The sequence below is a fragment of the Bacillus sp. SD088 genome (assembly GCF_017355205.1).
Classification (GTDB): Bacteria; Bacillota; Bacilli; order Bacillales; family Bacillaceae_C; genus Lederbergia.
In genome coordinates this window covers 115343-166199 of the sequence record NZ_JADIJK010000012.1, presented here as the reverse complement: position 1 = coordinate 166199, position 50857 = coordinate 115343, and the positions used below count along the sequence as shown (strand labels likewise).

Here is a 50857-nt window from a genome sequence, read left to right as displayed (position 1 = left end):
AGTGATTGGTTGAGTATCTGCATCCGTTGGATGAAGCTCAATCTGTTGTCCTAGTTGTTCCACTGTTGGATGAGTAAAAATTGTTTTTAACGGAAGCCGAATGCCAAGTCGCACTTCTATTTGATTCATCACTTTTGTTGCCTTTAACGAGTGTCCCCCCTGTTCAAAGAAATGATCATCAACACTGATCTGCTTGACACCAAGCACATCTTGATAGATTCCCACTAAAACTCTTTCCGTTTCTGAGCGTGGTTCCAAGATACTCGTTTCACGATCAAACTGTGGATCTGGCAATCTCTTTTGATCTAATTTCCCGTTGCTTGTTACAGGTAATTGTTCCAGCATCATAAAATGATCTGGCACCATATATTCGGGTAATTCTTTGCGGATCGCTGCTTTCAAATGATCCTTTTCGATTTCACTCGTTTCATTGGCGACGAGGTAAGCACATAAGGAGAGATCATCTGCATGATCCTTTTTAGCTACTACTGCCACTTCCTGTATACCAATTTGTTTACGAATAACGGCTTCAATTTCACCTGGTTCAATGCGAAAACCGCGGATTTTGACCTGATTATCCATACGGCCTAAATATTCTAGTTGACCATTTGGTAACCATCTAGCTAGGTCTCCAGTACGATACATTCTTCTTTCTCGTTCCGTTTTTCGTTCGGTAAACGGATCCTCACAGAAGACTTGTCTCGTTTTCTCAGGACTATTCACATATCCTCTCCCAACAGCGATCCCCGCTACACAAAGCTCACCGGCTACACCAGGCGGACATAAACGATTATATTTATCCAAAACATAAATTCTTACATTACGCAAAGGTTGCCCAATCGGAACCCGTGACAGCCCATCTGCCATTGTCGATAGCCGGTATTGACTAACATCATCCGACGCTTCAGCTGGCCCATAGGCATTAATTACCTCAATATCAGGATAAGACTGAAACCAGCGCTCAACTAAATGCGGCGGGACCGTTTCCCCTGTAATAATCAACGACTGCAATGATGGAAATGAGTACTTTTGCGTTTCGAGTTCATCTAACATAACCGTTAAATAACTCGGCACAATCTCTAATAAAGTAATTTGGTCAGCTGCGATTTTCTGAACAAACTTTTCAGGTTCTAAGACAATTTGCTGAGCATAAATAACTGTTTTTCCACCTAACGCTAACGGTCCAAATAACTGCCAAACCGAGATATCAAAGGTTTGATTCGCATTTTGCGCAAACACAAGCTTGTCATCCAGCTTTAAATCGTTCTGCTCTGCAAGAATGTGATTTAACATTCCTTGATGTTCGATCATCACGCCTTTTGGTTTTCCTGTAGAGCCTGAGGTGAACAGAATATAGGCGAGATTAGTCGGTGATACCTGCTTCCCTAGATTTTCACAAGAATGGGATAGATCCTGCTCTATTTGATCCAAATAAATAATTTTCCCTTTATAGGCTTCTCTAAATTCATCTTCTACATATTCAGATAGTGTCACAACAAATTTCACATTGGCTTCATGTAAAATATCAATCCTTCGTTGCATTGGATGAGCCAAATCAAGTGGTAAATAAGCTCCACCAGCTTTCCAGGCCCCAACGACACTACTAATCATTTGCAGTGACCGTTCAAGCATGATCCCGACTACGTCTTCCTCTTCAAGGCCCAAATTCATGTATAATCGAGCAATATGATTTGCTTGTTCATTTAATTGCTGATAGGTCAGCTCATGCTCCTCATCGACCACGGCAATCTTATCTGGTGTCTTGACAGCCCAGTTCTCGAATAGATCAATGATCGTCTTTTCTGAATAAGAATGATCCTGATTATTGAATTGCAGTAGTTCCTGTCTTTCTTGCTTCGTCAAAATTTGGTATTCTGTCAAATTAGCAGTCGGGTTGCTCAATACCTTGTCAATCAATGTGACAAAGTGTTGCAGAATCCGCTGAATACTTGCTTCTCTATAAAGCTCTGTTGCATATTGCAGCGTGATCGTATAGCCTTCTTCCTGATCAATCACTTCAAACTCTGTATCAAATTTGCTATCATCTGGCAATAAATCCTGATATTCAAATGTTGCTTGATCAGTATGAATAGAAAGTTGGTCAAAGTCTTGATAAGAAAACATCACATCGAACAGAGGATTGCGGCCAATATCATTTTTTGTTCCAGCTAACTCGACAATCTGATCAAACGGAACATCTGCATGAGCAAATGTTTGCATCACAGATTTTTGTACATGTTTTACATATTCGTCATAGGTTTGTTCGGAGGGAACCGAATGAACCATCGGCAATGTATTGACAAACATCCCGATTAAACCTTCTATATCCCGATGATTCCGTCCATGAACCAATGTCCCAATCGTCACATCTGCTTGACCTGAATAAATCGATACAAGGATGTTCAAAGTCGATAGGAAGAAGCTATACGGTGTACATTCCCGTTCCCGGCAAAAGTCTGTTATCCGCGCTTTTAGCTTTTGATCTAATTGATATTCAATCGTATTGCCTGCATAGGTTCTTTCTAATGGACGTGTAAAATCAGTCGGAAATCCACAGTTAAGTGAAGCCGTCTGCAATAGCTCCTGCCAATACTGTTGTTGAGATTTCATCTCTTCGGATTGCTCCTGTTTATTTTGCCAGTGAGCGAAATCCTTATATTGAATTGGAAGCGGAGCTAAGACCTTATCCTGATAAGCGGACATCATTTCCTCGGCAAAAATAAGTGCACTTGATCCGTCAAAACTAATATGATGAAAATCGAAAAAGATATAATGAAGCTGTTCACTTCTTTTCACAATCTTCATTCGCATTAATGGTGCTTTCTGTAGATCAAATGGGCGGACAAATTCCGCTGTCATTTGCTGAATGAGCTCGCCTTCCGCTACCTCTGTCGTTATTTCTTTAAAATCAACCGGCAATTCAACTTGCTCATTGACAATTTGAACGATTTCTCCATCTACCTGTTCATACGTCGTTCTTAAAATTTCATGTCTCTGTAGACAAGCATTTGCCGCTGCTTTAAATTTTTCTATATCAAACTCCCCTGCTACTTTGACAACAGATGGAAGATTATAATTCAGACTTTCTTTATTTAATGTATGAATCACATACATTCTCTGTTGGGGAGCGGACGTTTCATAATGAGCGGCAGACGCAATTTGCGGGATCGCTTCTGCTTGTCCTTCCTCTCCTAATGCATGAATCGTCTTAGCAATATTTTCGACAGTCAATTCCTCCACTAGCATGGACATCGGAATGCGAATGCCATCATAAACTTCCTGCAATGTTGAAATCAATTTCAATAAGTTTAATGAGTTCATGCCAAGTGACATCAGATGGTCGTCTTTATGAAAATGTCCATTTCCAATTAAATCTTTGACTATATCAAAAACAATTTGTTCTTCATGATTCAATGCTTCATTCGTAAATTCAAGTAAAATGGCGGCTTGTCCATCACCGACCTCTTGATAAAACCTGTGAGGAATAAAAGCAAAAGGAAGTTTGCTTTGACACCATTTAGGCAGATCACTTTTTGCCCCTTCATCCGTCGCCCAGGTGATATAAGCTTCCAAACTCTGTTGATCTCGGGTTCGTTTTACCGTTACTTCACAGATATCTGGATGTTTCCGAATCACCTGTTCTACTAACCAGAGACTCACAAATGTTTTTCCTTCATAAAAACACCGTTCTTCTGGTCCAAACAGTTCCAATTCTCTATTGGCCGTAAATCTAGCAATCCAGCCTGTAGGATAGAGCGCTAAACGATCGGAACCGATATACAACAATCCATAGCTATTCGTGGGGACTGGCTTTCCTTCCTCACTTAAAACATAGGCCGTAAAATTGGCGGCGTTAATCTCCATATCTTGCTCATTTATTTGCAAGGTTTTGGATAATTCATCCCAATTTCCTTGTTCAATCGCCTGTTTCCTAATCTTTTCATCTTCTTCTGAATAAACGTCTAATTCATACAACGAAAAGCCAGGCTGGTTACAGATCTGTTCCAACAAATCAATATATAGCTGCATCCATCTCGTAACCATTGCTTCGGAGATTTTATTCGTATTAAAGTCAATATCGAAAATAATTTCCCCTTGAAATTCGGTCAAATTAAAGAACAGATCATATCCTACATTTTGCACTTGAATCGGTAATAATTCCGTCTCTGTCCCAAGAAAATGGTTATTTTTTGGCATGCGATCCATATTAAATAAAATCGTTAATTCGGGTTGGACAAAATCTTCATTTCCCGTGAAATCATACAGTGTTGCATGATGCATCTTCTCAAATTTTTGGAAGATCGCTTGATTCTTAGCCACTGCTGTCGCCATATTGCTGTCCTGATTAAGTTGCACATGGAGTGGCACCATTGACACACAATCACCAATTAAGGATCTCGTCGCACACGCTTGTTGTCCTGCAATCGGAACACCAATCATAAAATCGTTCTGTTGCGAAATTTCCCTTAGCATAAATTGATACGTCGTGAGCAGCACAAGGAAAGGACTACTTTTTACATTGGCTGCAAGCTTTCGTATTTTTTTAAGAAAAGCAGCATCTAGACGATACGTGAATCGACTTCCTTCTTTGTTATGCTCCGACATTGTCAACGGATCCCGTTGTGGAAGACGCAACCGGGTAGGATAGCTTGGTAAATACTCTCTCCAAAAGCTTTTGATTTTTTCCTCATCAATACTTTGTAATACATTTTCCCTTTGTCTCCTATATTCACTGTATGGCAATACTTCACGAAAGCTCGGTGCGCGATTTTGCAATTGACTATTGTACGCTTCAATCAATTCCTCACAAAAGACGGAAATCGACCATCCATCCATAATAAGATGATGCGCAATCACGAGTAGTTTCGTTTGCTCTTGCTGATCAGGAGGTTGTAAGAGAAAAACTTTGATTAATGGACCATTCTGAACATCTAGGGAAGTATGGATGCAATCACTTATCACTTCCTGCTCCTCTTCAGAACGAACCTCCAGCTCTGTTAAGTCGAGCTTAGCTGGTTCCCCAACCTTTAAACACTCTAAATCATCGGACACTGTATACCGTAAAGCTTCATGTCTTTTCGAGATGGATCGGAGTGCTTGTTCTAATGCTTGTCGATCGAGAGTTCCTTGAATATTTAATAAAACAGGTTGATTAAAGGCACTCGTGCTTGGATGAACGACTTCAGAGGCCAGCATCTCTTGTTGTTGATGAGTTAAAGGAACTTTATTGTTTTTTTTTGAGTCCTCACTCTTTTTCGCAAAAAAGACAGTTTTCATTTTCAAACAAGTTTCTTTCACAATCCGAATCACATCTTCGATATCATCATCTGTATGGGCAGCTGACAAGAAACAATTTCGCCCTTCCCAAATATACACTCCCTCTGACAGCAGATGATAATAAAAGAGTTCCATATTTCCCCTTAACACAAAGCGGAACAATGATTCACAATAGACAATTTCAGCTGGAACCTCATGTTCTTGGAAGAATTCATTTAATGTGTCCGCAAGATATTTGGTTTTCGCCGCAAGAGCTGGATAAATATCATGACTTTCTTCCTTTATTTTAAGCAATACTGCTTTTGCTGCGGCCATTGTCAATGGATGGTGACAGAAGGTTCCTCCTGCAAAGGTCCTTTTATTTTCAAAAGGAGGTGTTGATTCGTCTCCATAATGCCACATCCCACCATCTAGACAGTCCATCACCTCGTGTTTTCCGGCGACAATCCCGATCGGCATTCCACCGCCAACGATTTTTCCGTAAGTGACAAGATCCGCTTCTACGTTGAAAAACTGCTGGGCACCTCCAGGACCAAGACGGAAACCAAGGATCATTTCATCAAAAATTAACTGGATTCCAGTCTTCAATGTTACATCTCTTAATTGATGGAGAAACTCTCTCGGTTGTAAATCTGGTCTTCTACTTTGTACAGGCTCTACAAGGACACCGGCAATCTCATCACGATGTTCTTCAATAAACGCTAGCGACTCAGGGTGACCATACTCAAGAACATATAGACCATCGATATAACTTTGGAGAATGCCGCCTGCGATCGGGGAAGCTGCGCCTTTTTCCTTGGACATAGCATCCATCCCCAGCACACCATCAAATGTACCGTGATACGAACCGGAGAAAATGACGATTTTATCCTTACCTGTAATCGCGCGGGCTAATCTAATCGCGACCATCACAGCTTCTGTTCCCGAATTAAAAAAGGAAACTCTCTCTACGCCCGTCATCTCGGAAATCAACTGGGCAACTTCACCTGATAAACGCGAGATTAAGCTGAGCGGAAAACCTTGAGCTGTTTCTTCGACAATCGCGTTTTTGATAAAATCTGGATTATGACCAAATAGGCTCACACCAAAATCCATTGCTAAATCTATATATTCATTGCCATCTATATCCGTAATACGAGACCCTTTGCTATCTTCAAAGACTAGCTGATATACCATTTCCTTAATATTCGGCTTAAAACCGGCGATATTTCTCCAGTCCGCATAAACATTTCGATAGTTTTCAGCATACTGTTTGGAGGAAGGCGTTTTTTGATTATATTTTTGAATTAACTCCTGTAACTGCTGTTCTTGCTTCGGATCTTTATCTTTTCTCGCTAAATTTAATTTTTGGAATGGTACATATGATTTTTGTTTCGTCTCCACCCTTTTTTCCGGCTTCTCCACAACTGAACGTGGAGAAGCAGAGGACGGTTTTGGCTCGTTTCGGTCTTGAGCCACGGGATCCGGCGCTTTAACCACTGTCGCTGCTACTTCCTGTTGAGGAGACAGAAGCTGAAGCTGCTGATTGATCACCGCTAATTGTTGAGAAAATAACTGCTGTAATCCATTATCACTCGAACTCACTGGAGCTGAACTGAACTGTTCTTTTGCTGCCCACACCTCATCCATGACCGTTTGTCTTTGCTGATTTTCGATTGGTTCAATTTCCTCTGTCTCAGCTTGTTCCTCTACAACCTCTTCTTGACTCACAACTGGACTGCTTGCTTCTTGCTGTTGATAAATATAATCAGCTATTTCTCGTATAGAGGTTAGATCGGAGAAAAATAAGGTCATGGGAATTTCCACACCAAATTCCTCTCTAATCAATCCATTGACATCTGTGAGAATCATAGAATCTGCGCCAAGTTCAATTAAATTTTCAAATTCATTGATTTCACCTGGCTCCATTCTTGCGGTTGTCTCAACCATTGTTGTTAGTCTATTGACAATCCTTTCGTAATCCAACATCCTCATCACCCTTTTACTTGATCATTTGTTTCCGGCCAGCATCTTGTCGCTCTAAATGGATAAATAGGTAAGCTTACCCGCTTAAATGTCTCTTTCTCAAAAAGTGTTTCCCATTGTGGATCAGCTCCGCGAACATATAGATTACATATTTTTTCCAGCAAAGGTTCTCGGTTCTTTTCACTTTGTTGTTGGAATGAGTCAAGGAGATTACTTGTGATCTGTTGCAAATGTTGTTGCTCTTCTGTTGTAACATCTCTCCAAGATTGGTTGGCATTTAACCCATTGACCATTTTCACGAGCCCAACATATCTCTTATCCAGCAAATTAGTTGTATATTGATAGCGATCTAATTTCTCCACTAATTCCGCTAAATTCCTGACAATGAAAGCCATCCGATACGGATAATGCCCTCTTCCTCTCGCTAATGTATAACTTACGTCAGCTATATCCAATTCTTTTTGTTTAGTAAAAAACAGATGATATTTCTTCACGATATCCTCTAGTTCTTGCAGCGAATGTGCTGAAAAAATAATTGGATAAGCTTTGTCTTCACGTTCCCTTTCCTGAGAATCGATATATTCCTCTAAGATGACATGAGCATTGGTTCCAGAAAAACCAAAATTACTGACACCAGCACGACGTGGTACTGTTTCAACTTGCCAATCTTTATATTGTCTGTTCACCCAAAAAGGTGTCTCTTCAAAATTGATATTACGGTGCAAATTTTCAATATTAATCGTTGCTGGGATTTTTTTATGCTTTAACATCAAGGAAGTTTTAACAATACTTGCCAGCCCAGAAGCTGCAAACAAATGCCCGATATTCGATTTAACTGATCCAATCGAACAAAATTGTTTTTTATCTGTGGACAGACGAAAGGCATCAGTCAAAGCAGTCATTTCTATTGGATCTCCTAATTGCGTTCCCGTACCATGGGCTTCAATATAAGAAATGTCTTCAGCTCGCAATCCCGTCTTTTCAAGCGTATGGTGGACGAGTTCAGTTTGAGCAGCAGGATTAGGTGCAGAAATCCCCACTGAATAACCATCTTGATTGACACCGATGCCACGAATCACTGAATAGATATTGTCTTTATCTTCTATCGCTTTTTTATATGGTTTAATCAGGATGGAGACAACACCTTCTCCTTCCCCTGTTCCATCTCCTTCATCAGCAAACGGGCGGGTATGACCATCAGTTGACTCAAAGCCTACTCTTTTTTCTTTTTTTATTGGTACTGTTTTGATTTCAACACCACCTACAATCGCTTGATCACAGTCTCCATTTCGAATCGCTGTACAGGCATGCTGGAGAGCGACCATTGATGAAGAACATGCACTATCAATATTCATGCTTGGACCTTTGAAATCCATGAAATAGGAAACTCGGCCACTTATATTTGAACTTAATAAACCTGTCGCTGTTTGCGAATCTGCTGATTGCCGCAGAATGTCTTGATATTGATGTCCATTCACATCTGCCAAATACCCAACATACACCCCTGTATTGCTAGACTTTAACGCTGTTCCACCATACCCTGCATCCTCTAATGAGGAATAAGCCGTTTGTAAAAATAGACGCTGAGCAGGAGACATGGCAATCGCTTCTTTTTTTAGGATTTTAAAAAAGTGATAGTCAAATTTATCAATTTCATATAGATATCCCGCATTCTGTGGATCGACTTCCCCTTCAACCTGTGCGCTGTTCAAATAGGCTTCGATATCTGCCCGTCGTTTTGGCGGAATGCTCCCAACACTTTCCACTCCTCCACATAGGTTTCCAAAGAACTCCGATATATCCAGCGCTCCAGGGACAGTGGCTGCCATCCCGATAATCGCTATATCCGCCCGGTCCTTTGCTCCATCAATATGATCGCGAAGGGCATTCACTTGGATTGGTTTTTCCTCGCCACATATATAGGCAGCTACTTGATTGACACTGGGATATTTAAAGAAAATTTCGCCAGGCAAGTCAACAGCATATACTTCCTCTATGCGGGCTGCAATTTGATTTAATAATAGCGAGTTCACTCCATAATCAAAGAAATGATCTGTTAACCCCAGATTAAGATCTGGAGAAACCTCTCGACAAATCCTTAAAATTTCTTTTGCAACATCTTGACGTTTATTTTTTCCGCTATTCTCGTTGTATTTCCCTTTAGAATCATGCTGCTCTTGCCCTGCTAGCAAAGAACATTGCTTGAGGACTTCATTAAATTCCCCATTTTCAAATTCATCTCGAAGTTTGAAACGCATTGGCTTACCGCTAGAGGTTTTAGGTATTTTAGCAACAGGGACAATTTCATCTAACGTAACACCACAGCTTCTCGAAATATGAGATCTTAGTTGCAAAGAAAGAGGGACAAATGTGTCGATATCTCCCTTATGTACGACAAAAGCAACAACTTTTTCACTACTTGTTCCTTTCACATGAGCAGAAGTCATCACAATCTTGTTTTCATCGATTGATTCAAGCTCACCAGCAACCTGTTCAAGATCATTAGGGAAGTAGTTTTGTCCATTTAAAATAATCATTTCTTTTTCGCGTCCTACGACGATCAAGCGTCTTTGATGAAAAAAGCCTAAATCCCCGGTTCTTAACCACCCATCTTGGGTGAACTGTTTTTCATTTGCTTCGGGATTTCGATAATAACCTGGTGTCACATTCGGACCTTTTATTTGAATTAACCCTAATCGGTCCTCATCTAATAGATTATCCTCTTCATCACATATTCGAATCTCACAATTTTTCACGGCAAAGCCCTCATCCGCATAAGACGAAGCATTTTCTTTCTCATGATCTTGAAGATACTGAACCCGATCCCCTACCTTTAATTTCGATCTGTCGACAATCACGCTATTCATCTGTTCATTTATTAGTGGAAAAGCGATAGCAAGTGAGGCTTCTGCCATTCCATAAACTGGAAACATGGCATTAGGGTTCATTCCAAAAACGGAGGTTCTTTGCAGGAATTGTTCACATATTGAAACAGAAATGGGTTCCGCTCCATTAATAATGATTCTTATAGATGAAAAATCGAACTGCTCCTGATGCCTGTCCATTGCTTTCATCGAATATTCCAAACCGAAGTTTGGAGAAGAAATAATTGTCGCCTGATGTTCATCAATTTTCTTGAGCCATAAAGCTGGCCGCCTAACAAAAAGCAAAGGATTCATCGAATATTGCATCACATTCATACTAGTAACCGTTAGATGACAACCAATCAAGCCCATATCATGTGTTAACGGCATCCACGATACAAGTACATCATCTTCTGCGATTTGCGCACCCGAGATGATTGCATCCATATTGGTCAGCAGATTTTGGTGGGTTAATACAACCCCTTTTGGAGCACCTGTAGAACCTGAAGAAAACTGAATAAAAGCAATGTCTTCTGGCTTTGTCTCTGTATAAACGTCCCCATCATGCGCATATGCGATGGCCTCTTCAATCTCTAAATACGAATTTTGAATAAGTTGAACATCCTGTCCCTTCCTATAGGCAAAATCTTCAATCTTTTTCAATGAAGTAGACCTTCCAATCACAAAGGCATCTTCCAATGTTTTGAGCACATTAAACAGTTTTCGCCTATGCTCATCCACTTCCTCCGCAATAATCGGTACTGGAATCATCCCTCCCAATACACATGCCCAAAATGTAAGAATAAATTCTTTGTTATTCGCCAATTGCAAGACCACATGGTCCTTCGGTTTTAACCCTTTATTTTGCAGAAAGCCTAACAGCTTCTTCGCTTTACGCAAAATCGAATCATACGAATAAAATTCTTCATCTGTCTTATTGAGGATAAAAGAGACTCCCTTTTCCTTCTCATCCTCTTTATCTATAAATATATCTGTTAACGTCGTATATGGAATATCAATCTGTTCAGGCAAACCATTCTCCTCCTTTCTAGAAACGCAGCATGGATTTTATAAATCATAACTTTTTCAACTATCTCAGGATATGCTAGTTAAAGATGAGCTTCTAAAACTTCCCGCAAAATCTGACAGCCTTTTTCAAGCTTTTCTCTAGAGATTGTTAAAGGCGGTAAAATTTTGAGAACATGACTTTGTCGACCAGCATTTTCAATAATCAGACCAGAGTAAAAACAGTCATCTATAATTCGATCTGTTAAGCTACTCTCTTCAAAAGCACTCAAATCAATGCCCCATATCATTCCGATTCCGCGGATTTTGATTCTCCGATCAATGGCACAAAGATGATCACTTAGAAATTGTTGTAAATAGCTTTCATTTTCGCTGACTCGTTGGTCTAAATCCAGCTCTTCCCTTAAATGTAGAGAAGCCGTAGAAGTAACAAACGCAAGTTGATTCCCTCGAAATGTACCATTATGTTCACCAGGCTTCCAAACATCCCATTCTCGCTGCAATAATAATAGTGACATAGGCAGGCCGTAACCACTGATCGACTTCGATAGAATCACCATATCTGGAACAATCCCCGCTCGCTCAAACGAAAAGAAGGTGCCCGTTCTTCCACAGCCAACCTGAATATCATCACAAATCAATAAAATATCATGTTGTCGACAAAGGCTTTCCAGTCCCTGGAGCCACTCATTTGAAACAGGGTTGACTCCTCCTTCGGCCTGTACCGTTTCAAAAATGATGGCAGCTGGTTTTTCCACACCTGAATGATCATCCTCTAAGAGATTTCGTATATACTGGAGTGTATCAACTTCAATCGGACCCCCAGGATGAGGGATAAATGTCACATTGTTTAGGGGAACCGACGCACCGGCTCGACTAGAGGTGTTACTTGTCACAGCTAAACTGCCTAACGTCATACCATGGAATGCCCCCATAAAAGCAAATACATTGTTGCGCTTTTTTATTTTTCGTGCCAACTTTAAAGCGGCTTCCACAGCATTCGTCCCTGTTGGTCCACAAAATTGCAGCTTGTATTGCAAATTTCTTGGTTCTAAAATTTTTGAGACAAACGTATCAACAAAGGCTTGCTTCGCTTTTGTATACATGTCTAAGCCATGGGTGATGCCATCTTCATTGATATAGTCAAGCAAATACTTTTTAATAAATTCAGGATTATGACCATAATTTAGGGCCCCTGCTCCAGCTAAAAAATCAATATACTCTTGTCCATCTTCTGAATAGATGACTTCATTTTTAGCTTTATGAAACAGATCATTAAAATGGCGATTATAGTAACGAACTTCAGATTCATATGTTATAAATGGCTCCACTGAAACCCTCTCTCTTTCCATTAAAAATGGACATATAATTTCTCCTCTACTAGCTGATTGATCGTTTCGACGACGTCAGAAGGATGTTCATTGATAAAGAAATGGGATCCCTCGAATGAGTGATATTGAACACTTGAGGAAGTATATAGATTCCATTCTTCTATATCATCACGGCTGATATCTGCTTCACTATTAAGCAGGTGAACATCGCTCGAAAAAACAAATTCAATCCTCTTTGTATATTCCTCGACTGCTTTAAAATCGTTTCTTAATAACCGCAAAATATAAGCGGAAAATTCTTGATCTTGCATCACTTCTTCGGGAAGACCACCTAAATCCATCATTTTCTCTTTAAATGTTCCTTCATCCAGCAAATGGTGTTGTTTGTGAATGTATAAATGGGGTGGTTTCATAGCGGAGAGAACAACTTGTTGGGGTAGAGGCCGATTGTTAGCTTGGAGCTTTTTATATACCTCTAATAAAACATAAGCACCCATACTATGACCAAACAAGATATACTCTTCACTAGACACATTGATTTGTTTATAAGCTTGCTCAGCCATCGCTTCAATAGATGTACACAAGTCCTCTTTCGCCCTTGTTCCTCTTCCCGGTAATTCGATTGGACATAATTCGATACCAGCGTCCAAATATTTTTTCCACTTATAATAGATAAAAGCAAAACCACCAGCATAAGGAATAGTATAAAGCTTCATTGTCCCACCACCTGCCTAAGATCCATTTCATTTATTTGAGCTTTATCGATTTCATAGCTTAAGGCCTGTAATTCCTCATCTCCCTGATTGATCAGGTTCGTTAAAATCATCCCACTCCCAAGCTCGATCAATAATTCAACATGCTGTCTTTTTATATACGATATCGTCTCTTGCCAACGAACCGGAGCGACGAGATGTTGAATGAGATTGTCATATATATTGTCGATCGTATGAGGCATAACCGTGTAGTTAGAAATCACAGGAATAGAAGGGGAACAGATCTCCACACCTTGAATCACCTCAGCAAATTCATCAGTGATATCCTGCAATAATGGACAATGAAAAGAGGATTTTCCCATAAGACGTTTGTATGCTCCTCCTTTATTTGCCACATACCATTCCAACTCCGTTATATCGGCTGCCTTTCCAGAAATCGTGGCTTGTTCATGCGAATTATAGCACCCAATCCAAACAGATCTTCCTTCTGCTCGTAGTGCTTGACAAATTTTTTCACTCTCAGAAATGGGAAATTGATAAACAACTGTCATCACGCCCGCTTTTTCCGCAGCGATGCGATCCGCTAATTTCGCACGGTGAGTAACCAAGGTCAAAACATCCGAAAAGGGCAAGACACCTGCACAGGTTAAGGCACCATATTCCCCTAAACTGTGGCCAGCCATTAAAGAAGGCTTAAATTTGTACTGATCAGTGATATGCCGATACGTAGCAACATGAGCCATTACAATAATAGGAGCACTTACAGCAGCTTGATGAAGAAAGTCACTATCCTCCCCAAAACATACTTGGGCAACATCATATCGCAGCACCTCAGAAGCTTCTGCAAATGTATCCCGTACTACTCTGCTCTCTCTATATAGATCACCTAGCATTCCAAGCCTTTCAGAGTTCTGCCCTGCAAACATATAGGCCATCTTTTTCAATGTTCCATTTCACTTCCTTCTTTCTACTTTCCTTACAGAGGATGTTCAAAAGGATCAAGTGGATGAACAGCTAAGTTCGCGCTGTTCTGGCGCAACGTCCTGTTGGCTTAAATTCGCGCCAACAATCGCCACGCCCTTGTGGCCTGCATCCCACAGGTACAAATGACACTGCGAGATAAAGGGATCTTCGACTAAGTTCCGACACGTCCTTTGTCGAACGTCGAAGTCAGCGCCTTAGCCGACTTGTTCCTTTTTCTCCGCCCTTTTGAACACTTACTTACACAACGACATGTGCTTCATTTTTTTGATCTGATTCAATCAACCCGTCTAACATGCGAATAGTTCTGCTTCCATACTCTGCTGATTCCTGAGAATGGGTCACTTGCAGAATCGTAATGTTTTTTTCTTGATTAATCTTTTTGAACAGCTCCATAATTTCCGTTCCGGATTTACTATCTAAGTTTCCAATCGGCTCATCCGCTAGAATAATTCTGGGATTCATAATTAAAGCACGGGCAATCGCCACTCTTTGCTGTTGCCCACCAGATAGTTCTCTAGGCGTAAAGTTTTTTCTTTCTAACAGCCCGACAATCTGTAAAATATCATCTAACTCTTGCTGGTAATGACGAGGTTTTTTCCCATCCATTGTCAGCGGCAATAATACATTTTCAGCCACCGTCAAGTTTTGTACCAAATTATAAAATTGGAATACAAATCCGATATTTTTGCGTCTTAACTTACTTTTCTGCTTATCTTTCATTTTGTTTATATCTTCGTTATGAATCAATACCTTTCCAGATGTAGGTGCATCAATGCCACCAAGCATATAAAGCAGTGTACTTTTCCCACATCCGGAAGGTCCCATAATTGAAACAAATTCTCCTTCATGAATCTTCAAATCAATTTTCTTAATTACTTCAATTTCTTTCCCACCATTTTGAAAGCTTTTTCGCAAGCCTTCTGTTCTAATCACTTGTTCCATATAGACCTCCGCTTAAATTAAATTTGACATTCCGTTATCCCGTGTGACCGTCCGAAAGCCTCCACTGATGGCAGTCTCGCCTTTATTCAAACCGCAGGCTCTGGACAATGTTCATTCGATAAATCTTTCTAATAATTGATAGGATGGAAAGGAGCAACAATATGAATACAACTGCAGATAAAATCAAAAACAAGTCGGTGTTAAATTGAAAATTGATTCTTAGACCAATGGCATACAAGAGTTTTGTCATAATTACATTCATGGCTAAACTGCCTGCAAATCCAACCGCTACTACCGATATAAACGTCATAAATGTTTCAACAAGCAATACCTTCACCAATTGCCCTCTGCTCATACAAACTGAATATAAAACAGCATATTCTTGTTTTCTTTGAATAAAGGAAACAAGTAGATTATTAGAAATGCCGAGGATTCCAATCAATAATCCTAATAAGACAATAATCGTCATACCAAGAATCAATGTATCAATGGTACTTTTTTGTGTTTGTAAAATTTCATCGAACGTGTTGACTGTCATGTCAGAATCTGAATATTTATCACTAATCACTTTTTTGAGCTTTTCTAGATCAGTTCCTGGAGTTGCCTTGATATTGATCTGATCCAAGGTTCCCTCAAAGTCTTTCTTGAAAAAACTTAAATTAATCAACGCAGTTGCTCTATTTTGGGAGAATCCTAAACTTTCCATCTCCCCTACTACGGTGGCCGTTACAGTCGAATTCTCACCATCTAATGGTTCAAGATTCGCATCAAGAGGCTGTAACTCGATCTTATCCCCCAATTGTAAGTCGAACCGTTCTAATTGGTATTCATCCAGAATAACCCCATCATCCGTACTTTTTAATTGTTCCTTCGCATCACCAAGAAAAGTAATACCGGAAAAGAATGAATCAAAAGAATCTAGATTGTCAATACCAATAACCCCAAATGCCTCTCCTTGACCACCGATTTCCGCTTCCGCTGTATCCACATACTGTGTGTATGTTTCTGATACGCCATCTATCTCTTTTATATCTTCATAATCCTCTATATCATCCTTCGTCTCAGTGACGGCAATATCAAAATCCCTAACTAATGATTTGTTCAGGTACTGATCAATCCCATCCGCGATCATGCCAACAAGCATAAGCAAAACAAAAACGACAATAATCATATTAGAATTATTTGATGCCATTTTATTATTCCCTAAGTTTTTCACACCAAGTAAAAACTCTCCAGAACCAACGCGCTTAAATATAAGGTCGATCCCCTTTGATACAACATTGAGAAAACTTGGCATCAGTAAAACAATCGATATAAATAAACATAGAATGGAAAGAATACTCATAACAAGATCATCTGTTCGATTGATGTAATATAACGCAAATGCACCAATAAGTAGAACAACACCAATGATAAAAGGAATAATTGAACGCTTTTGCGCAGTGTGTGTCGTATTAAGAATAATTTCCTTGAGTGGTTTTTTATTCATCCTAATAATTTGGAAATAGCTAATGATCGGCGGAAATAAAGCACCAAACAAGAAGGCAATACTTAAATAGGTTATATTATAGCTAACCTCTGTTTCGACACCGAATTCTTTATATTCATTAAATATATCCGCAACATATGGTAAAAGTGCAGCTCCCACGACAATTCCTAGAACAGAACCAATCAAACCATAAAATAGAAACTCCATAGTTAAGATAAAATTGGTTAATTTCTTGCTGGCTCCGATGCTTCTAAAGGTACCAACGACCGGCATTCGTTCCACAGCGATTAATTTTGCCAAAGAGATAATGATATAGGAACTGATCATAACAATCGTGATAATGGCTAACATCATCGTTGTTTCAAAAGTAGCTTCATCACGTGTATTGGCAGCAGTTGATTGATTTTGAATTTGAAAATCAGCATTGTCATCTTTTAATGATTCAATCGATTCACTAATCTTGTTTTCCGGTACAGATAAATAGGTAGTATTCACCTTATCTTTCGTATCAAATATGTCATTTACTTGTTCTTCGGTAACGGCAAGGGTAATCGTATCGATCTCCGAGAAAAAAACACCTCTCGCCTTCCCGATCGCTCCCACCTCATACTCATATGTATCTTCTCCAACTTCGACAGAGAGCTTATCTCCTAAATCAAGATCATACTCTGAGGCAGTATGATTACTAATAATTGCCATATCCTTTTCAAGCTTAAACCCATCAATTTGATTGATTTTTTCAACTAACCCACTTGCTTCAGCTTCTGCATCATCTAATCCTATTAAAGTGACGTCCACATCTTCATTCGTCACCTTCGTTTCCCCTTGGGCAAATATCATGTCATTCCGTGATTCAATTGAAACATCTGTTGTGACTAAATCTTTCTTCTCATACAATGGTTCATCATCAGATTTCGAAACAATAATATTCGTATCTCCATAAGCACCTTTTAACATTGAAGTATATGTATTATTAATAATCTCATTAAGACTTAACCCAATAAACACGACTAAGGTGGATAACAAGACCGTTAGTAAGACAATCAATGTTCGGAATTTCTTTTCAACCAAATTAATCATAATATGCTTTATTACACTTCTCATAAAAGCCTCCTAGTTCACTTAAGCCCGATAGATAAAATGATCTATTAACTCATTTGATGATATAAATTCAATCTGGGCAAACTCACGCGATTGCCCGCAAACAATCGTTATATACTGTGGTGAAATATTGTACTCTTGAAACCAAAAGGGGTCATTCATATCATTTTCTTTTAAGCTGATGTCTTGCTCTTGCACGACAATCGAAAATGAATCTAATGATCGATAGAGCCCTTTTCCCAAAGCTTTCAAATAACTTTCTTTGGCGCACCAAATCCGGAAAAAGGCTTCATTTTGTTGATCTCTCATCCTGTTGGTAATGTAATCAGCTTCAATTTGTGTAAAAAAATGCTTGATAATCGAATTGTCAACTGATTGAATCTTCTCCACATCAATCCCTACTGGTGTGTGTGTTGCTATGGAACAAACAATCATATTCGCAGAGTGAGAAATATTAAAGTGAAGATTTGGATCATTCATACATACTGGCTTTCCATAGTCATTTTCTGTAAAAATAATCTCTTCATTACGAATATTTAATTTCCTACTAATTAAAAATCGAACGACAAGTTCGCCCAAAAGTGATCTTTTGGCATCCGCAAAGTTTCTGAACCTCTCGATTTTCGCTCTTTTCTTTAATGATATTTTTCCTTTGACTAAACGAAAAGATTGGTCATCTATATGAGAGGCTATTTTTACAGCATAAACTTCAATCATTTTTACCTCTTACTCTCTCTAACTATTTTTCATTGTATTCAGAAAAAAATTTATATCATTTCTTTTTTCCCTCTTATTTCCTTTTTAAACCATAAGAGATCTGTAATTGGAATAGTTTCCCATATTCACCATACGATATCCTTAACGAAAAGGTTTCATCTCGGAAATTCCTAGTAGCTACTGAACAAGTTCAGAAAAATAACCACAAAAATAAGCTTTATTAGTAATATCTGTTTTACCCTAAATAAAAGTAATATCATTAGTTCACACTTCGGTCAATGGAGTAAAAATACAGCTTCAAACAAATTGTTACAAATTTCCCATTTAAAAATTTTCAATGAATATTCCGATAAGGTCTATTGCCCTTAATTTTCTTTCAACTTTTCTCTATCTGCTAAAGTTTTTCTTTTTTAACTGGTAATTTTCACCCCCACTTTTTAAAAAATAGGTAATTATAATCATTTTTTATTTTTTATCCCTGTACAACCATCCATAAATTCCCACTTCAAGACTAGGAAATTCCAAAGCAGTCTAAGTGGAATTGAAAAACTTCCACTGATGGAGGTCTCGTTTATTTTCTTGTAAAAAATCTACCAGTCTTACCACAAATATTCGTTAATCTCAGCTTTGAACAGATTTGTATCAATATTACACTTCTCGGCATCAATCCCATACTGCCACCCCAATAAGAAGCTTCCCTCTGGTGCAATTGGCTCATATTCTGGTGCCTTTTCTTTAGATGTAATTTCGATTTGGGGATGAGCTGACCAGATGATCAGTTGCTTCTCGATCTCCTCCCTGTCCTTTACGGCTTGTTCATATTCCTTGAATAAGGGCTGTTCTTCTGCAAAGACGCCATAAATCCCGGGGTGATAAGAGGCATCTTTGATTCCGTCAAACCATCCTTGGATAAACGCGGCATTTACTGGATATTCTGGTTCAATATCAGCAAAGATCGCTTTCCCCTCAGGGAGTCCAGCCTCTTCTGCAAGGGAAACGGCATGTTGGGCTAACTCAACGCCATGATCATATCCCTTCGCTCCATCAAAGTGATTATAGATCGCCAAAACTTTAATCTCTTGCTCATGCAAATATTGGCTTTCCTCTTTCGTGATTCCCTGTGATACATCCTCTATAGTCCCAAGGTATCTTCCCCATATTTCTGGTTTTCCGAAATGCCGATTGACACAAACATAAACTTCTTCTGTTGTGACACTTGCAGAATCTACACCCCAGATCACTTTCTCACTGTCTTGGTTTTTATTCGTCTTATCTTTGTCTTCAGCCTTTCCTTTATCTTTTTTATCTTTTTTATCTTTTTTATCTTTTTTATCTTTCTTGTCTTCCTCTTTTCCATTGGTGTCCTTTTCATCTTGATTGTTCTGATTCTCTCGCTGTTCTTGTTCCTTATTTTGATTATGGTCCTTATCAAGCTTCTCTGTTGTCCAATCCGTATTGTTAATCATGCAAAAGAATAATGGAATCATCAAAACAAGTAGGATGACAGCTATGGAAAAATCACCTTTTTTCCCCATAAAAATCCCCCCTACTTTCCTTCATATGCTGAAAGAAAAGCAAGGGGGACGGCGAATTTCCAAAAAGCTTAAGATAAAGTGAACCTTCAATCAGTGGGGGTTTTCTTTCATCCCCCACTGATTGTTAGTTGAACCAATCGGGCTTTTACGGGCAGTGTATCCCCCACCTGTGCTTCTCCGTATTCTCTAAAGCCTTGAGGTGGGGGATTACTGCCCGTTAATGCGGGATAAAGAAAACACAGTGAGCCTGAAAGAAGAGCTGATGTTGACAACGCTCCCAGAAACCAAAGTGTAGTAGTTACTGGGTACCAGCCTATTGCACGACTCAAACAATCTAGCCATCTAACATTCCTTTATAAGCTCCATTATTGGAATCTGGTATCTCGATAGCACCTACCGTCTTCTGATAAAAAGCAACAGGGCCAGCTCCACCAATAATGGCATAAGCGTATCCCATATGCTTCATTTCAAGTAAGCTAAGTAATAAAAGTTCTCGCCCGATTCCTTTGCCTCGCGCCTCAATATCTACTCCAGTTGGACCGAAAAAATTTAAATAGGTAACATTGAAGCAGGCAAAACCTAATATCTTATTCCCTTCTATTGCGATAAGACAAGATGCTGGTGTTTGCGAACAAGCAACTTCACACTCACTCGCCCATTTTTCAGAAAAATGCTGCCTTACCCAATTCACCACAATATGTTTTTCCGGTGGGATGGGTCTGCGAATTGCATACGTTTTCTCTTCATCCATTCTTACATCAGCCGGTAATCGATAAAGTGGTACTAAAAGATCTCCCATGTTCTTCCCCCTTTACAGCGTTTTCATATTCCGCCTTACTCATCTTCTAATATAACATGAAATAGTTTTTATTTTCGCTTTTTTGTTATCGATAAAGGGTGAAACTATTATGTATCCTATTTCTAGGGAACGTTTCTTATATTTCAATGAATATGGAAAGAAGCTGGGACAAAACATTCGTTAGCGGAGGAAATATACGTAGACTTCTACAGGAAATAAGAGTTCGGTAAGCCCCCGGACAACTCAAGCTGGAGGAGACTTAACACTCGCTCTCGGAAAGAGAAATATATTTCCGGAGCGGAGTATATACACTCTATAAGTTCAAGTTTTTCTTAGGTGAAAACACTTTTGTCCCTAGCAACTCCGTAGTCGGCATAATTATGTCCGATCCCAAAAGCGTTGTGTCGCAATCGCTGTAATAAATTCCTCTCCAAAGTTAGGGTTATTCCCGGCAAAAACGACACCTGATGAAGCTTTAATTTGAAACTGGGACTGTGCCATTGTTGCAACACCAATTGGTTTATAATGGCTGTATGCATCTCTTATAAAGGACATGACATCTTGATGGAATTTCGCATCATTTCTAGCGTTTCCGCCAACGACATATAACGTATCCACTAAATAAGGACTTGTGGTAAGAAATGTTTTATCAACTTTGAGTTTTGTTCCATCTGCTCCGGAAACAGTACCCAGTTTTTCACTTACAATTTCTATAAATACTCCATTTTGCTTTAAGTAATTCAGCACATTGATGACCTCTTGGCTGTTAAAACCATTACCTACCAACACACCTACTTTTTGAGTATAAGCATATTTTGGCGTATTGGCCTGGCTAAGAGAAGGGTAACTTGTAGAAACAGCAACACTATCACCACTAGGCCTGTCGACACCAATATTATCAGCGACGATATATGCCAGCTCTTTATCCACATTAACAAGTAAATCAACAACTTGCTGGCGGACAGATTCGCTTTTTACGCTCCCAACTTGATAACTTAATCCCTCGATAGTATGCTGTTTTTCAATGGGCGTCAAACTGTTCCAAAAGATTCGTGGTTGTGAAAAATAATCCTTGAACGAATCGCTTCTGGCTCGAATTTTGTAGCCCTCTACTTTCTCCGGATAATCTGCATAGCCGCCTTCTTCTGGAGGCACCGTATATGGTGTGTTATTTGCTAGTGAATTTTCATGGTAGTTCACCTTGTCAACATCAATTCGCTGTCTCATATAACCTCGGCGCTGATTATTATGAAACGGGCAGAGTGGCTTATTAATTGGCAATTCAACATAATTGGCGCTGCCAAGTCGATGTTGTTGTGTATCTCTATACGCAACTAACCTCCCCTGTAAGACAGGATCATTTGAAAAATCAATTCCGGGCACGACATTTGCAGGGTTAAACGCTACCTGTTCAGACTCTGTAAAGTAATTATCAATATTTCTATTAAGTGTCATTTTACCAATCATTTGAACAGGGACAACTTCTTCTGGCCAAAACTTTGCAGGATCAAGCACATCAAAGTCGAATTTGAATTCATCTTCCATCGAAATCAACTGAACACCTAATTCATATTCAGGATAAGCACCATGGTCAATCGCCTCTCTGAGATCGCGTCGGTGAAAGTCAGGATCAAGCCCACCAATTTTCAGTGCCTCATCCTGCAGCAGGGAATGGACACCTAGCACAGGCTTCCAAACATACCTCATAAAGGTAGCTACACCTTGCTCATTCACAAATAAGTACGTATTAATGGACCATGATTCCATCATTCGGTAACTTCTTAGAATGCCTCGATCAGACATGATCCATAGGACCATATGAAGTGCTTCATCGTTATTGGCTACATAATCCCAAAACCTGTCGTGGGCTCCGCTTGCCGTTGGGATATCATCAGCTTGCTTAGCTTGATATGCATGCATCGCATCCGGAAATTTCATCGCGTCTTGGTTAATTAATACAGGCATGGCTATCGTTGTCAGATCGACATTTCCTTCTTCTGTATAAAGCTTAACACCCTGGCATCGTAAATCTCTTGCCGTATCATAAGACCCTTTAGCACCTTGTACAGTAGAAAAACGGATCGTTAATGGTGTCTTTTTTCCCGCTTCCTGTAAGAAGCCCGCTTTTGTCACATGTCTCATGGACTGATAACATTCAAACTCTCCGTGTGCGCTGTAACCTCTTGCATGAACCACTCTTTCTGGTATTTCTTCATGAACAAAATGGGACATCTTTTCAAAGAACTCATAATCCTGACGTAAACTAGGACCACGTATACCAGCCTTTAATTGATCCTGATCCTGTGATCTTTTTTTCCCTTCCTGGGTCGTCATTGGCTTTCCCGCGTCATGTATACGATATTGATCTAATTGCTTCTGTTTAGCATTCGTTTTAGGCTTTTGGTTTCTAGATGGCTTATCATCCATGTTGTATCCCCCTTAGTGTTAAAGTTTTGCCAACTACATAGATACATATGAAAATCTTTTAAATCTAGAACAAATGGCTTAAATTATTACTCACAGAGATATTTTTTATTAGAAAGAACAATTATCTAGGCATTTATCCTTCCAGCTTCATTTTATTCACATATGGTAATACTGAAAGATTTTTAGGAGGTGGAGTTGTATGTCTGAGGGATTTGGATTCGGAGGCGGATTTGCGCTGATTGTTGTCTTGTTTATCCTCTTGATTATTGTAGGGGCCGGTGGTTTTGTCGGTGGTTATGGATATTAATAAGCCAAAAATATAATAAAGAAAACTCGGATTGGAGAGAACTCCTAAATCCGAGTTTTTGTTTTAACCTGCATTTCATGTAGTATTTTAACCTTATTGCATTTGAGAGGATGTGTTTTCAGAGCTTTGCTGACTGCCACCTTGTTGGCTCATTCCAGATTGTTGCTGACTGCTACCTTGTTGACTCATACCTGATAACTGGGGAATCATGTTTTGCAGTTGTCCTGCTTTTCCAGTCATCATGCTATAAGCTACAGCTCCAACCCCAATTGAAGCAATAATTGGTAAAACCTGAACATTGCTTTTCATCACAAACAACATCCTTTCTATAGTGGATCATGCATAAGACTTAGAATCAACTACATCTTTATATTGACCTTTTTACGGAAAGTTTTACATAGAAGAATTAGCCAATCTTTTGTCAGTAACAAATTGAATGATTTTCAGTTAAAAGCTAAACACTAAACAAGATTCACTTTTTTATTTTAAAGGAGGTTCTTTTATTGGACAAGGAACTGTCCTATGGATCCGATTATAAATATATCCCCACTACTTCTATAGGAAGTGGTGTTGGCCAAGAGGTCTTATCGGATCTATATTGTTATACGGTACAAATCGTAAATATTGCCATGGTAGGGCAACCGAATGATTCATCTTTTGTTTTAGTCGATGCTGGTATGCCTCATTCTGCTCCAGCCATCATCAAAGAGACGGAAAAACGATTTGGGGAGAATTCCCGTCCTAAAGCCATCCTATTGACACATGGACATTTCGACCATATTGGCGCTGTGATTGAGTTAATTGAGCACTGGGATATTCCGGTATATGCTCATCAGTTAGAACTTCCTTTTTTAACAGGAGAAAAGGATTATCCAGAGCCTGATGCGACTGTTGAAGGAGGGGTAGTGGCGAAACTATCGCCATATTTCCCAAATGAAGCAATTCAATTAGGGAATCATGTTCAAGCATTACCTGAAGATGGAAGTGTTCCACATATGCCAGGGTTTCGTTGGCTACACACACCAGGGCATTCGCCAGGACATGTCTCCTTTTTTAGGGATGAAGATCGAGCACTAATCGCAGGTGATGCCTTTATTACTGTTAAGCAGGATGCTCTTTATAAAGTATTCACCCAGGAGCAAGAAATTAATGGCCCGCCAAGATATCTAACAACAGATTGGGACGCCGCCCGTGAATCTGTTCAAAAACTCGCAGCTTTAAAACCAGATACGGCCATTGTAGGGCATGGTTTACCTTTACAAGGAGAAGTACTGACTAAAAGTCTAGAAAAACTTGTCAATGAATTTAATCAAATTGCCATTCCTGATTATGGAAAGTATGTAAATTAATTCTCATTTAGGAACTGTCCAAAAAGTCTTCGGCAACGAAAAAAGGGGGCTGGGACAAAAGGTATTTTCACCAGGAATGAGCCTAACTACCAAGGTGCATACGCCCTCGCTAAGGTAATGTATTATTCGTCTTTGGAACTTAATACTTTTGTTATGTCTCAGTCCTTCTTTTTCACAGTATAGGAAAGTATAAATTTTGGTTAGTGCTTGATCCAATTCCAGGCGCCATCGGCTCGAGATCAAATAACCTGAGACAAAGAAAGGCAAAGAACGCCTTTCTTTGTCTCAGGTTATTTGATCTCGAGCCGATAGGCGGGCGCCTTGCGCTTTTCTTGAACTCTAAGAAAATCGCCAAAAACGACTACACGCCTGCGGGGATAGTATCAGCGGCAAGGGAGCCTTTTTGACGATTTTCGACTTCTGGGACGTCCCCTTCTTTATGTATATTAATTTCAAATTTCCTCAAAATAACCAATATAACCTTCCAAGACTTTAGAACAAGAACGGATCAGGAGGAAAGAAAATCATGGCACTAACAATCACGCAAAAACTAATTCAATCGCATTTGGTTTCAGGTGAAATGACGACCGGAAGCGAGATTGGGCTGAAAATTGATCAAACATTAACCCAAGATGCCACGGGAACAATGGTAATGTTGGAATTAGAGGCAATGGGCATTGAACGAGCAAAGACAGAAGCCTCTGCCCAATATGTCGATCACAATTTAATTCAGGTAGATAGCAAAAATGCAGATGATCATTTATTTTTACAAAGTGCCACAAAACGCTTTGGAATTTATTATAGTAGACCTGGCAATGGTGTAAGCCATCCCGTCCATATGCAAAGACTAGCTAAACCCGGAAAAACACTTTTGGGATCTGATAGCCATACGTGTGCAAATGGCTGTATGGGCATGCTAGCAATGGGAGCTGGAGGAATGGATGTGGCTTTAGCCATCGCTGGAGAACCCTTTTATGTCAAAATGCCACAAGTGTGGGGTATAAAACTAACCGGGAAACTTCCTGATTGGGTCAGCGCCAAGGATGTGATCCTTGAATTACTTCGTCGTTACGATGTAAAAGGCGGAGTGGGAAAAGTCATGGAATATTACGGTCCTGGCGTTCAAACGTTATCTGCTATGGATCGTCATGTAATTGCAAATATGGGAGCAGAATTGGGAGCAACGGGGACGGTCTTCCCTTCTGACTCTGAAATAAGACGTTTCTTGCAGGAACAAGGAAGGGAAACAGACTGGATAGAATTACAAGCAGATGAAGGAGCAACATATGATTTACAAGAAGAAATCAATTTGTCAGAGCTTGAACCGTTAATCGCAAAACCGTCAAGCCCTGGAAACGTGGTATCTGTTACAGATGTGGCTGGAACACCTATCTATCAATCCTATATTGGCTCTTCCGCAAACCCGGGTTACCGTGATTTCGCGATAGCTGCTGAAATCGTAAAAGATAAGCCAGTAGCCAAAGGCATTTCATTTGATATTAATCCAACCTCAAGACAAATGCTGACAGACCTAGTAAAAGAAAGTCATATCGCTAGTCTATTACAGTCAGGTGCAAGATTACATCAGGCAGGATGTAATGGTTGTATCGGGATGGGACAAGCACCTGCAACAGGAAGGAATAGCCTGCGGACAACACCGCGAAATTTCCCAGGCCGCTCCGGAACGCGAGAGGATAGTGTTTTTTTATGTGGTCCTGAGACAGCTGCTGCCTCTGCCTTAACAGGGGTCATTACTGACCCACGAACATTGGACTTCCCTTTTCCTAAAGTGAAAGAACCTAAAAATCCTACCATTGATGTCTCGCTGTTGGATCCCCCCTTGCCACCCGATGAGGCCAAACAAGTGGAATTACACAAAGGCCCCAATATCGCATCGATCCCTGCTATGGATACACTTCCAGACCAAATGGAACTTCCTGTTCTTTTAAAAATGGGGGATAATATTTCAACAGATGAAATTCTTGCCGGTGGAGCCAGAGTACTACCTTATCGAAGCAATCTGCCAGAGATCAGTAAATTCACTTTTGAAATTATTGATCAAAGTTATTACACACGTGCAAAAGAATTAGTAGACCAAAGCGGGCATGCAGTTATAGGTGGGTTTAATTATGGACAAGGTTCTAGTCGTGAACACGCAGCTCTAGCCCCTCGCTATCTAGGCATGCGCGTCGCTTTAGTTAAAGACTTTGCCCGTATCCATTGGCAAAACTTAGTAAACTTTGGCATATTGCCGATAACTTTTTCACAACCCAATGACTATGATTTGCTCCAACAGGGAGATATCCTTGAGTTGAATGGATTACATGAAAAACTGCAAAATGGCAATGAGTTTACAATCGGAATTAAGGACAGACAAGAAAAAATCCTTGTGCAACACTCCCTTTCTCCTCGGCAAATGGAAGTCATGCTCCATGGAGGGATTATTAACTGGATCAAGAAAAAGCAGAACCAAACACTCACTTGATAGAGGAGGGTACCTTAATGACAGATCGAGAATTAACCTGTAAAGCCTGTGAAGGTACAGGCATGTTAGCAGATGATGAAGGCTGGCAGTATAATTGCAGTGTTTGTCGCGGCAAAGGGGTCTTGCCCGCTAATGAAGCGCGCCAATCAGCTGAAATCATTACCGTCGATGATAACAATCGATTATTGGACTAAGAAGAGAAATCTATCGAGATAAACGGCGAAAAAGGTTGGGATGTATGTATTTTCACCAAAGAAAAAAACGAACTATTATGGTGTATATACTCGCTCCGGAAATATACTTCGCTTTCTGCGGGCGAGTGGCAAGCCTCAGGCCAACACGCTCTTGGTCACAAAGGGCGTTGCGACGTACAGGATGTAATAGTGCAGACGATGCGACAGGACGGAGCAAATTTAACCTTTCTTCCTTAACGCTTTTCTTAAGTCGCAACTGGAAGTTTGATATGCACACAAGTCCCTTTTCCTTCTTCACTTGTAAAGTGAATCGTGCCATGATGGTCTTCAATAAGTTTATAACAGATCATTAATCCTAAGCCGGTTCCTTTTTCTTTATCTGTATAAAAAGGTTCCTTTAATTTTTCTAACCGCTCTTGAGAAACACCTTTTCCTGAATCTAAAATATCCATCCGAATAAATCCATCGGAATAATATGTTTTAATCCGAATATTGCCCCCATCTGGCATTGCCTCGATCGCATTTTTAATAATATTTATAAGAACTTGTTTAATTTGCTTTGCTTCACAGGAAACCGCAGGTATAGGAGCTAAATTCCTTTTTAAAACAACATCATGAATCGTGGCCTCCGGCTTCATAAAGGAAATAACCTCTTGAATGATGTGGTTTAAATTTTCTTTTTTAAAACTTATGTTTGTTTGCGGCTTCGCCAACAACAAAATTTCACTCATGATAAATTCAATTCGTTCTAGTTCAGACAAAATAATATCACTGTACTCACCTTTTGTCTTTTCCGATAACAATTGCACAAATCCTTTAATTGTCGTGAGCGGATTTTTAATTTCATGGGCAATCCCAGCCGCCATTTGACCAATCGCGCCTAATTGATCCAGTTGTTTAATTTGATTGTTCTTTTCTTTTAACTCTGTAATATCCCGTAATATACTAATATGCCTTTTAACAGTACCATCCATTTCTAGTATCGGTGTAATCTCAAATAAAAACCAGCTAATTTTACTTGTTGTACGATCCATTATTCTAAGTTCCATCGTTCTGTGACCGCGATTAGTACATGTGAAAAAATGGGATAATTGTTCCAATTTATCAATTTCAAATCGCTCATGCAGTAACGTAGGGTGATGGCATAAGGTAATAAGATCCGCCCCAAATTTTCTTTCAAAAGCAGGACTCGTATAAATGACCTTATTCTTTTCTAAATCAAATAGAATGATTAATTCATCAATATGTTTTGTAATATCAAGAAGCATCGTTTCTTCTGTTTCCAATGTTTCATTTTGCAATTCAACTAATGTTTTATATTCGTCAATTTCCGTTTGATCCTTAATAATCACCAAAATTCCCTTCACTTCTTCATCAGAAGAATATACAGGGGAAATCGTTAATTTTGCCGGAAACATTTGATCCCCATTTTTCCTTTTACGCAAAAGCTGTTGATAGATAATTTTTTCCCCTTTTAACACACATTGAATGATTTTATAGAACTCTTGTTGCAAATTTTTAAATGGAAATATAAGCGGTTTCCCTAATAATTCTTGTTGTGTACACTCAAACATTTTTTCAAACGCTGGGTTAAGCAATTGGACACGACCATTAAAATCAAGAATGACAGAAGCTTCTTCATAATGATCAAAAAAGGTATGACGCCATGAAATAGCAGAACGTCTATCCAAAAATTCTAAGCTTTCCTCAGAAAAATTTACGGATTGTTTCAAATGTCCAGATTTTTGTAAAATTAAGTACTCCAAACTCCCATCCCCACTTTCGACACTCCCATTGAAAGCCGTTTCATTTTAATATGTATAGTTTATCAAATTTGAACAAGAAACGTAATATTTTCTTAATCTAAATTTAAATGTTATGGATTTTTTCTATACGTTTGCTGATTTAACCAGTGATATACCAATTGATAAACCTCTAATTGATTCGTCTCATTTAAAAGTTCGTGTCTACATTGCTTAAAGAAAATGGTCTTAATATTATTCAACCCATTTTTCTCCCATTGTTTGACTGCCCGATGCACACCTTTTAAAGCTTTGCCACCAACGGGATCTTTTTCCCCGCTGATGATAAGGATGGGAAATTCGGCAGGGACTTTACGAACTTGCTGATCATCGTGAATTATTTCTAAACCGGTAAATAAATCATAAAAAAAGCCGCTCGAACAAATAAACCCACAAAGCGGATCCTCTATATATTCCTTTACCTTACGAGCATCACGAGTTAGCCAATCAAATTCAGTTTTTGGTTGAGGAATTCTCTTATTATAAGAGCCAAAAGTGAGGCAATTTAGAAATGGACTTGGTGATTCCCCTCCTTTTTTATGTATTTCTCGTTTTGCTATTCTTTTACCGATCTTCCCAGCGATCCCAGGATCACCTGCTGTACCAGAAATTATGGCCCCTTTAACAGCCTGAGGGTATTTTTGCATAAACCGTCTAGCTAGAAAAGACCCCATACTATGACCAAACATATAGATTGGCAGCTCCGGGATGTCTTGGCTAATTTCCCGATTGATGACATGTAGGTCCTCTACTGCCCTTTCAAAACCATCCTGAGCGGCAAAATACCCTAAATGCCCCATTCTTTTTCCTGTACACCCGTGACCGCGGTGGTCACTTCCATACACAAAGATTCCTTTATTAACCAGGTAGTGCGCAAAATGGTTGTACCGCTCAATATGTTCTGCCATACCATGAGAAATTTGGAGAACAGCTTTCGGAGTTATAGTGGGGGACGTCCACTTCTTCATAAAAACTTCCACACCATCATCCATTCTCACCCATTTTGTGGAAGTTTCCATTCTTCTCACCTCCCAATTTGGCTCGCTCATTTGTCATTTCCAATTCTATAAATGTGTGTTCAAACAGGAGGATAAAAGGACTAAGTCGGCAACTATGCTGACGTGAATCGCAAACGGCCGATACTAGTACATCCTGTACGTCGAAAATTCGAGGCGGACTTTCGGTACTTAGTTGAAGATCCTTTATCTCGCAGTGTCATTTTAACAAGGCCTGCAGGAAACAGATCACAAATTTGTGGCGATTGTTGTCGCGAATTTAGGCCAACAGGACGTTGATCAGAACGGCGCGAACTTAGCTGTTCATCCACTTGATCCTTTTGAACATCCTCATAATGCGGTTAAAATCATTTGTTGTTCTTTGAAATAAGCCCATTCACTAAAGCCAATTTCTTTCAACCGACGGCGAACAGCTTCCATATCATCTCCGACTCTTTCTGGATCATGAGCATCAGATCCAAATGTCACTTTCACTCCGTAATATAGAGCTTTTTCAAGAAGTTCGTCAGAAGGATACCACCCACCACAATCTTTCGTTTTTCCCGAAGTATTGATTTCAATCGCTATAGGGTGTTCACCAATAACTTTTAACGCACGATCAGTTTCCTCTGTCTCGATTTGTGAAAACGCCGGATAAAAACCCTTCATAGCGTCAATATGACCTAGAATTTGAAACAATCCACTTTTTGCAGATTGTGCGATTAAATCATAATAACGATCCTTGGTCTGTTTAATCTCCTCTTTTGTTAACCCATCCCAGCGATCCCGTTTAAAAATATTGATGCCATCAACATAATGAACAGAGCCAATAATGTAATCAAACGGATATTGTGCATATTGTTCTCGATATAATTCAATATGTTCGGGAAAAAAATCAGATTCAATACCTAATAATACGTCAATTTCCTCTTTATATTCTTCTTTTAATGCTAAAACCTCTTCCACATAGCTAGCAAAACCACTTTTGGCCATCGCAATCCCAGGATGTGCCTGATCATTCTCACTTGCAAAATAAGGAGAGTGATCCGATATACCGATCATATTTAATCCACTTGCCTTTGCCGCCTCAATATAATCTCTGATTTTACCTCTTGCATGCCCACACCGATCATGGTGAGTATGAAAGTCAAACTTTAAATTAGAACTCATAACATCCATCCTTTTATTTTTGGCTATCACTATATAAATACGCCAAAAAAGCATGAAAACCTGCTCATTGCAAAAAGTTTCGACAGGTCTTTTTTGAATATCCTCTAAAAAACCTTACATAGGATTTCCAGAAATGACTTCTATTCCCTCCTCCCGGTATTCTTGAATATCATTTTTTTTCGTTTCCTCATCCGTAATAATCGTATGAATATCCTTCAGTTGGGCAATTTTTGAAAAGGCTTGGACATTGAACTTGCTGTAATCGGCTAGGACATATACCTTTTCCGCTACTTCGATCATTTTCTTTTTCACTTGAGCTTGCCATTCATTCGTATCACTAATACCACGCTTCTTATGAATTCCTTTACATGAGATAAAAGCCTTATCTACCCGGTAAGACTCAATCGCCTCCATCGCTAAAGGACCTACAAAAGAAAGGGATTTAGACAGGAGTCGCCCTCCCGTTCCGATGACCGTGATTTTCTCTCTTCTGCCTAATTCCATCGCTACTTTTATCGAGTTCGTCAATACGGTTAACGGCATATCTGGTAATCTTTTCGCCATATACCAGGCTGTTGTGCTTGCATCCAAAATAATTCGATCATTTTCTTTCACATATTGAATCGCAATATCTGCAACCAAATTTTTTTCCTCAGTGTTTTGAATCTCACGTTCAAAATAGGGAATTTCCACGCCCTTATCCTTCTTCATACTCACGGCGCCTCCATGGCTTCGCCGTAGTTCCCCTTCTTTTTCAAGCTTTTCTAAATCTCTTCTAATCGTTTCCTCTGTTACTTTGAATATTTGACTTAATTCAGAAACACGAATACTTCCATTTCTATTAACAGTTTCTACGATTTTTTCATGTCTTTCTGCTACAAGCATGTACTCACCTCGAAATAATACAATCCGTCTTATTCTACTAAATAAATCGAGAACGATAAAGCGAAACTGCCATCAGCGGGATTCCCCTTCATCCACCAATGGTGGTAAGCGAGACTTATCGGGGTGTTAGCGTCCAATTATCCCCCCCTCCGTGGGCGAGTGGCAAGCCTCCTCAGGCTTTGCCTTCCGGGGCCTTGCCGAACTCTCACTTCCCACAGGAGTCTACGTATATTTCCTCCGCTAAGGTAATGCACCAGTCGTTCTTGGAGCTTAATGTTTAATTATGTCTCAGCCCCGCACTGATATTGTTTCACTTTATTAAAAGATACTGAATAGCATAAGAATTACCGTTTCAGCAACACTTGTGCTTCATATTCATCTACTTCACTTAGCCATTCTTCTTTGATTGGCACATTCATTTGATCACAATAATAATCCCAGATGGCACCAAATGGATATGTTTTTAGTTCTTCCAATAGCGCTAGTCTTTTCGTATAATCCCCTTTTTCCTGTAATTCACGTAAATGTTCATTCGGTGTCAACAGAGCATAAAGAAGGGCCTTCAGCATGTTCCGTGTACCGATTGTCCAGGCAGCTACTCGATTAATACTCGCATCAAAGAAATCAAGCCCAATCATTACCTGATCTAGTGCATCATTACGAACAATTTCCAAGGCAATTTCTTTTAATTCATCATCAAACGTAACTACATGATCACTATCCCAACGCACCGGACGGGACACATGTAAAGCTAAACGATCGCTATACAAGAGCAAGGCAGAAATTTTATTGGAAACCATCTCAGTAGGATGATAATGTCCTGTATCTAGTAGACAAAGTTTATTATTTTTCAAGGCATAACTTAAATAAAATTCATGAGAGCCAACAACATAGGCTTCTGAGCCGATTCCAAATAATTTACTTTCTACTGCATCCAGATGATAGGCTTCGTCAATTTCTTCAGCAAAAATTTCATCCAATGCTTCCTTTAAACGCTTCCTTGGTGTAAGTCGATCGCTAGGTGTGTCCTTATAACCATCTGGTATCCAAATATTCGTTAAACAAGGAGTTCCTAATTCTCTCCCAAAGTACTCGCCAATTTTCCGGCAAGCTTTACAATGATCAATCCAAAATTGGCGTATCTCAGCATTTGGATGAGATAATGTTAAGCCATCCTCTGCTTTTTCATGGGAAAATAAAGTTGGGTTAAAATCGAGACCAAGATTATGTTTTTTCGCCCATCGTACCCACTTTTCGAAATGCTTAGGCTTAAGCTGATCACGTTCCACCACTTCCCCATCTGTCTCAGCATAAATCGCATGAAGGTTCACCCGATGCTTTCCTGGAATAAACGAGAGTGCCTTCTCTAAATCTGCTCGGAGTTCTTCTGGAGTTCTCGCTTTACCAGGATAATTTCCAGTCACCTCTATTCCACCAGATAAATCACTCTTATTTACTTCAAACCCACCTATATCATCTCCTTGCCAACAATGAACTGAAATGGAGACATCCTTTAGTTTTTCCATCGCCTTATCAACATCAATTCCTAGACGCTCATATTCCTTTTTAGCAAATGCAAATGTTTCATTAACACTCATAACTTTCAACCTCCTCATTTGATTTAGGGCTATATTTATCTATGACGAAAGAACCTTTAATAAATGCTCGCGCTTGTTCAATATCCTCTATTCCACCTAAAGCAATATACTGGGCAACAAGATTCCCAATCGTCGTTGCTTCAACAGGTCCCACATGCACTTCCTTTTTGGTCCCATCCGCTACAAGCTGATTTAGATAGGCATTTTGAGCCCCACCGCCAATAATATTAATTTTCCGATACGTCTTTCCAAATAACTCTTCCAGCTCCAAGACAACCTGTTTATAGCGTTTCGCTAAACTAATCAAGATGCATTTGGCAATTTCACCTGGCGTTTCTGGGATTGTTTGTTTTGTTTCCAGACAATAGGCTTGTATTTCCTCAATCATATGATCAGGTTTTAAAAAACGGTCATCTTCCACATCGACGATAGCGGATATTTTGGCTAATTTGGCCAAATCTGCTAATTCTGCAAAGGTATACTGGTCTGCAAAATTCCTTTTCACTTCCTGCAACATCCACAATCCCATAATGTTTTTTAATACACGGAAGCGGTCATCGATTCCCCCTTCATTTGTAAAATTATATGACAGCGCTTTCGAATCGCAGATTGGAAAGCGATTTTCAACACCCATTAAGGACCAAGTTCCAGAGCTTAAATAGATCGTCGGTTCTGTTTCAGGAACAGCGATAACGGCTGAACCTGTGTCATGAGTTGCTGGTAAGATCACATCCATATCAAAACCAAATTCCTCAACAAGCTCTTTTCTCAAACCACCTAAGTTCGTTTTCGGTTTTTGTATTTCCTGAAACATGTCCATAGGAAAACCTAACTTTTTAATAATGTCTTGATCCCACTCTTTTGTAGTTGCATTGACTAATTGGGTCGTCGTGGCATTGGTATATTCATTCGTTTTTTTTCCTGTTAACAAAAAATGAAGATAGTCTGGAATCAATAGAAAGGTCTTTGCCTTTTGTAAAACTTCAGGATGGCTCTTCTTCAAGCTATATAATTGATAAATCGTATTAAATGTCAAAAATTGAATACCCGTCTTTGCATATAGCTTTTCTTTTGAAATGATTTTGTCTACTTCTTCCATAATTCCATTCGTTCGTGGGTCTCGATAAGCAATCGCTTCTGTTAATAATTGATCGTGTTCATCTAAGAGCACAAAGTCAACAGCCCATGTGTCAATCCCAATACTGACAGGTTGTGTTGCCAGATCTCGGCATTTTTTTATGCCGATTTTTATTTCCTCAAATAGGCGGTTTAGTTCCCAGCAAAAATGCCCGGATTTTTCGACCATACCATTATCAAAACGATGAATCTCTTCCAAGGTTATTTGGCTATTCCGCAAACTCCCCAACATTACTCTACCACCAGAAGCCCCTATATCAACGGATAAACAATCGATCATCCTCAGCTCCTTTATATTTTTTTAAATCTTTGCGTTCAGCTCGTTCATGTTGGATCTACCTCTGGTATGTTTTATATAGGATAAGCGTTTTCATTAAATTCATAGAGGCGAATCTCCCATCCGCGCCTCATTCTCTATTATTACATTCCTCATCTCATATTCTCATTATCTCGTAAAAGCAGCTGGAACTCCACCATCTACTGTAAGCATACAACCTGTTGTCTTTTCCGCCTTTGAAGAAGCAAAAAAGGCGACAGCTTCTGCAATATCTGCAGGGAATATATTCACAGCAAGCGTTGTTCGCTTTCTGTAATGTTCTTCTAATTGATCTGGTGCTATTCCGTAGGACGATGCCCTCTCCTCACGCCATTTTGAATCCCAAATGGCTGATCCTTGAAGAACAGCATCTGGAAGTACAGTATTCACCCGAATGCCAAATTCTCCTCCTTCTGTAGCAATACATCTTGCAAGATGGGCTTCAAGTGCTTTAGCAGAACTATAGGCAGTAACATTTTTCCCTGCATAGACGGAGTTCTTAGAACCGATGAAGACCATGCTTCCCCCCATATCTTGGACCTTCATTTGTTTAAACGCTTCTCTAGCAACAAGGAAATAGCCTGTTGCTAATACATCCATATTTAAATTCCATTCCTTCAAACTGGTTTCATCCAATGGGCTTGAGGTTGCCAATCCCGCATTATTGACGATTATGTCGACTCCTCCATATTGAAGAGCAACTTGTTCAAAGGCTGCCTGTACTTGTTCTTCACTTGTCACATCCATCTTAATAGCGATGGCTCTTCCTTCCCCATACTGTTCACTTAGCTCTTTTGCCAGTGCTTCCGCTCCTTCTACATTCAGGTCCGCAATCACCACATGAGCTCCTTCTTCCATAAAACGTCGACATACAGCACCGCCAATCCCGCCAGCTCCTCCAGTCACAAAAGCTACTTTTCTAGAAAACTCAGCTTCTGGTGGTGCTAAGGATAGCTTATATAATTCTAGTGGCCAATACTCAATATTATACGACTCATTCTCATTTAGAGAAACAAACTCTCCAAGTGCTGTGCTCCCTTTCATCACCGCAATCGCTCGTTGGTAAAGCTCTCCACTTACCTTTGCCATTGCTAAACTTTTACCTGTATTGACCATGCCAATTCCCGGAATGAGAATAACGCGTGGCACTGGTTCAAACATTTGGTCGCCTTCATTTTGGTTTCGATTAAAATAAGCTCTATACTCTTCTTCAAAACTCTGTATTCCAGCTTTTATTTTTATTTCTAACGTCTCTAGGTCTTCAGAAGCAGGGTCCCATTCAATAAACAATGGGGTTCTTTTCGTATGCACTAAATGATCTGGACAAGCCGCCCCGACTTGAGAGAGATCAGGAGCTTCATAGCTGTTAACAAATTCCATTACTTCGTCAGAGCCGTTATGAGTCACAAGCATTTTTTTATCTTGGCTTACAGCGCCGCGAATAGCAGGTAATACTTTTGCGAGCGCAGCTTTTTTCTTTTCTTCAGAAAGCGTTTGATATTTTGCACCACCAAATGATTGCACCTTCCTTTGAGATTGAATATATGCTTCCGCCTCTTGAATCACCCTGATCGTTTTATCATAGCTTTCTTCCGCTGTTTTCCCCCACACAACAAGACCATGTTTCTCCATCAGCACAAGCTCAGCTTGCGGATTATTTTGAACTCCTTCTGCAATCATTTTCGATAAAGTAAAGCCTGGCCGTATATACGGGACCCATACAAATCGATCACCAAAGATTTCTTCTGCTTTTTCTCGTCCATTATCAGCACAACAAATACTAATGATCGCATCAGGATGTGTATGATCGACATGTTGAAATGGCAAAAAGGCATGCAGCAAGGTTTCGATAGAAGCACGGGGATGCTTGGAATCAATCATACAACGGGATAAGTATTCAACCATTTCTTCATCCGACATTTCCTCTCTTTCCATTAATGGACGAATATCCTCCAAACGCAAACCAGTGAAATTTTCCTTTCTCATAGTAGCAAGATCAGAGCCACTCCCCTTCACCCAAAGGACATCTATCTCTCGACCTGCAAAATCTTTTTCGATGGTTTTCATGGAGGTGTTTCCGCCCCCCCAATTGCAGACAGAGCGATCCTTCCCTAACAAATTTGAACGATAGACTAATTTTTCCACATCACTATTGAGTGAATTAGCCTTTATTTCATTCCAAAGACTCTCAACCATTTAATCCCTCCTAAAATATCCATTTTTCAAATTACTTTATATACTTCTGTTACTATTATAATTATTTTTGTTTTGTTTGTATATACCTTTATTTGTTTTTGTTTAATGAAATAAAACCAACAAAATAAGACATTCGATAATAGCCAAGGAAAAGAAAATTAGGTATTTTGTAGAGAAATGGGGTTTTTTAATATGATTATGGGGAACTTTGATCTAATTATGAGTTTTCTACTATACAAATGAGGGACCCTTGCTTGGTTATGGGCATCTTTAAGATCAAAATGGGGTTGTTTGGACATGTCGGATAAATTAGACGTTTGAACGAAAAAGCACACTGGAATTGTGGTTCTGTCCAGTGCGCTTTTTGCTTCTTTACTTTACTTACCTTCTTGATATTTCTGTAAAAATTCCTTTGCCTTTTCACTGTCTGCTTTTAATTCATTGCCTGTGTCAACAAGCGGACTAACAGTGGAGACTGCTTTAACTTTATTTCCTTGGTAGAAATCAATGATTTCATCCTGATTAATAGAATACAAAACGGCTTTTCTTAAATCTTCGCTTTTTGCAACTTCACGGTTTTCGGTGTTAAAAAGTAGGTATGTCGCAGCATTACTTTCAATTGTTTGCAGACGTAAATTACCATCATTCTCGACCACATCATACTTTGTTTCAGGTACTCCATAATACACATAAATTTCTCCGTTACGTAAAGCAGACAATGTACTATCGGAATCTTTGATAAAGCGTACATCAACCTCATTAATATGTGGCTCGTTGTCTGTACCTTTCATATAGCCCGGATTCTTATAAAATACAGCTTGATAATCATCCTTATACGAAAGAATGTATGGACCACTTGCATATAAGTGATTGTCGTAATTGTCACCTTTCGTGACAGTACTTTGATCCCCGTATGCGACATCTTTATTAGGATCATAAGATCCAACATCATACGTATTAATGCTTTCCACTTGTTCCTTCGAAACAATTCCCGCTGATTGGTGTGCTAAATAATTTAGCACTTGTGGAAATGGCTCCGTTGTAGTAACTTTTACAACTTGGTATTTTCCATTTTGATTATTTACTTCTGTTTTATCTGCGACAAGCTCGGAAATTTTGCTATCTAGGCCATCTTCTAGAGCCTCTCGAATCGTTGCATCACTATTTGCCTGTTTTGTATCTTCTAGTTCTGAAAGATCTGTCACAATCTCTACATCTTTAATATGCTCATGCAAACTATAGGTTCTGTGATCTGGAACTGAATTTTTATCCTTAGCACGATCCAAGGAGAAGACGACATCTTCTGCTCCAACACGTACACCTGTATCTTCCGGGTTTTTGTCCGTAATTTCAGCAAAATTAATATCATCACGGAGAATGAAATAGTATTCGGAATTACCATCGGCAATACTGTTATTATAAGACAATGAACCATCTGAAGTAACTTGGTCATCATCCGTTAGATTAACAATTCTAACGTACATATTGGTATTTAACATATTAATGGAACCGTCGTTTCCTTTAATAGGATCAAGGGACGTTAATGTTGACTCTACTTGCGATAGAATTAATGGATCACTATCTCGTTTAGAACTGTCGTTAAAATCAATATCTTCCCATGCAAGAGAGCGTGATTTCGAAAGGCGAACCGTATCAGGATTCAAAATATCTTTGTTCACAGCTTGCGTTTTATATGAGCGATATAGTGGTGCGATATAAGCTTTATCAAATACTAGGCGATCTTCAAGCTTTTTATACGTTTCCTGATACTCTTCCGGTGTTTCTTCTGCCGCTTGATCAATCAATTGATCGATTTCTTTGTCATCGAGTTTACTGTAGTCTCCACCCGATATAAAAAGAGAACGAACAGCATAATCTGGGTTCCCCGTGACGGTTGTCCAGCTTGATAAAGACACATCATAATTCCCTGCATCTTCTTGTGCCTTGAAACTGCCATAGTCTGGTTGGATATTAAGCTTCACTTTAAAACCATTTTTAACAAGTTGGTCACGGACAATATTCATATCATCTTCCCCACTACTCGTTCCAAGAATTTCAATTTCAACATCTGATTGATCTCCGCTTGATTTAGCGCCTGACTTTTTTTCGTTTTCTGATTTTGTATTGACACATCCTGCTGCTACAAGTATAAAAGTAAGCAATACTATGAGAAAGCTCCTTTTCATTTTCTTTTCCTCCTTGTAAAATTAATCTAGTTTCGGATCCAAGGCATCTCTTAAGGCATCCCCTAAAAAGTTAAAAGATAATACGAGTAGGATGATCGCGAGTCCAGGGTAAATAGCCAAATATGAATTTGTTTCTAAATACGTACTGCCCAATTTTAAAATATTTCCCCATTCGGGAATATGCGGTTCTACGCCAAGACCAAGGAAACTTAGGCTGCTTGTAGCAATCACAGCGCCGCCAATTGTTAGGGTTGCCTTTACAATCATTGGGGCCAAAGAATTTGGGACAATATGCTTAAAAATAATTGAATAATCACTTGCCCCTAATGCGCGGGCTGAATCGACATATTCAAAGTTTGCCACCATTAAAACATTAGCACGCATTGTTCTTGCATAAGTAGGAATCGACCCAACACTTAGTGCAATGATCAAATTCACTGTATTAGCACCGAAAGCTGCAATAATCGCGATCGCTAGCAATATTCCCGGAACAGCATACAAGATATCTAATAACCTCATAATAATATTATCTGTCCGTGCCCCGTAATATCCCGAAACTGCCCCAAGTACACCACCAATGAGTGCAGGAATAAGAGTCGAAGCCAAACCAACAACAAGGGATATCCTAGCACCAAAAACAATTCTAGAAAATAAATCCCGGCCAAAATTATCTGTTCCTAATGGATATGCCCAACTAGGTGTTTGCAAAATCGATTCATAATTATTTTCAACAGCCATTTCATAATCAAACGTAAAGGGACTGCAAACGGAAATCGTAAAAACAAAAACGATAAAGAAGAAGCCGAGCATTGCAGTATTATTACGAACAATTTTTCCCCACATACTGTTCCATTTCTCAATGCTAGAGATATCATTTCTTAATTTTACAAAGATATTAATCGCTAAGACGAAGGCGAATAAGTTTCCTGTCACACTGGAAATAAGTAATAAAATCGCTATATACTTCATCCATGACGGGGTTTGCTCATTTTGTGATTGTCTCCCAACTAAAAGTAATACAACCAAATCGAAGACAGCGATTCCGATCAAAACTAACATCGCGATTGGGAAGGAATCTGCCACATATGGTTTAAATATATTTAATGCAGATACGGCAATAATGAAAATTTGCGTTAAAAACATATAAGCACCAAAAATATATTCAGTTGTTTTGATTCTTTTTATGAGTTGAAAAGCAAATGCGACAATAAATACATTCCCAGTTACAATCGCCAATAATAAAAGATAGCCCCATTTTCTTGTAGCTGAACGAATTTCTCCTGTTCTTTTAAGATCCGCTTTGATTTTAAGTGTCACGGCCACTTGGATGAGCGTGAACACCGCATAAGCAGCGAATACAGTGAAAACAGTCGACTTTAACGTACCATTGGAAAAGTCAAGACTATTAAATAAGAAAATTAAGGTTAATATAGCTGATAAAATCCAAGTAAAACTGGCTTGTGTATATTCAGATGATAATTTTAATGCATGCTTGATTTGAAAGCCTGCGACATCCGTATTATTTGTTTCCATCCTCTCAACACCTGCTTTAGTACTTTCTCATCTTTGAACGAATTCGTGGATCAAAAAATGCATAAGACACATCAATAATTAAATTCACTAATGAAATCGTAATGGCGACATACACAACGCCACCCATTACACTAGGGATATCGGGGATAAATTGTTTATCAACGATATAACTACCAATCCCACTAATATTAAACACTTTCTCTGTGACAGCCGCTCCCCCTAGCATTCCACCAAAAAGTAAACCAATCACTGTAATTACCGGTATAATCGCATTTCCAATCGCATGTTTCCATAAAACACGATTATAACTTAAACCTTTCGATCGGGCGGTGATAATATAATCTTCATTCACAACTTCAAGCATAGAAGAGCGTGTCATTCTTGCAACAGATGCTGTTAAGGCTGTTCCCAGAACAATCACAGGCATAATCATCGATAATATGTCACCTGGAGTATAGGTGGCCGGCAACCAATGTCCTTTAATGGAAAAATACAAAATAAAGATGAGCCCTTGCCAAAAGTTAGGAATGGAAAGACCGATTAAGGCAATGAACATAAATGAATAATCAAGGAAAGAATTTCGTTTTGTTGCCGAAATAATCCCTACCGGAATGGCAATCACAATAGCCATGATTAACGAAACTATGGTAAGTGAAAAAGTAACTGGAAATTTTTTTGCAATACTGGCCGCAACATCTTCATTCCCCGTAAATGAATTTCCTAAATCAAAAGTGAGAATCCCTTTTACAGCCTCCCACAGCTGAACAAGATACGGCTGATCTAATCCATATAAACGATTAAAATTGGCAAGTTGTTCTTTCGTAGCCGTTTCGCCCAAAATATTTGCGGCAGGATTGAACGGTGATATATATAGAATTGTGAATACAAAGACCGCTACACCAATGATAACGAATAAACTCATGACTAATCTTTCAAAAATATATTTTACATAGGAATTACTGTAAATGAAAATTAAAAGGTACATGAAAATTCCAGGAATACATGTTAATAGAAGAAAAAGCGGATGTTTTAAAAGAGATTGAAAGGTACCCTTAAATGTAACGCTCTTTATACCTTCCTTCTCTAACTGCTTAATTGTTTTCTCCAATAGGATCTTTTGAAATTGCTGGTCAGTCCACTTTTTTGCATGTTGTTCCATTTCTTTTTGATTCAATTTTTTTAAAAAGAATGCCTGCTTTCTTTTATATTCATTTTTAAATTCTTCGAATAATTCCGCTTTGTAACCAGCTACTTCCAATTTATCTTGTGTTTCTTTCACTATCAGTAATGAAGGATCTTGCTTCCGTTTATATAAATAGATAAAAAAAACCAGGATATGCACAAGAAGTCCTAGTAATATAATCCAAAATTTATAAGCTGGTCTAGTCAGCATTTTGCCGTATGTATAACTGACCATACTTAAAAGTGAATGTTGATTTGAATGTTTGTCCGCTCCACTCAAAGAATATGTCCTCCTTCCTTCAGATTGACAATTCCGATAGGTGTAGTATACTTTTCGACAATAGACTTGTAAAGTAATTAGATAAATTTTATCATGAAGTCAATAAATGTCAAAATATATCGGCAGGTGAGAAAATTTGAAACCCATCCTTAAAGTAAATGATCTCCACATCTCTTTTTATTCACGGGAAGAAGAATTTGAGGCCGTTCGTGGAGTTAATTTTGATGTGCATAAAGGGGAAACAGTCGGAATTGTTGGGGAATCAGGTAGTGGGAAAAGTGTCACAGCCCGTACAATTATGCGCTTATTACCCTCTCCCCCATCTCATATAAAAAAAGGTGAAGTCTTTTTTCTTGGAGAAAATTTAGCCAATAAAACAGAAAAAGAAATGGAACATATCCGTGGTCGTGATATCGGGATGATCTTTCAAGATCCCATGACATCCCTTAATCCGACGATCCGAATTGGCAAGCAGATTTCGGAAAGCTTAATCAAGCATCAGAAGCTCTTAAAGAAACAAGCGAAAGCTGAAGCGATTGAAATGTTGAAATTGGTTGGCATTCCAAATAGTGAAATGCGTTATCAACAATATCCGCATGAATTTTCCGGAGGGATGAGACAAAGAGTGATGATTGCGATTGCCCTTGCTTGCCGCCCTACCTTATTAATTGCGGATGAACCGACAACCGCTTTAGATGTCACCATTCAAGCGCAAATTCTTAACCTTATGAAAGATATCCAAAAACGACTTGGCACTTCAATTATCCTAATTACTCACGATCTTGGCGTTGTTGCTGGAATGTGTGATCGTGTTGTCGTTATGAAGAAAGGTGAAGTGGTGGAAACAGGGACAACAGAAGAAATCTTTGCTGCACCTAAACACCCTTATACACAAAAGCTTTTAAATGCCCTACCTCGATTAGATGAGAAAAAGAAACCAAAGCGAACACCACTTGTCATACCTAGTAAAGACTCATCTATACCTTTACTTGATGTCCGCTCACTTAAACAATATTTTGACATCGGCAAGGGAAATACGCTTAAAGCAGTCGATGATATTAGCTTTCAAATCCATCCAGGAGAAACATTAGGATTAGTGGGAGAATCAGGTTCGGGAAAATCGACAACAGGAAGAACGATCTTACGTCTGTATGAACCGACAGATGGAGATGTCTTATATCAGGGAATGGCTATCAATCGTTTTTCCAAGCAAGAAATGAAAATGATGCGTCGGCATATGCAGATGATTTTTCAAGATCCTTATTCATCGTTAAATCCGCGTTTCAAAGTATTAGATATCATTGGGGAAGCCATGGATATTCACCAGATTACGAACAGCAAAACTGAAAGAAAACGGAAAGTGGAAGAATTACTTGACATGGTCGGGCTTGAATCTTCCCATGCTCAGCGATATCCACATGAATTTTCTGGTGGGCAACGGCAAAGAATCGGGATTGCTCGTGCATTGGCTGTTGACCCAAGATTTATTGTCTGTGATGAACCTTTGTCTGCTTTAGATGTATCGATCCAATCTCAAGTTGTGGATCTATTAGAAGATTTACAGCACCGACTAGGTTTAACCTATTTATTTATTGCTCATGATTTATCGATGGTCAAGCATATTAGTGATCGCGTAGCAGTTATGAATGCAGGTAGAATCGTTGAATTAGCTGAAAGTGAGGAATTGTATAGCAATCCGCAGCATGAATATACAAAGTCGCTTCTTTCAGCCATTCCCATTCCAGATCCAAAGGTTGAAGTCAAAAAGAAAAGAACCCTTATGACTGAACAGAACGTAGTGGATAAATACAATCTAAGGAATTCTGAATTAGTAGAAGTAGCAAAAGGGCATTGGGTCGCAATGTCAAAGTGAGAAAAACACAAGCGCCCTAGTCAACTTATATCAGTATGGCTATATTTTATACCCTTATATTATAAGGAAAATCGAAGTATCATCTTTCTAGCACAATGATTCGACTTTTTTATCTTTTGTTTTTTTATGAAAGAATTTATTAACTATATCGACATATTTCCCGAGAAATATATTAATAAGAGAGACTGCCGATTGTCGAAAAATATCAACTTTGGGCAGTCTCTTTTGTAGTCTCATTCACTTTATCTAATTAAATCTTTAACTGTTGGGTAATAACCCTTTCATCTGTTCTATCAACAGTTTTGCAACATGTTCTTCTGCTGATTCTGCCATAAACCGAATCAATGGCTCCGTTCCCGAAAAGCGAATCCCTAGCCAATCTCCATTTTCAAAGACTAACTTTAATCCATCCATTTGATTTATTTCTTTTATTGCTTGACCTGCCATCTCTTGAGGCTGAAATTCACTCGCTAAAAAGTCTAGAATCCTTTGTTTCTTGCCTTCCATATAGGCCATATTGTCTTCCACGTAGTGAAATTCACCAAACTTAACAACTAATTCTTGACGAATTTCTTTTAAGTTTTTCCCTGTATTAGCCATCATTTCTAAAATTAATCCTGCAGATAAAATCCCATCCTTCTCCAAAAGATGATCCCGAATGGTAATTCCTCCTGAACTCTCTCCGCCGATAACAGCATCTGATTCAAGCAGCCCTTCAGCAATATATTTAAATCCTACTGGTTTTTCGATACATTTTTGACCATAATGAGCTGCAATCGCATCTAAGAGATGAGTAGTTGAAACATTTCGAACGACTGCGCCAGGCTTCTTCTTATATTCAAGAAAATAATAGTATAAAATGGAGAGAATCTCATTCGGATGCATATATTTCCCTTCATTATCAATCACAGCAATCCGATCCGCATCCCCGTCTGTTGCCAATCCAATATCAAAGTCGCCTTCCCGCATCATAGATGAGATTCTCCATAATGTTTCTTTACTTGGAGCAGGTACTCTCCCTCCAAATAACGGATCAATCCGGTCATGAATCATTTTGAAGTTGCTACGGATATCCACTAGTAGAGTCAAAACAGAAGTGACACCAGTTCCATACATCGGGTCATAAATCACGTTTAAGCCTGTCTTTTTGAGAATATCCATGTCCAATTTTTCCTCAATAAACTCAACGAATTCATGATGATAATCAACACGTTTAATCCATTGTTCATGAATGGCTAGCTCATAATCTACTCTTTGAACAGCTTCTATTTGTATTTGATTGATAAGCTGTTCTAATTCTGTTGTTACAGCAACAGTAGCAGGGCTCCCGTTCTCGCCGACAAATTTTATTCCATTGTACATATAAGAATTATGACTAGCCGTAAATGTCATACCAGCCGCTGTTTTCTGCATTTTTGTCACATATGTTACAAGTGGCGTTGGTACAGACTTTGCCAACAACAAAACATGAATCTGGTTGGCGGCAAATACTTCAGCCGCTGCCTTCGCATATTCCTCTGACATAAAACGATTATCAAAGCCAATGACAATACCTTGCGATTGTTTCTGTTCATTAATGATCTTTCTTGCAATCCCTTGCGAAAAGATCCTTACATTATCAAAAGTAAAGTTTTCCCCGATAATATCACGCCAACCGCCAGTTCCGAATTGAATCATTTTAGCCTCTTCCTTTCATAATAGATGGTCACCCATTTCTTGAATTCCATAAGCTCCAGGTGTAAACCGCTTACATAAACATGTAACTATTTTAAGAGAATTTCCATTCTATCAACACAATTTTATGTTGTCAATTAAGACGTGAAGCTGTTCCCTCCCTTTGTCCCACACTAGGGTGAGACAAAGAAAATAGTATCTTAGCATAAAACCTAAAGTTCTAGTCTATAAGATAGACTATCTTAATGCTCAAATAGATGGAATTTTATGTAAAAATTACAGTTATTAATTGAATTCTAGGGTTTTAATCAGTATACTCATAATTAAACAAATAAAAATGAGGTAGTGCAAATGCCAGATAGAGAGGAATACCTAATTTTCATCAGAGAACTAGGACGTTTGCTGGAGGAATATTATCAATCTCCTGAATCTATAAAGCCATTCATTTTAAATGACATTAAACTTCTTGGCGAAGTGCTTAACCTTCATTAACCCGTGATCTTCGCCCTATAATAATTTCTACCCCGTATGCGTTTTTCATCCATCGTTCATCATTGTTGATACTGTTTATTTTTCTTTGTCCTTTATTTATGAAAAGAGTGTGAAACTTCCTTCTGTATGTATGTTTACTAATGAATGATGTGGTAGACTATTTGTTGTAACTAAAGCATAAACGGCTATTTGAAGTGGACGAGATTGCCCTCGTTTTCTAATTGTTTGTGCTGAGGGTATTTACAATATCATAATGGAGTGTACAATCGAATGACACAAAACACGACTAAATCTCAATTTAGCTCTAAAAAACGAAATTATAAGCCCGCTATTATTATTATTTCCACGGTTTTAATTGGGATCATTGGAGTTCTTTCTGGATTACCGGGTGTAGAGGATTTTGACGCTTTTGACGTGACTTTACTTCCGCTATTTAATGCGATATTTAACAGTTTCACTTTTATCTTTTTAATAGGTGCTTTCATTGCTATACGCAAGCGCAATATTACCGTTCATCGTCGCTTTATTTATTCAGCCTTTATGACAACAACTTTATTTCTAATCACATATGTGGCTTTTCATTATTTATCACCTTCCACTTCCTATGGTGGAACAGGCTTTATGGCAGGCTTGTATTACTTCCTACTTATTACCCATATTGTATTGGCCGCTGCTATTGTACCACTTGCCTTAACAACAGTAGCTCGTGCATGGAATTTGGAAAATGCCCGCCATCGAAAAATTGCCCGTTGGACCATGCCGATTTGGCTATATGTTAGTCTGACTGGCGTGCTCGTATATATAATGATTTCCCCGTATTATTAAATCGGAAAGAGAGTTCTCACCATACAAAAATGAGGGCTCTCCTTTTTGTATGCCTTTTAATCTAAGTTTTCCAATCGTGTTTATTATAATTGGAGTATAAACATTACTACTATTTGGAAGTAAGCCTAAAATCTAGTATTATGGTCATAAATCCTTTAAGATTTTACATATGTTGGAAAGCGAATTCCAACTAAAACAATCAGCTTTTTGAAATTTAATCAACACAAGCAACCATTCATAAGTAGAACATAAAATATAGGTATATAATTCATATTCAATCTGGAAGGTGCGTTAAATCATGGACAAAAGCTTAAACACTGCTCGCTACTTAGATGTTATGGGTAATTATCCAACGGGTGTCACGGTTGTTACGACAACGCATGAAAACACTCCTCTTGGTTTAACTGTCAATTCATTCGCCTCTGTTTCATTGGATCCTTTACTGGTTCTTTGGTCAATCGATAAACAGGTTTCGTCCTATCCTGTTTTTACACAAGCGGATCATTTTGCGATAAATGTGCTAGCAAATGATCAGGCTGATATTTGTTCTTTATTTGCTCGTAAGGATATAGATCGCTTTAATCAATGTGAATGGGAATTTTCTAAAATGAAGCTCCCCATCCTTTCAGGGACTGCAGGGGTTTTAGAATGTAAAACCTTTAAAACAATAGAAGCTGGAGATCATACGATTCTTATTGGGGAAGTCGTAGATATTTTAAGCACAAATAAAAAACCGCTTTTATATCATCAACGAAAAATGGGCGAAATCCCAGAGGAGTTTTATCAATAAGTGAAGCTCCATTCTGGAGGGCTTACAGCTAGCTAATTCTGAGCGCAAGCACTCGCCTATCGGCGACAAGCAAATAACCTGAGCCAAAGAATGGCGTTCTTTTTCCTTTCTTTGGCTCAAGTTCAAGTAGAACATCGGTGAAGAGCCATCATTGAACCTCTAATTTTTCATTTTATCCATTAAAAGTCGTAATGTTTCTTCAAGCCCTTTTTTGAAGGGGGTTGCTGGTATAGGACCGATACGTTGTTCATATTTTTCCCCACTCAAAACAAATCCTTCTTTGGTAAGGTACATAATCTCAACCACTTCTCTCATAAACGGATCAAACAACCCAATTATACGAATAGCACTTTTATTTAAAGGGATGACCCGCTTTTGATTACCAGTTACCTTACGAGCTATCTGAATAATGTCCTTACCTGCTATCAATCCTGCGCCAGGTATATTCCAATTTTCTCCATAAGAATCGTCATTTTCAGCTATGTTTATAATCATCTTAGCTGCATCTGGCAAATATACATATTCTCTAGGTGTATTTGTATTCCCAATAAAAATAGAAACCTTATGGGCAGCCATCCCATCCAATGTCGGCTGTAAATAGGAATTCTGGGAAGTAGCACCATAATAATCCGGCAATCTTACAATTAATGCTTTTGCATTCTCCCATTTGTTACTAAATATTAATTTCTCAAATTCAACTCGTAATTTACCTTTTTTCGTGTGTGGCTGTTGTGGATGATTTTCATCTCCCTTTGCAACTTGATGCCCATAAACATAGATACCATCTATAATTACGATCTTCTTTTTCAGAGTATCTGCTGCTTTCATTACACTCTCTCCAAGTATATGAAGCTTTCCCTCCATCTCTTGATATTTAACGTTGGCACATTGAAATATAATATCCGCATCTTTTGCAGCGGTAATAATAGACTGGTAATCAAATATATCGCCCAGTTTATATGACAACAGCTGATCAAAATTGTGATCCTCCATTAATGTTTTCAATTTACTTTCAGAACGCCCGAAAGCAATGACCTCTATCTGTCTCTTCAGTAATTCCGAAACAATAACCTGGCCTGTTCCACCAGTTGCTCCTAAGACAATTGCAGTTTTCATAATCTCACTCCTTTTTATTTAGTGATCAATCAATAAATAATTGTGAATGGAAAGGGGCTGGGACAAAATTGTTCTCTCCAAAGAAACAACGAACTAATAGGGTGCATATACCTCCGCTCCGGAAATATACTTCGCTAAGGTAATACATTGTTCGTCTTGAGAGCTTAACATTTTAGTTTTGTCCCAGCCTCTTATTAACCGTCAATAAGTTCAGGTAAATCTATGAAAAAGGAAATATTACAGAGTATGCCTCTTGCCAAAAAAGTCGTTACTTCTCTATTAGCATTTGGAATTCCTGCAGCCTGAAACCTTTCTAGTGTGTAATTTCTAATACGTGATAAGCCTTTCCTTATAGATTGTTGTACTGCCTCTTCCGTTACTGAAAAACCGATAACCTGTAACGAAACTTCATTAGGATTTGATTCAGATAACTCTTCATATGCGGCAATCATTTTGGTGACCAAAGATTCTTGGCTGGCCTCTACATTTTCAAAGGTTTGCAGGATTCGGTCAAATGCTCTATCTAAAGCTGCGATAAACAGCTCTTCTTTTGTTTTAAAGAATTTAAAGACATAAGGTTGAGATATGCCCGCTTTTTCTGCAATGAGTGCGGTGGTTGTATTGTAATAACCTCTTTTCGCAAAAACTTCCAACCCCGCCTCAAGAATATCTTCTTTACGATTTTCCTTTTTTGGCCTAACCATACGTAAACACCTGCTTATAGTTAATTATTGATTGATCAATTACATAATAACCGACTTTATTCTGGAATGCAAGGGCATCGCTTCAAACAATCTGATTATCTCAAAATTGTTGTATTCTGGCCTCTTCGTTGTTGAAGACCTATTAGATAGCTCCATTTCAACTATTTTCATTTCCCTCTTTTTCCAATTATAGTAAAATACCTTTGAAGGAGAAGAAGGATTTTTTCCATGACGACAATTGGAATTGATTTAGGTACGACCAATAGTTTAGTTGCATATTGGGATCAAGATAAGCCTCGTCCCATTCCCAACGTGTTAGATCAATATCTGACTCCCTCAGAGAAATACTAATTGGGCAGGTTGCAAAGGAAAGACTTGTTACACATCCTGAGCAGACAACAGCCATCTTTAAACGATTTATGGGAACAGATAAAGTCTACTCACTAGCTTCCCACCATTTTTCTTCAGAGGAGCTTTCATCCTTTGTTATCAAATCACTAAAGGCTGATGCAGAGACCTATTTACAAGAATCCATCACAAATGCTGTAATCAGTGTTCCTGCTTATTTCAATGATACGCAACGAAAGGCAACCAAAAG

Annotated in this window: 33 protein-coding genes and 1 pseudogene (1 of these 34 only partly in view); 9 read left to right on the top strand and 25 right to left on the bottom strand. The window is 38.9% G+C overall.

Annotated elements, in window-relative coordinates; all coding sequences use genetic code 11:
* The 11 genes from IPU53_RS12455 to IPU53_RS12405 form a co-directional block, all read right to left on the bottom strand.
* The coding region (locus IPU53_RS12455; protein ID WP_207451137.1) for a non-ribosomal peptide synthetase at window positions 1-7245 on the bottom strand (7245 nt) is incomplete at its 3' end.
* A 5-nt stretch (window positions 7246-7250) separates the two neighbouring features.
* Window positions 7251-11138, bottom strand: coding sequence for a beta-ketoacyl synthase N-terminal-like domain-containing protein (locus IPU53_RS12450; protein ID WP_207451135.1), 3888 nt, complete (start codon window positions 11136-11138; stop codon window positions 7251-7253).
* A 77-nt stretch (window positions 11139-11215) separates the two neighbouring features.
* Window positions 11216-12463: a diaminobutyrate--2-oxoglutarate transaminase gene (ectB, locus tag IPU53_RS12445; RefSeq protein ID WP_396019946.1), complete on the bottom strand. Its 1248-nt coding sequence runs from the start codon at window positions 12461-12463 to the stop codon at window positions 11216-11218.
* A 20-nt stretch (window positions 12464-12483) separates the two neighbouring features.
* Entirely contained in the window at window positions 12484-13179 is a 696-nt protein-coding gene (locus tag IPU53_RS12440) for a thioesterase II family protein (RefSeq protein WP_207451131.1), read from the bottom strand.
* Window positions 13176-14111: an ACP S-malonyltransferase gene (locus IPU53_RS12435; protein ID WP_242698262.1), complete on the bottom strand. Its 936-nt coding sequence runs from the start codon at window positions 14109-14111 to the stop codon at window positions 13176-13178. The genes IPU53_RS12440 and IPU53_RS12435 overlap by 4 nt, the downstream gene beginning before the upstream one ends.
* Before the next feature lie 286 nt (window positions 14112-14397).
* Window positions 14398-15102, bottom strand: coding sequence for an ABC transporter ATP-binding protein (locus IPU53_RS12430; protein WP_207451127.1), 705 nt, complete (start codon window positions 15100-15102; stop codon window positions 14398-14400).
* A gap of 82 nt (window positions 15103-15184) precedes the next feature.
* Entirely contained in the window at window positions 15185-17695 is a 2511-nt protein-coding gene (locus IPU53_RS12425; RefSeq protein WP_207451125.1) for an ABC transporter permease, read from the bottom strand.
* 18 nt (window positions 17696-17713) lie between these two features.
* Entirely contained in the window at window positions 17714-18409 is a 696-nt protein-coding gene (locus IPU53_RS12420) for a 4'-phosphopantetheinyl transferase family protein (protein ID WP_207451123.1), read from the bottom strand.
* A 599-nt stretch (window positions 18410-19008) separates the two neighbouring features.
* Window positions 19009-19944: a glycoside hydrolase domain-containing protein gene (locus IPU53_RS12415; RefSeq protein WP_207451121.1), complete on the bottom strand. Its 936-nt coding sequence runs from the start codon at window positions 19942-19944 to the stop codon at window positions 19009-19011.
* A 334-nt stretch (window positions 19945-20278) separates the two neighbouring features.
* On the bottom strand, window positions 20279-20743 hold the full coding sequence (locus IPU53_RS12410; RefSeq protein WP_207451119.1) for a GNAT family N-acetyltransferase: 465 nt from the start codon (window positions 20741-20743) through the stop codon (window positions 20279-20281).
* Window positions 20744-21121: 378 nt separating this feature from the next.
* Window positions 21122-23170: a catalase gene (locus IPU53_RS12405; RefSeq protein WP_207451117.1), complete on the bottom strand. Its 2049-nt coding sequence runs from the start codon at window positions 23168-23170 to the stop codon at window positions 21122-21124.
* Between the two features lie 199 nt (window positions 23171-23369).
* On the opposite strand from IPU53_RS12405, the gene IPU53_RS12400 reads away from it, so the two are divergent.
* Entirely contained in the window at window positions 23370-23477 is a 108-nt protein-coding gene (locus IPU53_RS12400) for a YjcZ family sporulation protein (protein WP_082881265.1), read from the top strand.
* A gap of 93 nt (window positions 23478-23570) precedes the next feature.
* Here IPU53_RS12400 and IPU53_RS12395 read toward each other — a convergent pair whose 3' ends face one another.
* Window positions 23571-23786 (bottom strand): hypothetical protein, encoded by a 216-nt coding sequence (locus IPU53_RS12395; protein ID WP_242698261.1) that lies wholly within the window; start codon window positions 23784-23786, stop codon window positions 23571-23573.
* 194 nt (window positions 23787-23980) lie between these two features.
* Here IPU53_RS12395 and IPU53_RS12390 point away from each other — a divergent pair, with 194 nt between their 5' ends.
* From IPU53_RS12390 to IPU53_RS12380, 3 genes are all read left to right on the top strand, one after another.
* Window positions 23981-24826 carry an MBL fold metallo-hydrolase gene (locus IPU53_RS12390; protein WP_207451113.1) on the top strand — a complete coding sequence of 282 codons (846 nt, stop codon included), beginning with the start codon at window positions 23981-23983 and terminating at the stop codon, window positions 24824-24826.
* A gap of 526 nt (window positions 24827-25352) precedes the next feature.
* Window positions 25353-27311 carry an aconitate hydratase gene (locus IPU53_RS12385; RefSeq protein ID WP_207451111.1) on the top strand — a complete coding sequence of 653 codons (1959 nt, stop codon included), beginning with the start codon at window positions 25353-25355 and terminating at the stop codon, window positions 27309-27311.
* A 17-nt stretch (window positions 27312-27328) separates the two neighbouring features.
* Window positions 27329-27505, top strand: a complete 177-nt coding sequence (locus IPU53_RS12380) for a hypothetical protein (RefSeq protein ID WP_207451109.1) — start codon at window positions 27329-27331, stop codon at window positions 27503-27505.
* Window positions 27506-27750: 245 nt separating this feature from the next.
* Here the strand turns inward: IPU53_RS12380 and IPU53_RS12375 are convergent, their stop codons facing one another.
* The 10 genes from IPU53_RS12375 to IPU53_RS12330 all read right to left on the bottom strand — a co-directional run bounded on the left by IPU53_RS12375 (window position 27751) and on the right by IPU53_RS12330 (window position 42740).
* Window positions 27751-29271, bottom strand: coding sequence for an ATP-binding protein (locus tag IPU53_RS12375; RefSeq protein WP_207451107.1), 1521 nt, complete (start codon window positions 29269-29271; stop codon window positions 27751-27753).
* A 110-nt stretch (window positions 29272-29381) separates the two neighbouring features.
* Entirely contained in the window at window positions 29382-30326 is a 945-nt protein-coding gene (locus IPU53_RS12370) for an alpha/beta hydrolase (RefSeq protein WP_207451104.1), read from the bottom strand.
* Between the two features lie 327 nt (window positions 30327-30653).
* Window positions 30654-31472 carry a histidinol-phosphatase gene (locus IPU53_RS12365; protein WP_207451102.1) on the bottom strand — a complete coding sequence of 273 codons (819 nt, stop codon included), beginning with the start codon at window positions 31470-31472 and terminating at the stop codon, window positions 30654-30656.
* Window positions 31473-31586: 114 nt separating this feature from the next.
* A complete protein-coding gene (locus tag IPU53_RS12360; RefSeq protein ID WP_207451100.1) occupies window positions 31587-32357 on the bottom strand; it encodes a DeoR/GlpR family DNA-binding transcription regulator in 771 nt (256 codons plus the stop codon).
* Between the two features lie 344 nt (window positions 32358-32701).
* Window positions 32702-33955 (bottom strand): L-rhamnose isomerase, encoded by a 1254-nt coding sequence (gene rhaA, locus IPU53_RS12355; protein ID WP_207451098.1) that lies wholly within the window; start codon window positions 33953-33955, stop codon window positions 32702-32704.
* Window positions 33945-35372 carry a rhamnulokinase gene (gene rhaB, locus IPU53_RS12350; protein ID WP_207451096.1) on the bottom strand — a complete coding sequence of 476 codons (1428 nt, stop codon included), beginning with the start codon at window positions 35370-35372 and terminating at the stop codon, window positions 33945-33947. The genes rhaA and rhaB overlap by 11 nt, the downstream gene beginning before the upstream one ends.
* Window positions 35373-35537: 165 nt before the next feature.
* The gene (locus IPU53_RS12345) at window positions 35538-37604 is read right to left on the bottom strand and encodes a bifunctional aldolase/short-chain dehydrogenase (RefSeq protein WP_207451094.1); all 2067 of its coding nucleotides are present in this window, start codon (window positions 37602-37604) and stop codon (window positions 35538-35540) included.
* A gap of 377 nt (window positions 37605-37981) precedes the next feature.
* Window positions 37982-39790, bottom strand: coding sequence for an ABC transporter substrate-binding protein (locus IPU53_RS12340; protein WP_207451092.1), 1809 nt, complete (start codon window positions 39788-39790; stop codon window positions 37982-37984).
* 21 nt (window positions 39791-39811) lie between these two features.
* A complete protein-coding gene (locus IPU53_RS12335; protein ID WP_207451090.1) occupies window positions 39812-41323 on the bottom strand; it encodes an ABC transporter permease in 1512 nt (503 codons plus the stop codon).
* Window positions 41324-41339: 16 nt separating this feature from the next.
* On the bottom strand, window positions 41340-42740 hold the full coding sequence (locus IPU53_RS12330; RefSeq protein WP_207451160.1) for an ABC transporter permease: 1401 nt from the start codon (window positions 42738-42740) through the stop codon (window positions 41340-41342).
* A 181-nt stretch (window positions 42741-42921) separates the two neighbouring features.
* Here IPU53_RS12330 and IPU53_RS12325 point away from each other — a divergent pair, with 181 nt between their 5' ends.
* Complete coding sequence (locus IPU53_RS12325) at window positions 42922-44658, top strand: ABC transporter ATP-binding protein (protein ID WP_207451088.1); 1737 nt, start codon at window positions 42922-42924, stop codon at window positions 44656-44658.
* Between the two features lie 258 nt (window positions 44659-44916).
* Here the strand turns inward: IPU53_RS12325 and IPU53_RS12320 are convergent, their stop codons facing one another.
* Window positions 44917-46335 carry a phosphoglucomutase/phosphomannomutase family protein gene (locus IPU53_RS12320; RefSeq protein ID WP_207451086.1) on the bottom strand — a complete coding sequence of 473 codons (1419 nt, stop codon included), beginning with the start codon at window positions 46333-46335 and terminating at the stop codon, window positions 44917-44919.
* Between the two features lie 348 nt (window positions 46336-46683).
* Between IPU53_RS12320 and IPU53_RS12315 the strand changes: the two genes are divergently transcribed.
* The 3 genes from IPU53_RS12315 (at window position 46684) to IPU53_RS12305 (ending at window position 48439) form a co-directional block, all read left to right on the top strand.
* Window positions 46684-46824: a hypothetical protein gene (locus tag IPU53_RS12315; RefSeq protein WP_207451084.1), complete on the top strand. Its 141-nt coding sequence runs from the start codon at window positions 46684-46686 to the stop codon at window positions 46822-46824.
* 270 nt (window positions 46825-47094) lie between these two features.
* Window positions 47095-47649 (top strand): DUF420 domain-containing protein, encoded by a 555-nt coding sequence (locus IPU53_RS12310; protein ID WP_207451083.1) that lies wholly within the window; start codon window positions 47095-47097, stop codon window positions 47647-47649.
* A 298-nt stretch (window positions 47650-47947) separates the two neighbouring features.
* Window positions 47948-48439 carry a flavin reductase family protein gene (locus IPU53_RS12305; RefSeq protein ID WP_242698255.1) on the top strand — a complete coding sequence of 164 codons (492 nt, stop codon included), beginning with the start codon at window positions 47948-47950 and terminating at the stop codon, window positions 48437-48439.
* 159 nt (window positions 48440-48598) lie between these two features.
* Here IPU53_RS12305 and IPU53_RS12300 read toward each other — a convergent pair whose 3' ends face one another.
* Both IPU53_RS12300 and IPU53_RS12295 read right to left on the bottom strand, forming a co-directional pair.
* Window positions 48599-49555, bottom strand: coding sequence for an SDR family oxidoreductase (locus tag IPU53_RS12300; protein WP_207451082.1), 957 nt, complete (start codon window positions 49553-49555; stop codon window positions 48599-48601).
* A 194-nt stretch (window positions 49556-49749) separates the two neighbouring features.
* Window positions 49750-50259 carry a TetR/AcrR family transcriptional regulator gene (locus IPU53_RS12295; protein ID WP_207451081.1) on the bottom strand — a complete coding sequence of 170 codons (510 nt, stop codon included), beginning with the start codon at window positions 50257-50259 and terminating at the stop codon, window positions 49750-49752.
* Between the two features lie 228 nt (window positions 50260-50487).
* Here IPU53_RS12295 and IPU53_RS12290 point away from each other — a divergent pair.
* Window positions 50488-50857, top strand: a pseudogene (locus IPU53_RS12290) (Hsp70 family protein); its annotated part runs 463 nt beyond the window's last position; the annotation flags it as partial.

Bases quoted from the DNA above. Each gene is read 5' to 3' on its own strand.
- IPU53_RS12440 (WP_207451131.1), bottom strand. From the start codon at position 13,179: ATGAAGCTTTATACTATTCCTTATGCTGGTGGTTTTGCTTTTATCTAT.
- IPU53_RS12435 (WP_242698262.1), bottom strand. From the start codon at position 14,111: ATGGCCTATATGTTTGCAGGGCAGAACTCTGAAAGGCTTGGAATGCTA.
- IPU53_RS12430 (WP_207451127.1), bottom strand. From the start codon at position 15,102: ATGGAACAAGTGATTAGAACAGAAGGCTTGCGAAAAAGCTTTCAAAAT.
- IPU53_RS12425 (WP_207451125.1), bottom strand. From the start codon at position 17,695: ATGAGAAGTGTAATAAAGCATATTATGATTAATTTGGTTGAAAAGAAA.
- IPU53_RS12420 (WP_207451123.1), bottom strand. From the start codon at position 18,409: ATGATTGAAGTTTATGCTGTAAAAATAGCCTCTCATATAGATGACCAA.
- IPU53_RS12415 (WP_207451121.1), bottom strand. From the start codon at position 19,944: ATGGGGAAAAAAGGTGATTTTTCCATAGCTGTCATCCTACTTGTTTTG.
- IPU53_RS12410 (WP_207451119.1), bottom strand. From the start codon at position 20,743: ATGGGAGATCTTTTAGTACCACTTTATCGATTACCGGCTGATGTAAGA.
- IPU53_RS12405 (WP_207451117.1), bottom strand. From the start codon at position 23,170: ATGGATGATAAGCCATCTAGAAACCAAAAGCCTAAAACGAATGCTAAA.
- IPU53_RS12400 (WP_082881265.1), top strand. From the start codon at position 23,370: ATGTCTGAGGGATTTGGATTCGGAGGCGGATTTGCGCTGATTGTTGTC.
- IPU53_RS12395 (WP_242698261.1), bottom strand. From the start codon at position 23,786: ATGAAAAGCAATGTTCAGGTTTTACCAATTATTGCTTCAATTGGGGTT.
- IPU53_RS12385 (WP_207451111.1), top strand. From the start codon at position 25,353: ATGGCACTAACAATCACGCAAAAACTAATTCAATCGCATTTGGTTTCA.
- IPU53_RS12380 (WP_207451109.1), top strand. From the start codon at position 27,329: ATGACAGATCGAGAATTAACCTGTAAAGCCTGTGAAGGTACAGGCATG.
- IPU53_RS12370 (WP_207451104.1), bottom strand. From the start codon at position 30,326: ATGGAAACTTCCACAAAATGGGTGAGAATGGATGATGGTGTGGAAGTT.
- IPU53_RS12365 (WP_207451102.1), bottom strand. From the start codon at position 31,472: ATGAGTTCTAATTTAAAGTTTGACTTTCATACTCACCATGATCGGTGT.
- IPU53_RS12360 (WP_207451100.1), bottom strand. From the start codon at position 32,357: ATGCTTGTAGCAGAAAGACATGAAAAAATCGTAGAAACTGTTAATAGA.
- rhaA (WP_207451098.1), bottom strand. From the start codon at position 33,955: ATGAGTGTTAATGAAACATTTGCATTTGCTAAAAAGGAATATGAGCGT.
- rhaB (WP_207451096.1), bottom strand. From the start codon at position 35,372: ATGATCGATTGTTTATCCGTTGATATAGGGGCTTCTGGTGGTAGAGTA.
- IPU53_RS12345 (WP_207451094.1), bottom strand. From the start codon at position 37,604: ATGGTTGAGAGTCTTTGGAATGAAATAAAGGCTAATTCACTCAATAGT.
- IPU53_RS12340 (WP_207451092.1), bottom strand. From the start codon at position 39,790: ATGAAAAGGAGCTTTCTCATAGTATTGCTTACTTTTATACTTGTAGCA.
- IPU53_RS12335 (WP_207451090.1), bottom strand. From the start codon at position 41,323: ATGGAAACAAATAATACGGATGTCGCAGGCTTTCAAATCAAGCATGCA.
- IPU53_RS12330 (WP_207451160.1), bottom strand. From the start codon at position 42,740: ATGGTCAGTTATACATACGGCAAAATGCTGACTAGACCAGCTTATAAA.
- IPU53_RS12320 (WP_207451086.1), bottom strand. From the start codon at position 46,335: ATGATTCAATTCGGAACTGGCGGTTGGCGTGATATTATCGGGGAAAAC.
- IPU53_RS12315 (WP_207451084.1), top strand. From the start codon at position 46,684: ATGCCAGATAGAGAGGAATACCTAATTTTCATCAGAGAACTAGGACGT.
- IPU53_RS12310 (WP_207451083.1), top strand. From the start codon at position 47,095: ATGACACAAAACACGACTAAATCTCAATTTAGCTCTAAAAAACGAAAT.
- IPU53_RS12305 (WP_242698255.1), top strand. From the start codon at position 47,948: ATGGACAAAAGCTTAAACACTGCTCGCTACTTAGATGTTATGGGTAAT.
- IPU53_RS12300 (WP_207451082.1), bottom strand. From the start codon at position 49,555: ATGAAAACTGCAATTGTCTTAGGAGCAACTGGTGGAACAGGCCAGGTT.
- IPU53_RS12295 (WP_207451081.1), bottom strand. From the start codon at position 50,259: ATGGTTAGGCCAAAAAAGGAAAATCGTAAAGAAGATATTCTTGAGGCG.